This is a genomic window from Serratia sp. CY43202, assembly GCF_052168755.1.
Classification (GTDB): Bacteria; Pseudomonadota; Gammaproteobacteria; order Enterobacterales; family Enterobacteriaceae; genus Serratia; species Serratia bockelmannii.
Map to the genome: position 1 here is coordinate 682,633 of NZ_JBJNMB010000002.1, position 55,669 is coordinate 738,301.

Sequence of the window (55,669 nt, forward strand, 5' to 3'; positions counted from 1 at the left end):
CTTTTCAGGAGCGTTTGGTCTTCATTGGCGGGGCGTATCAGCCAGCGTTGTTGGCAAAAAGCGATCTCTATGTTTATTCGCGTCAATGCCACTATCGCCATCTGGTGGACGCCTGGCTGCAAAAGCAGCAAGTGATCCCCGCCGCGCTGCTGGAGGTGGAATGCTATGACGTGATATTCGCCTGCGTAAGCGCGGGGTTGGGGTATGCGTTTGTCCCTGAGAGCCTGGCGCGACAGCGGGAGGTTGCGTATACCGAGTGCGGGAATGAAATGCGCAGCGATATTTATGCTATCTGGCGTAAAGCGAGCGACAGCCGCATAGTACAGGCTTTTATTGAGGCCGTGATTTGAAATTAGCGGCAAAAAAATCCCCACGGGGGTGTGGGGAATGGCTTCTCTAGTACACAGTTAGCTAGCAGCTAAACTTTTATTAGAATGGTTGCAAGACTATTAATCATCAACGGTAACGACAATAACAAAAGTCTGAAAACCGTCCTATTTATGTGATGTATATGTAACGAAAATCTACAACTTCGCACACGTTTGCGCTAAAAAGGTGCAAATCGCCTTTGCGACCCCGCTCAGCTTCACCCTATGTCAAATTCGTGCCATCATTATTGTCAATTCAGGCATAGACTTAACCAATGCCTAACTCAGGAACGAAGCAATCATTTAATGACCAGGCGATTGAAAGTATTCATAGGGACCGTGGCGGGCTGTGCAATTCTGGTGCTGGCGTTATGGCAAACTTTGCCGCGCTGGCTGCCGGGGGTGTTATCGCATTGGTTGCCGGCGGGAAGCCGACTTGAGTTACAGGGCAAGTTGCATTGGCGCCAAGGCGGCCTGGCGTTGCCGGGGGCACGTTTCACCGCGCAAGATTGCCTGCTGGCCAACGTCGGTCCGACGCGGCTGGCTTACCGCCAAGGCCGCTGGCAGCTGTCGAGCGATAAGGTCAGCGTCGATAGCGCCTGTTTATCAAAACTGCCGGGCGGCGACGCCAACAGCGCGCCGCTGGCGCTCGATCAATTGCAGCGGCAACTGCCGGCGCTGGATCTCACCATTAATGATCTGACGCTTATTCCCTGGCAGCGCTATGCCGGCAAGCTGCAGCTTTCCTCCGGCCCCGACGGGCAACGTCTGCATTATCGGGGACCGAATCTCAGCGCCGAGGCGCGGCTGGATGAAAAACAGCAGCTGACGTTGCAGAGTCTGACCGTCGTCCCGCCCAACAGCGCGCAACCGCTGCACCTAGCCGGTAAGATAACTCTCCCGCTGGATCTGGCCAGCCTCCCGAAGCAGGGCGCGTTGCAGGGTGAAATGCAGACGGCCTATCTGGAAAAACCGGTTTTGCTGGATATGCGCTGGCAACAGCAGCAGGGCGTGTTGACGGTGAGCGAGAAAGGCGACGATCGGCCGCTGGCGGTGCTGCCGTGGGAAGTGACCCCGCAGCGGGTCAGCATCAAGCAGGGCGAGTGGCGTTGGCCCTACAGCGGACAGCCGTTGAACGGCGGCCTCAGCATCGCGCTGCACGACTGGAGCAAGGGATTGGATGAAACGGAGATCAGCGCGCGGCTGAACGTGATCACCGCCGGCCACAACGGCAAGGGTAATGCGGTGCTCACCCTCGGGCCGGGCAAGGTGGGGTTGACCGACAGCGATCTGCGCTTCCAACTGACCGGGCAGGCCAATCTGGCCGATTTCTCCACCACCGCGTCGATCCCGGGCGTGATCGGCGGCAGCATTCTTAACCCGACGCTGGTTCTGCAGCCAGGTTCGCTGCTGCGTCTGTGGGGCAAAGTGACGCCGGAAATGACGCTGGAAGAGGCGCGTCTACCGCTGGCCGGCGTGAAGGTGACCGCCGCCGGCATCACCGGCCGCCTGCAGGCGATTTTGAGCGCCAGCGACAGTTATTGGGGGCGTTTCAAGCTGCACCTGGACGGCCAGGCGCAGGATTTCTGGCCGGACAAGGGCGACTGGCAGTGGCGTTACTGGGGCAACGGCCGGTTGCCGCCGCTGCAGGCCGCCTGGGACGTCGCCGGCAGCGGTCGTTGGCAGGACAGCGAGCTGGTGCTCGACAAGCTCTCCACCGGTTTCGACAAATTGAAGTACGGTCTGGTGACGGTCGCCGCGCCGCGCTTGAGCCTCAACCAGCCGCTGCGCTGGCAGCGTGATGAACAAAGCCCGCAGTTCAACGGCGAATTCCAGCTGGCGGCGGATAAGGTCAGCTTCAGCGACGGTGGCTATCTGCCGGCGCCGGTGCTGGCGCTGCAGGTGAACGGCCGTTCGCCGGACAGTTTCCAGATGCAGGGCAAGCTGCAGGCGCAACAGATCGGGCCGATCGCGCTGCGCGGCCGTTGGGACGGCGAACGTCTGCGCGGCGAAGGCTGGTGGCCGAAACAGTCGCTGAAGGTCTTCCAACCGCTGTTGGCACCGGATCTCAATCTCACGCTGCGCGACGGCGAGTTTTACGCGCAGTCGGCGTTTTCCGCCGCCCGTGAACAAGGGTTCGAGGCCGGTGGCCACTGGGTGGTGAAAAACGGCGGCATGTGGCTGAAAGACGGCGAAATGAGCGGCCTGGATTTCATCCTGTCGTACCGTTTCAAGCAGCATCACTGGCAATTGGGAGCTAAACAGCCGGTATCGCTGCGCATCAAGTCTTTCACCAACCTGTTCGAGATGCAGAACATTTCCGCCGATCTGCAGGGCACCTATCCTTATAGCGAAGGGCAGCCGCTGACGTTGAGCAACGTCGGCGTGGACATGCTCAACGGGCATATCAGCCTGTCGGCGCTGCGGTTGCCGCAGCATGACGCCGCGGTACTGAAGCTGGATAAGGTCGATCTCAGCGCGCTGTTTACCGCCCTGAAACCGAAGCAGTTCGCCATGTCCGGCCGGGTCGACGGCGAGCTGCCGCTGTTCCTGAACCATCCGAAGTGGTTGGTGCAAAACGGCTGGATCGCCAACGCCGGCACCTTGACGCTGCGCCTGGACAAAGACATGGCCGACGCCATCGGCAGCAATAACCTGGCGACCGGCGCGGCGATCGACTGGCTGCGCTACATGGAAATCAACCGTTCGCATGCCCGGGTCGATCTCGACAACCTGGGCGAGTTGACGCTGAGCGCGCGCATCGACGGTATCAACCCGCAGAAAAGCGCCAAGCGCGAGGTGATCCTGAACTATCGCCATCAGGAAAACGTGTTTCAGCTGTGGCGCAGTTTGCGCTTCGGCGACAATTTACAGGAGTGGCTGGAGCAGGCCCTCTCACAACCTGGGGAGCAACAATGAAAATCATGAGTGTGTCGACGCTGGCAGCGGTGCTGTGCGTTTCGCTGCTGAGCGGCTGCGTGCCGCGCATCGAGGTGGCGACGCCGAAGGATCCGATCACCATCAATATGAACGTCAAGATCGAGCATGAAATTCATATCAAGGTGGATAAGGACGTCGAAAACCTGCTGAAAACCCAAAGCGGTCTGTTCTAGGAGCCGACATGAAAAAACGTTATTTGTGGCTGGCCGGCGCCGCCTGGTTGTTCAGTGGCATGGCGATGGCGTTGACGCTGGATGAGGCGAAGCAGCAAGGGCGGGTAGGTGAAACCCTGAGCGGCTACATCGCGCCGGTGAAGCAGGACGCGGAAACCCTGGCGCTGGTGAAACGCATCAACGTCGGCCGCGCCGAGAAGTATCAGGAAGTGGCGAACGGCAACCATATCGCCGTCGACGAAGTGGCGCGCATGGCCGGGCAGAAGCTGGTGACGCGGGCGCAGAGCGGCGAGTATGTGCGCGGCATCAACGGGCAGTGGCTGAAGAAATAAAAAAAGCGCGCCGTCTGGCGCGCCAAAAGATACGGATAGATGATTATTATGAGGGTAGTGCAGGTTTGACAGGACTTGCTTCTTGTCCGGCAGGGGCTCGGCGCCCCTGCGCAGGGTCTTAGGCAGCAACCACCTGAGACAGGGCCGCCTTGGCGTCTTCCTGTGCTTTGGTCGCCACTTCCGGGCCATAGGCGATGCCTTCCGCGAAGACGAACTCCACGTCGGTGATGCCGATGAAGCCCAGGAACAGACGCAGGTAAGGTTCTACCAGGTCGGTCGGGGTGCCTTTATGGATGCCGCCGCGGCTGGTCAGGATCACGGCGCGTTTGTTTTTTACCAGGCCTTCCGGACCGTTTTCGGTGTAACGGAAGGTCACGCCGGCGCGGGCAACCAGGTCGAAATAGTTTTTCAACTGGGTCGGAATGTTGAAGTTGTACATCGGTGCGGCAATCACGATGACGTCATTGGCCTGCAGCTCGGCGATCAGCTCGTCCGACAGGGCCAGCGCTTCTTGTTGACGTGGAGTCAACGGAGCATCGGAAGGACGCAGCGCGCCGACCAGTTCACCGTCCAGCACCGGGATTGGCTGTGCGGCCAGATCGCGCACGGTGATGGTGTCGCCGCTGTGGGCGTTGCTCCATTGCTCTACGAAGAAATCGGCCAGTTGGTTAGACTGAGAGTAGGTCGCCAGGATGCTTGATTTCAGAACCAATACGTTGCTCATCGATAATTCCTTACGTTGTGACAGTGACATCAGGACTCAGCGTCCCTTGCATGAAGTACATGCTATTCACATTCCCCCAACAGTGATAGCGCAATATTTCGAGATCTCCGTTCAATTTTATTGAATGACATGGCGACGCTTTACTCGCGGAAGTAGGGGGAGAAAGCCGTTTGTGATAGGCTGTGCGGCTAAAGCAAAAAAATCGCTAAAAAAACATTAAACCGTTGCCAAGCCTGGCCTTGGCGGCGAAGAAACAAGGAACACCGAACGTGAAATCTCCGCTCGAGGCACTGCCGGCCCAACTGGGCGAGCTGATGCTCCGCGATCAACAACGCCTGCGTCGTCGCCTGCAGGGCGCACGAAAAATCAAAAATCCCGATGCCCAGCTGGCGGTCGCCGCCGACGTGGAAAGCGACATCGCGACGGCGCGGCAAAAAGTGCAGGCGCGCGCCGCGTCTTGCCCGCGCATTACCTATCCGGAAAGCCTGCCGGTCAGCCAGAAAAAGCAGGACATCTTAAATGCTGTCCGCGACCACCAGGTGGTGATCGTCGCCGGGGAGACCGGCTCGGGAAAAACCACCCAGTTGCCGAAGATCTGTCTGGAGCTGGGGCGTGGGGTGAAAGGGCTGATCGGCCATACCCAGCCGCGCCGCCTGGCGGCGCGCACCGTCGCCAACCGCATCGCCGACGAGCTGGAAACCCCGCTCGGCGGCAGCGTCGGCTACAAGGTGCGCTTCAACGATCAGGTGGGGGAAAACACCCTGGTCAAGTTGATGACTGACGGTATCTTGCTGGCGGAGATACAGCAGGATCGCCTGCTGATGCAGTACGACACGTTGATCATCGATGAAGCGCACGAGCGCAGCCTGAATATCGACTTTATTCTCGGCTACCTGCGCGAACTGCTGCCGAAGCGCCCGGATCTCAAGGTGATCATCACCTCGGCGACCATCGATCCGCAGCGTTTCTCGCGCCACTTCAACAATGCGCCGATCATCGAGGTTTCCGGCCGCACCTACCCGGTGGAGGTGCGTTACCGCCCGGTGGTGGACGACGGCGATGATACCGACCGCGACCAGCTGCAGGCGATTTTCGATGCGGTGGACGAGCTTGGGCGCGAAGGGCCGGGCGACATTCTGATCTTCATGAGCGGCGAGCGCGAGATCCGCGATACCGCCGACGCTTTGAACCGCCTCAATTTGCCGCACACCGAGGTGCTGCCGCTGTATGCGCGCCTGTCGAACAGCGAGCAGAACCGGGTTTTCCAGTCGCACCACGGCCGCCGCATCGTGCTGGCCACCAACGTGGCGGAAACCTCGCTGACGGTGCCGGGCATCAAATACGTCATCGATCCGGGCACCGCGCGCATCAGCCGCTACAGCTTCCGCACCAAGGTGCAGCGCCTGCCGATCGAGCCGGTGTCGCAGGCCTCCGCCAACCAGCGTAAAGGGCGCTGTGGCCGCGTGTCGGAGGGCGTGTGCATCCGTCTGTACTCTGAACAGGATTTCCTCTCGCGGCCGGCGTTTACCGATCCGGAAATTTTGCGCACCAACCTGGCGTCGGTCATTCTGCAGATGACCTCGCTGGGGCTGGGCGACATCGCCGCGTTTCCGTTTGTCGAGGCGCCGGACAAGCGCAACATTCAGGATGGCGTGCGCCTGCTGGAAGAGCTGGGGGCGATCACCACCGCCGATAACGGCCACTATCAGCTGACGCCGCAGGGCCGGCAGCTGGCGCAGTTGCCGATCGACCCGCGTCTGGCGCGCATGGTGTTGGAAGCGCAGAAGAGCGGCAGCGTGCGCGAGGTGATGATCATTACCGCCGCGCTGTCGATTCAGGATCCGCGCGAGCGCCCAATGGATAAGCAGCAGGCCTCGGATGAAAAACACCGCCGTTTTGCCGACAAAGACTCGGACTTCCTGGCGTTCGTCAACCTGTGGGATTATCTGCAGGAGCAGCAAAAGGCGAACTCTTCCAGTCAGTTCCGCCGGCTGTGCCGCAACGATTTTCTCAACTACCTGCGGGTGCGCGAGTGGCAGGATATCTATACCCAACTGCGCCAGGTGGTGAAAGAACTGGGGCTGCCGATCAACAGCACGCCTTCCGATTATCGCAGCGTCCACACCGCGCTGCTGACCGGCCTGCTGTCGCACATCGGCCAGAAGGATACGGACAAGCAGGAATTTACCGGCGCGCGCAACGCCCGCTTCTCGATCTTCCCCGGCTCCGGCCTGTTCAAGAAGCCACCGAAGTGGACCATGGTGGCCGAACTGGTGGAAACCAGCCGCCTGTGGGGACGCATCGCCGCGCGCATCGAACCGGAATGGATCGAGCCGCTGGCTCAGCACTTGGTGAAACACAGCTACAGCGAACCGCACTGGTCGAAGTCGCAGGGGGCGGTGATGGCCAGCGAAAAGGTCACGCTGTTTGGTCTGCCGATCGTTGCGGCGCGCCAGGTCAACTACGGCGCCATCGATCCGCTGCTGTGCCGTGAGCTGTTTATCCGCCATGCGCTGGTAGAGGGAGACTGGCAGACGCGCCACGCCTTCTTCCGCGAAAACCAAAAGCTGCGCGCCGAGGTGGAAGAACTGGAGCATAAATCGCGCCGCCGCGACATTCTGGTGGATGACGAAATGCTGTTCGGCTTCTACGATCGCCGCATCCCCAACGACGTGGTGTCCGGCCGTCATTTCGACAGCTGGTGGAAGAGCGCGGCCAAGCAGCAGCCGGATCTGCTGAACTTCGAAAAAGAGATGCTGATCAAAGACGGCGCCAACAAGATCAGCGCGCTGGATTACCCGAACTTCTGGCATCAGGGCAACCTCAAGCTGCGGCTGAGCTACCAGTTTGAACCGGGCACCGACGCTGACGGCGTGACGGTGCACATCCCGCTGCCGATCCTCAACCAGGTGGAGGAGCAGGGCTTCGAATGGCAGATCCCCGGCATCCGCCGTGAGCTGGTGATTGCGCTGATCAAGTCGCTGCCGAAACCGGTGCGTCGCAACTTCGTGCCGGCACCGAACTACGCCGAGGCGTTCCTTGGCCGCGTAACGGCGCTGGAATTGCCGCTGCTGGACGCGCTGGAGCGCGAGCTGCGGCGCATGACTGGCGTGACCGTGTCACGTGATGACTGGCAGTGGGATCAGGTGCCCGATCATCTGAAGATGACCTTCCGCGTGGTGGGCGAGAAAAACCAGACGCTGCGCGAAGGCAAAGATCTGGCCGCCTTGCGCCTGCAGTTGAAAGAGAAGGTGCAGGAGACGCTGTCGGCGGTGGCCGATGACGGACTGGAGCAGAGTAACCTGCATGTCTGGAGCTTTGGCCAATTGCCGGCGTTTTACGAGCAGAAGCGCGGCGGCTATTCGATGAAGGCATACCCGGCGCTGGTGGATGAAAAGGACAGCGTGGCGATCCGCCTGTTCGACAGCGAAAGCGAGCAGCAACAGGCGATGTGGCAGGGCACGCGTCGCCTGCTGTTGTTGAATATTCCTTCACCGATCAAATACCTGCATGAGAAACTGCCGAACAAAGCCAAGCTGGGGCTCTATTTCAACCCGTACGGCAAGGTGCTGGAGCTGATCGACGACTGCATATCGTGCGGCATCGACAAGCTGATCGCCGAACACGGCGGCCCGGTCTGGCAAGAAGCAGACTTTGCACGGCTGCAGGAGCAGATCCGCGCCGAGCTGAACGACACGGTCGTCGAGGTGGCCAAGCAGGTTGAACAGATCCTGACGGCGGTCTTCAACATCAACAAACGGCTGAAAGGCCGGGTGGACATGTCGTTGGCGCTGGCGCTGTCGGACATCAAGACCCAGCTCGGCGGGCTGGTTTACCGCGGCTTCGTGACTGGCAACGGATGGAAGCGCCTGCCGGATACGCTGCGCTACCTGCAGGCGATCGAGCGGCGGTTGGAAAAACTGGCTATTGATCCGCACCGCGATCGCGCGCAGATGTTGCGGGTGGAGCAGGTGCAGCAGGCCTGGCAGCAGTGGCTGAACAAGCTGCCGCCGAAGCGACAGCAGGAGGAAGAAGTAAAAGCGGTGCGCTGGATGATAGAAGAGCTGCGCGTCAGCCTGTTCGCACAACAGTTGGGCACGCCTTACCCGATCTCCGATAAGCGCATTTTGCAAACTATCGAGCAGCTTTCGAGCTAAGCTCAGCCGCACCGGCCGGCAAGCGGCCGGCGCAGCGCAAGTTGAAATTCGCAGAGCAGAGCAACAGCAACGGCGCATAATGCGCCGTTGAGAGAGGATTATTTGCCTGCCGCCAGCGCGTCCAGCGCTTCGCGGATACCGGGCACCGCCAGGGCACGGTTATCGGCGCGATAGCGATCTTTCGCCGCCGGTGCCGAGCTTTGGATGGCGATCAGTTGCCAGCCGTCGGCGGTTTTCAACAGCAGCGGCGAACCGCTGTCGCCGGGCAGAGTATCGCACTGGTGCGACAGTACGCTTTGCTGGGCCCAGCCGGTGACCTTGCAGTTTTGGTGGCTGTAGAGGTCATCCAGATGATCCTCCGGGTAGCCCGCTTGAGTTATCAGCCGTTTGGCCTGTTTCAGGGCCTGAGTCAGCGCCTTGCTGTCGCCTTGCCACAGCGGCAAGGGTGCGATCGGCAGCGGTTTTTTGTCTTTCAGACGGATCAGCGCAAAGTCATAAGCGGCCGCGGCGGGCGGGACGATCCAGCCATCACCGTCCGGCTTCAGCTTTTTGCCCAGTTTGCTGTCGACCAGGGTCTCGATATTGTCGGTTTGATACTGCCACGACTTATCACCCGCCACGAAGCGCAGAGCGATGGCTTTATCCAATTGCCCCGGCGGTGCCAGCACGCAGTGGCCGGCGGTCAACGCCAGGTGTGGGGAGATCAGCGTGGCGGTACACAGATTGCCGCTGGCGGTTTCGACCTGGCCGATGGCCTGCCACGGCTTGGCGGCGGTATCCGTGACCTTGATTCGTTCATCTTTGCCGAAAAACAGACGCGTTTGCTCGGCCTTGGACGGGCCGTCTGCGCGTGCCGCCTGAGAAGCGATGAGCGGGAGTGAACACAGCAACAGTAAAACGGATATGCGCATAGATCTCTTGCCTGACAAATACGGATCATCCATAAACACACTGAATGCTAACTATAGACTGATTTAGCAGCCATGTGGATGGGCAATAATTGATTTTTCAATAATTTCCCGCCGGCGATGCGGCAGGCTACAGGTAAAAAAAGACGGCGATCAGTCCGCAAAGGATCAGGGCGGTCAGAACGATCTCGAACAGGTAGCGGCGCAGCATCAATGAGAACCCCCCGATGAAAAAACACCCGGTGAACCGGGTGTCGTACACGTCAAGCCTGAAACGGTGAGGGGACCCTCACGACATTACGCTTTTTTGTGGCTGGCTTTCTTGTGGTGCTTTTTAGCCGCCTGGGCTTTTTGCGCCGGGGCTTTCTTGCCGGCTTTTTTGTGATGCTTTTTGGCCGCCTGAGCTTTCTGAACCGGGGCTTTCTTGCCGTGGTGTTTCACCTGAGCTTTAGCCGGCGCAGCGGTGGCGGTGGTTGCGGTAGCCGCAGGTGCGGTGGTGGCAGCCTCGGCAGCGAAAGCCACGGAAGACAGACCCATTGCAGCGGCAACAACCAGAGCTAATACTTTTTTCATCGCAGAATCCTCAACATGACTTTTGGGTACCAACCCCACTGCGGGGCCGTTGAGATGATAGTAGGCAAACGGCGTCCGGCTTTCCGTGAGTGATTGGTTTCGGCATGTAACCTAATGTACAGGGCGGCGGTGGCGAGGGGGATTGCTGCTATAATGACCGCCAGACAAGGAAAAAGGGATTTAAAATGAACGAGATAACGATTCGTTGTGGCGTGACTGAACAGGGCGAGGTGCCGCTGGCCTATGAGGACTGGGGCGATGAGACGCACCCGCCGTTGTTGCTCATCATGGGCATCGGCGCGCAGCTCCTGTTGTGGCCTGACGACTTCTGCCGCGCCCTGGTGTCCATGGGGTTTCGGGTGATCCGTTATGACAACCGCGACGTCGGCCTTTCAGGAAAAACGCAGGCACAACGCTCACAGCCATTGTGGCTGCTGATGTTGCGCGCCCAGCTTGGCTGGCAAACGCCGGTGCCTTATACCCTGGCGGACATGGCAACGGACGCGGCGCATCTGCTCGATCATTTACGCATTCCGCAGGCTCACGTACTGGGCGCTTCGATGGGGGGGATGATCGCCCAGGTGCTGGCCGCCGAATACCCGCAGCGCGTCGCCTCGTTATGCATCTTGTTTTCCAGCACCAATCAGCCGCTGTTGCCGCCGCCGGCGCCTTCGCTGCTGTGGTTGCTGGTGCGCCGGCCTGCCGCCGATATGACGCTGCAGCAGCGCCAGGAAGGGATGAAGGCCTTTCTGCGCGCGCTTGGCACCGCGACTTATCCACCGGAGGAGGCGGAGCTGGATGCCCTGGTGACGCGGTTGCTGAAGCGGGGTGTGGATCCGGCAGGCATGCAGCGGCAACTTTCCGCGTTGCTCGGCAGCGGCGATCTGCGGCGTTACAGCCGGCGCATCGCCGCGCCGACGCTGGTGATTCACGGCGATCGCGATCGGCTGGTGCGCAAGGCCGGCGGGGTGGCGATCGCTCGGGCCGTCGCCAACGCCAGATTGCAGATTATGCCGGGCATGGGGCATGACCTGCCCGCCGCGTTGAGGCCGCAGCTGGCGGCGATGATCGCCCGCCATGCATTGGGATGAGAGGCCGGTTGGTTCGGTATTTTTGCTTTTTAGTTACAACATACTAATGGTGGGTAGCCACCCGCCACTCTGTAGCCAAGGCGTTACCCGCAGGAAAGTGCACTATGGAACAGTGTCAGGTCAACCAGAGGAAAAAAGGGCGCGGCAGGGCCGCGCCAGGAGAGATTACAGGTAGCGGTTTTCCAAATGCTGACGGAAGTAGCGTGGGTTGAGCGCTTCGCCGGTCGCGTTGGCGATCAACGTCTCGGTCGGGAAGCGGCTACCGTGGCGCCAGATGTTGTGCTGCAGCCAGTGGAACAGCGGCTGCAGATTGCCGGCGGCGATATCCTCGCTCAGCGAAGGTAGGGCCTGGCGCACGCTGTGGAACAGCTGCGCGGCGTACATCGCGCCGAGGGTGTAAGTCGGGAAGTAGCCGAACGCGCCGTCTGTCCAGTGGATATCCTGCATGCAGCCGTTGCGATAGTTGCCGATGGTGTCGAGGCCGAGGTAAGCGTGCATCTTTTCATTCCACAATGCCGGAATGTCTTCCACTTCGACCTCGCCTTCGATCAGCGCTTTTTCAATTTCGTAGCGCAGGATGACGTGGGCAGGATAGCTCACCTCGTCGGCGTCGACGCGGATCAGGCCCGGTTTAACGCGCTGGTTGAGGCGAATGAAGTTGGCTTCTTCCAGCGCCGGCTGTTCGCCAAATTGCGCGGTGACCAGCGGACGCAAGATTTTCAGGAATTCATTGCCGCGCGCCAGCTGCATTTCGAACAGCAGGCTCTGCGATTCGTGGATGGCGGTAGAGCGGGCCAGGGCGACCGGCTGGCCGAGCAGATCGCGCGGCAGGTTCTGTTCGTAACGGGCGTGGCCGGTTTCGTGCACGATACCGAGCAGCGCGGTCAAGAACTCTTTTTCGTTGTAGCGCGTGGTGATGCGTACATCTTCCGGCACGCCGCCGCAGAACGGGTGGGCGCTGACGTCGACACGGCCGTTGTCGAAGTTGAAACCGAGCAGTTTCATGACGCTCAGGCTCAGCTGGCGCTGGGTGTCCACATTGAACGGACCTTGTGGCGCCTGGCAGGGCTCATTAGCCTGTTTGGCCACCACGCGCTGCAGCAGATCCGGCAGCCAGGTTTTCAGATCGCCGAAGATGCGGTCGAGATCGCTGCTGCGCATGCCCGGTTCATACAGATTGAGCAGGGCGTCGTAACGGCTGGTGCCGGCCGCCTGCGCACGGATCTGCGCCTCTTCCCGGCTGAGTTTGACCACTTCGCGCAGGTTCTCGGCGAAGCCGTCCCAGTCGTTGGCCGGGCGCTGGGCGCGCCAGGCGTGTTCGCAGCGCGCGCCGGCGAGCGATTTGGCTTCGACCAGCGACGCCGGTAGCAGCACCGCGTCTTCATACTGGCGGCGCATTTCGCGCAGGTTGGCGCGGTCGATCTCGTCCAGCGTCTCTTGCTGCGCGCGATCCAACAGCGCGCCGGTGCTTTCCGCTGTTAAAAGCTGGTGCTGCAGCACGCTCAGCTCGGCCAGTGCTTCGGAGCGCGCCTTGCTGCCGCCCGGCGGCATCATGGTTTGCATGTCCCAACCGGCGATGGCGGACAGGTGGCCGAAACGCGACAGACGGCTAAAAAGCGCGCGCAGGTGATCGTAAGCAGACGTGTTGGAATGTGCAGATGTCATTATTATTCGACTCCAATGAGAAGGGTCCGGCGGTATTACGCCAGATCGGCTTTTAAACTGAATGTCGGCTTCACCGGCCAACAGAAACGGAAACTGGCGCCGCCGAGCGAACTGCTCTCGACGAACACCTGTCCCTGGTAGGCGACGGCGATGGAATGGACGATGGCCAGCCCCAGTCCGCAGCCGCCGGTGGCGCGATCGCGGCTGGGATCGAGGCGAACGAAAGGCTCGAATACCCGCTCGCGCTCTTCCGGCGGGATACCCGGCCCGTCATCTTCGACCTGCAAACAGGCGAGGTCGCCGTCGAACCACAGACCCACGCGCAGACGCTGCTCGGAATAGCGCAGCGCGTTATTGACCAGGTTATCGAGCACGCGTTCCATTAGGCGCAGATCGACGCCGCCGAAGTCGCCGACGTGCGGGATATCGAGCTGGATGTCGCGTTCCTGATGAATAAGACGGATATCGTCGACCTTGTCCTCCAGCCACTTTGGCAGATCGATGGGTTCAATGTTTAGCGCAACCTGCGGCCGGTCCAGGCGGGCATAGGTCAGCAGCTCGTCGATCAGCGACTCCAACTGGCCGATATCGCGGTTCAGCGCCTGCTGTTCGCCTTCGGACAGGTTATCGCTCATCTCGAGCCGATAGCGCAGGCGCACCAGCGGCGTGCGCAGCTCGTGCGCGATGCCGTCGATCAGCTGTTTCTTGCTGGCGATCAGGGTGTTGACGTTGTCGGCCATCTGGTTGAACGCCACGCCGAGCCGGCTCAGGCTGGAAGTGGGATCGAAGTGGGTGCGTTCATCCAGATGCCCGGCGCCGAGCCGCTGGGCGGCGTTTTCCAGTTTGAGCAGGTCTTGCCAGTGCGGCCGCATCCACAGAAACACCGGCAGCGCCAGCGACATGCCGATAAACACCAGCAACACCAGATCCAGCAGGCGCATCTGGTGCAGATAGAACAGATAAGGAATGGGGCCGACCACCAATACATAGTGGCTGCGCGGAATGCGCTGCATAAAGGTGTACTGATCGTCGAGGGCGATGATTTCACCCAGCCGCAGCCGCTTTTTCAGATCCTCGCTCAGTTCCTGTTTGCCGAGCGGTTCGATATGCAGCTTGAACGACAGATTGAGATCCAGCGTGGCGATAGTCTTGTTCCAGTCCTTCAGCGGGATTTCGCGCAGCTCGCTGCGCATCAGGTACAGCGAGCTTTTCATCAAATCGTCCATCGACTGGCGGCCTGCGCGCTCGGCGGTCACCTTGTACACCAGGCCGACCAGCATCGCCATCACCAGAAAACAGACGAACAGCAGCAGGAAGAACTGGACGAAAAGTTTTCTCATTGTTGCACCGAAGCCCAGGCGTTAGGGGCGAACAGATAGCCCTTGTTGCGCACCGTCTTGATACGGAAAGGCTCCAGCGCATTGTCGTACAGCTTACGACGCAGGCGGGAGATCGCCACGTCGATGCTGCGATCCATACCGTCGTAGCTCACGCCGCGCAGGTTTTGCAACAACGCCTCGCGATCCATGATCTGCCCGGCGTGGGTCGCCAGCTCCCACAGCAGATCGAAATCCGAGGTGGACAGGGTGATGGTTTCTTCGCCCAGCGTAACCTGACGGTTGACCGGATCGATGCACAGCAGCCCGAAATGCAGCGCGTTATGCTGGGTGAGCGGCTGAACCGACTCTTCTTTCGGCTGTTGGCTGTGTTGGCGCAGGTGCAAACGCAGGCGCGCCAGCAACACCGCCGGTGGCGTGGTTTTCAGGATATAGTCGTTGGCGCCCATCTCCAGCGACAGGATATGGTTCATGTCACTGTCGAGCGAAGTGAGCAGCACGATCGGGCCGGGGAAGGTAGGGCGCAGATCGCGGCACAGCGTCATGCCGTCTTTGCCGGGCAGCATGATGTCCAGCAGCACCAAATCGGGTTGCTCGCGCTCGATGCGCGCCTGCGCGCTGTCGCCACGCGGTTCGATCAGCACCTCGATGTCATGTTTGCCCAGATAGGCGGCGATCAGTTTGCCGACTTCAGGATCGTCTTCCACAAAAACAATTTTATGCATATGCCCGTGTTTTAATATAAAAAGCGGATTTGAGCATAGCGCGGCCCGCGACGTTGCGCCATGCGGATCTTGGCGTCAGCGCAGCGGCCGGCCGCCGTCGACGCCGTGGGTGCGGCCGGTGACGTAGCGGCTTTCCAGCAGGTAGTTCACCAGATTGACCACTTCACTTTCGCCGGGCGCGACCTTCATCAGCGATTTCGCCAGCGCCTGCTGGCGATAGGCTTCGTCGTCGCCCGGATTGAAGATGATCAGCGCCGGCGCGATGGCGTTGACCTTGACCTCCGGCGCCAGCTTGCGGGCAAACGAACGAGTCATATTGTCCAGCGCAGCCTTGCTGGCGGCGTAGGCGATATGCTTGTCGCTGCCTTTTTCCACCACGTAGTCGGTGAGATGGATAATGTCGGCGCCAGCCTGGCCCTGGCCGGTCAGACAGGATTCGAGCAGCTGGTTGAGCAAATAGGGCGTGTAAACGTGAATTTGCAGCATTGCTGCCATTACCTGTTCCGGCGGCACCTCCGGTGACTCGGCCTGCCAGGCGCTGGCGTTGTGGATCATCGCGCGCAGCTTGGGCGCCACTTGCCGCACCTGGTCGGCGAAACGGTAGATACCTTCATGTGTGGCAAAGTCGCCCTGAATGCAGCGGGCGCCCAAGGCCTGCAACTCGGCCATCGCCGGATATTCGCTGCGATAGGCGATAATGACCGGAACGCCGCGCTGGAGAAACGCTCTGGCGAGCGCCAGCCCTATGCGCCGCGCGCCGCCGGTAATCAGCACCGGGGCAGAGTTGGGGTGTTCCATTGATTAAAGCTCCTGGACAGACTGGCAAACAATAGGGGAATTATGCCATCATACGGCGGAAAGTCGTTAAAGCTTCGCATGATTATCCATTTCTGGATGTAAGATCCCCAATGCATTTCAGGTTGCCGTCCGGCGGCGGCTTGAAAGACCACGGGTTAACACTGGCCATGAGAGGAATGAGGGGATGAACAGCAATCACCTTGCATCCATCGCGCGCAGTGAGAAAATCTGTTTTGACTACATGGATTTTCTGTCCGCATCGTGCAGGAAGCACTGGCGCTTTGTTGATGCTATTTATGGTGTGATGCCGATCTTCGGCATGGTGTTGAAATCGCGCGTGACCACGTCACAAACGCGCAAAGAGCAGTTGAAAGAGCTGGCGCTGCAGGTGGTGTCAACGCAGGTTAGCGATGAAACCAATATCGTGCGCCTGATTGACCTGGCGCAGCAGCAGGGCCTGACGGTATTTGATATTCAGCTGCCCTATGCGCTGGAGGCGCAACAGCTGGCGGCCATTCAAAAAGAGTGCGCGGAAGGCATTGCGATCGCCCTGGTGGGTGAGCGAATGACCGTCACCATTCCCCCTAAAAGCTGACCGGGAATCAACCCGGCCGCCCGTTCATGGTTAGGCAATTGACCTGCTGCGATCGCCTAACCATGAACGTGAAATCTCACGCCGCGTGACGCGTGCTGTCTAAAGTCGGGTCCCGGCATTGGGACCGGAACGCAGGGTGTAAATACTGTCTATATGTATTAACACCGCGTATTTCGGCGGATTCATCCCGTTTTTTTCTGCAAATGCCAGCGCCTCGTCAAACGGTTTGCCCGTCAGAAACAGTTCGGGTGTACCAACGAAGCGGTAGCCGTCCAGTGCCTCACGGTCGATGACCACAACGGCCATTTTCGAGCCTTCCTTGATGTTTTGCAGCGTTTGGCCACCGGTATTTTCGTTGTAAATCAGTGTACGGTCATCATAGAGGCGCAGAGAACGCTTGGGGCCGATATCGGGCACGCCGCTCGGGCTGCTGGTTGCCTGCACTGGCAGCTGTTTAGCCAGCATCTTCTTCATCTCGTCATTCAATTCATTCATGGGCAGATTACCCCTCAGGTTGATGTGTCACTGTTAATGCACGGTGGCGGAATGGTGGGTAGCGGGCGCGCAGATGCTGGTTTCCGGCAGACGGTGCTCGCGCAGTAAGTGCAGGGTTTCAATCCTGAAGCGCAGCAGGTGCCGCTCAGCGATCTGCTGCATCTGTTCGCACAGCGACGAATCGGCCAAGAGTTGCTCGATAGCGACTCGGGCCCGATGAACATGCAGCTCGACGCCGCGCAGAGGCTTCTGCCGCAGGCGCAGATGGGTGATGTTGTTGAACGTGACGATCAGCGCGGCAAGGGCAGACTCGAAAATATTCAGCGCTTCAAATCTGGCGGTATAGTCCGCATTCAGCCAAGGCTTCTCGGCGATGATCGCCTGAGCCCCCTCCAGCGCCTGTTGATAGCTGGTCATCGCCTGGCGATCGTGCCGCTGATTAAACGCCGTGTTGCCCTCGGCGATCAGCGCCTCCCAGGCGGCAAACAAAGGTAATGCGTGCAGCAGTTTCTCAGCCATGAAATGCCTTCCATTTTAGCCTGTCTTCATCCGCCGCCTGACGCCTCTCGCCAGGGGCACTCGCGTCTACCATTAATTAATCAATAAATGATAATGATAATTAATTGCATTTGAGATCGCAAGCGTGGCGCATGGCTGACTGTGCAAAGGGGGGGAGCGTGGTAGCAGGGAAAAGAGGAAGCAAAATGCGGCTGACGGGCAGCCGCATTGACGGGGCACTTTAGTGCAGCATAAACCAGGCGGCGGGCAGCGTGGCCACCAACAGCAGTAAGATACTGCCTTTTTCCAGGCGATTCAGCAGATTGATATCCTGATGGCCGCGGCGGGCGTACATGAACACCAACAGGCCCGGCGCATACAGCAGCACCGACATCAGCAGGTGCATCAGGCCGGAAGCGTACAGCAGCCATAAACCATAGACGCAGGCGCCGGTGGCGGCGAAGATCAGGCGTTTGTCGCGGCGGCGGTAAGCCACCTTGAACAGAAATGCGCCGACCAGGAAGTAAGGCACCAGGATCATTTCCGACGCGATGGTCAACAGCGAGTTGTAGTTGCTACCGGTCAGCCAGATCAGCACCAGCGCCAGCTGCACCGCGATGTTGGTCAGCCACAGCGAAGACGCTGGGGCGTGATGGCGGTTCTGCTTGCCGAACACGCGCGGAAACGCGCCGTGCTGTGCGGCCAGCAGCGGCACTTCCGCCGCCATGATGGTCCAGCTGAGGTAGGCGCCGCACACGGAGATGATAAGACCGGCGGCGATGATCACGTCTCCCCACGGGCCAATCAGTTCCACCATCAGCACCGCCATCGACGGATTGCGCATGTCGGCCAGTTCGCTGCGTGGCACCACGCCCAGCGACAGCAAGGTGACCATCAGGTACACCGCCAGCGCCGACAGCACTGCCAGCATGGTGGCGCGGCCCACGTCTTTCTTATTGCGGGCGCGAGCAGAAACCACCACGGCGCCTTCCACGCCGATAAACACCCACAGGGTGATCAGCATGGTGTCCTTGACCTGTTCCCACACCGGCTTGCCGAGGGCGATACCTTTGAAATCCAGCGTGAACACGTCCATTTTGAAGGCGATCGCCGCCAAAACGGCGAACATCCCCAATGGCAGCAGCTTGGCGAGGGTGGCCGCCAGGTTAATGCTGGCGGCAGTTTGCACGCCGCGCAGTACCAACGCGTGCACGATCCACAGCAGGGCGGATTCGGCGATCAGCGCCTGCCAGGTATTGCCGTCACCGAGAATCACGTTGCCGCCGCGATCGGTGAAAATACTCAGCGCCGCAAACACGATCACCAGATACGAGACGTTGGCGATCACGGCGCACAGCCAGTAACCCCAGGCGGAGCAGAAGCCCATCAGCTCGCCGAATCCTTCTTTGGCGTAGGTGAAGATGCCGCCGTCCAGATCCGGGCGCAGACGCGTAAGCAACAGCATGGCGAACGCCAAAAACAGAATGCCGACGCCGGTGATCCCCCAACCCAGCAGCAACGCGGCGGGGCTGGCGACCTGCGCCATGTTTTGCGGCAGACTGAACACGCCGGCGCCCAGCATCGAGCTGAGCACCAAAGCGGTTAGCGCGGTAAGACCGAGTTTTTTTTCCAATGACGGATCCTGAACGCAGAATAAACAACTGGAAGGGAACTGCTTGGCGGCAACAATGTGTTAACAACCACTGCGCGAATAGACAATAGCCCTAAAAATTGGCGCAAATTCTACGGAGGGATGATTAGAGATGCAATGATTGAATATGCGGAATTTACAAAAAACTATTCAACGAGTGGCGAAAAGAACGGCAATAAAAACGGGCAGCTCAAGGGCTGCCCGATGGTAAACCGAAAAGCGGGTTTTATTTGAACAGATCGGCGCTGACGGTCAGGTTGCCGCCGCTCTTGTTCTGCCACTGACGGGTAACGTGGTAGTACTTGGCGCCTTTCTCGGCCGCGCGTTTCGCCACTTCGGTGGACACGTCGGTCATGCTGTTGAAGTGGCCGGTGAAGGTGACGGAATCGAACGGCACCATCTGCGCGGCGGTCACGTTGTTCACTTCCTGGATCTTGGTGCCGTTAGGCAGCGTGACGGTATAGCGTTGGCCGGTAGAGGACTGGGTTTCGAAGAAACGGCCCACTTCGCGGCTTGGCGAACCGGAAGACGCGACGCCAGGGATTTCGACTTTCGCGGCAGCGGCGCCACCGGCGGCCAGCGCGGCGCGGCCGGCGTCAGAATCGGCCGGAATGGCATCCGGGCTCTGCACGCGGCGTTTTGGCGCATCGGCCTTATAGATGTAGGCGGTGACGAACTGGTTACCGCCGGAGTTGGCGTCAACCTGGCGCACGATGAAGAAGGATGCAGCGCCTTTTTTCTTCGCTTCTTTGGAGATGGCGTCGTTGATGTCCGGCTGGCTGCGGTAGAAACCGCTGACGCTCACGGTATCGTAAGGCTCCAGCAGATAGGCTTCCTCTTTAGGCAGTTCGTTCACGCCGTTAAATACGCGGTATTTTGGTGTTTTGCTCACTTCTGGCGCATCTTTATGATAAAGGTCTGCGGTGACGCGCCAGTTGCCGCCGTTGTTGCTGTTGTTGCTGTCCTGGATATAGAAGGAATCGGCACCCAGTTTGTCTGCACGGCGGGATACGGCGTCGACGGCTTCATTGATGGCATTGAAGCGGCCGGTAATCGTGATGCGATCAAACGGCTTCAGCGCCGCTGCTTTCTCAGGAGTTAACTCTTGCGCCGCATGAGCAGACAGCGCGGTGAGTGATAACAAGGCTGACGCGATGATCGTGGTCTTCAGCTTCATAAAAAATCCTTTCGCCTAGCGCATTAACGTTTATAACGTACTGAACTGTTTAAGTGTAATTCAGCCGTCGATTATTACATGTAATTCTGAAAACTGTCTCAGCATTTTATGTTATCCCGTGCGACAAATCGGTGACGGTGACGCGGGCCGCACGGAGGGCGCCATCATCATAAGTTTCCATAATAAAGGCTTTGGTGTCATTAATGTTAATTATTCACAAAATGATAACTTTTATGCTTTTTCGCCGCGCGTGGCCATCAATCGTTACGCCGGGCGTAAACCTCTTGTCACGCAGAATGTGCTGTTCTGTATGGATTTTTTCACAGTAAATTGCGATTTGTCATATCACGCGCGGCATTTTTATGTAAAAACAGAGCTGAATGCGTAAGCAATTATGGATCATCGACCTTATTTTCAGTAGGTTATAGTTGGCGTCTGAAATCAGTGCGGGCAAGTTAACGCCTTGCTCGCCGGTGGCGTCGTGCTATGGGCAGGAAAATAATAAACATCATCCAAGACAGGTGAGAAGGGAACATTATGCGTATTGGTGTACCAAGAGAGCGGTTGGCCAATGAAGCCCGGGTCGCAGCCACGCCGAAAACGGTGGAACAACTGCTGAAGCTGGGTTTTACCGTCGCGATTGAACGCGGGGCGGGCAAACTGGCCAGTTTTGACGACGTCGCCTACGAAGCCGCCGGTGCGGCGCTGGTCGACGAAAACGAAGTGTGGCAGTCGGATCTGATCCTGAAAGTCAACGCGCCGCAAGACGACGAGATCGCCTTGATGCGCGAAGGCAGCACGCTGGTCAGCTTTATCTGGCCGGCGCAAAACCCCGAGCTGATGGCCAAGCTGGCGGCGCGCAACGTCACCGCGCTGGCGATGGATTCGGTGCCGCGCATCTCGCGCGCCCAGTCGATGGATGCGCTGAGCTCGATGGCCAACATCGCCGGCTACCGCGCGATCGTCGAAGCGGCGCATGAGTTCGGCCGCTTCTTCACCGGCCAGATCACCGCCGCCGGCAAAGTGCCGCCGGCTAAGGTGATGATCATCGGCGCCGGCGTGGCCGGCCTGGCGGCGATCGGCGCTGCGGGCAGCCTCGGCGCCATCGTGCGCGCCTTCGACACCCGCCCGGAAGTGAAAGAGCAGGTGCAGAGCATGGGCGCGGAATTCCTCGAGCTGGATTTTGAAGAGGAAGCGGGCAGCGGCGACGGTTACGCCAAAGTGATGTCCGAAGCCTTTATCAAGGCCGAGATGGCGCTGTTTGCCGCACAGGCGGCGGAGGTTGATATCATCGTCACCACCGCGCTGATCCCAGGCAAACCGGCACCGAAGCTCATCACCAAAGAGATGGTGGCGTCGATGAAGCCGGGTAGCGTGATCGTCGATCTGGCGGCGCAAACCGGCGGCAACTGCGAACTGACCGTGGCCGACACCATTACCGTGACCGGCAACGGCGTGAAAATCATCGGCTATACCGACCTGCCGAGCCGCTTGCCGACCCAATCTTCGCAGCTGTACGGCACCAACCTGGTCAACCTGTTGAAGCTGCTATCGAAAGAGAAAAACGGCGAGATCGACATCGATTTCGACGATACGGTGATCCGCGGCGTTACCGTGGTGCGCAGCGGTGAAGTCACCTGGCCAGCGCCGCCAATCCAGGTCTCCGCCCAGCCGAAAGCGGCACCTGCCGCTGCACCGGTCGCCAAACCCGAAGCCAAACCGACCTCGCCGTGGCTGAAGTACGGCCTGATGGCCCTGGCGATCCTGCTGTTCGGCTGGCTGGCGGACGCGGCGCCGAAAGAGTTCTTGTCGCACTTTACCGTGTTCGCGCTGGCCTGCGTGGTCGGTTACTACGTGGTCTGGAACGTCAGCCATGCGCTGCATACTCCGTTGATGTCGGTCACCAACGCGATATCAGGGATTATCGTGGTCGGTGCGCTGCTGCAAATTGGCCACGGCGGCTGGGTGAGTTTCCTCTCCTTTATCGCCGTGCTGATCGCCAGCATCAACATTTTTGGTGGATTCACCGTCACTCAGCGCATGCTGAAGATGTTCCGCAAGAACTAAGGGGTAACAAATGTCTGGAGGATTGGTTACAGCTGCATACATTGTTGCCGCTATTTTGTTTATTTTCAGCCTGGCGGGCCTGTCGCGTCATGAAACGTCGAAGCAGGGCAACCTGTTCGGCGTCGCCGGTATGGCGATCGCGCTGCTCGCCACCATTCTGGGGCCGGATTCCGGCAACGTCGGCTGGATCATCATCGCCATGATCATCGGCGGTTCGATCGGCGTCTATCTGGCGAAGAAGGTCGAGATGACCGAAATGCCGGAACTGGTGGCGGTGCTGCACAGCTTCGTTGGCCTGGCCGCGGTGCTGGTCGGTTTCAATAGCTACCTGGATCACGGCGCGCCGATGGAACCGGTGATGGCGAATATCCATCTGACCGAAGTGTTCCTCGGCATCTTTATCGGTGCGGTGACCTTCACCGGGTCGATCGTCGCCTTCGGTAAGCTGCGCGGCATCATCTCTTCCAAGCCGCTGATGCTGCCGAATCGCCACAAGCTGAACCTGGCGGCGCTGGTGATCTCGTTCTTGCTGCTGGTGGCGTTCGTGCGCGCCGACAGCGTGGGCTGGCAGGTGGTGACGCTGCTGCTGATGACGGCGATCGCGCTGGCGTTCGGCTGGCATCTGGTTGCCTCGATCGGCGGCGCCGACATGCCGGTGGTGGTGTCGATGCTCAACTCTTACTCAGGGTGGGCCGCGGCCGCGGCGGGCTTCATGCTGAGCAACGATCTGCTGATCGTCACCGGCGCGCTGGTGGGCTCTTCGGGGGCTATCCTGTCTTACATCATGTGTAAGGCGATGAACCGTTCGTTTATCAGCGTGATCGCCGGCGGTTTCGGCAGTGACGGTTCATCCACCGGCGATGCCGAAGAGATGGGCGAATACCGTGAAACCACGGCGGAAGAGGTGGCCGAGCAGTTGAAGAACTCCACCTCGGTGATCATCACCCCGGGTTACGGCATGGCGGTGGCACAGGCGCAATATCCGGTGGCGGAAATCACCGAGAAACTGCGGGCGCGCGGCGTGAAGGTCCGTTTCGGTATTCACCCGGTCGCCGGGCGCTTGCCGGGCCACATGAACGTGCTGCTGGCGGAGGCGAAGGTGCCGTACGATGTGGTGCTGGAGATGGATGAAATCAACGAAGATTTCCCGGATACCGACACCGTGCTGGTGATCGGCGCCAACGACACGGTGAACCCGGCGGCGCTGGAAGATCCGCGCAGCCCGATCGCTGGCATGCCGGTACTGGAAGTGTGGAAAGCGCAGAACGTGATCGCGTTCAAACGGTCGATGAACACCGGCTACGCCGGCGTGCAAAACCCGCTGTTCTTCAAGGAGAACACTCAGATGCTGTTTGGCGACGCCAAAGACAGCGTGGAAGCGATTCTGCGGGCGTTGCAGAAGTAAAATTGGGCAACCAAAGAAAAACGGGCCGCTTAGCGGCCCGTTTTTTATGCGCGAAGCTTAATCTTCGTCGTCGTGTTCGTCGTCTTCATCCGCCTCGATCGGGCAGTTGAAGTTTTCCGGTTTAATCACCAGCAGGTCGCATTTCAGATGATCGATCACATGTTCCGCGGTGTTGCCGATAAAGGCGGCTGAAATGCCTGTGCGGCCCAAGGTGCCCAGCACCACCACGCCGGCCTGCAGGTGTTCGGCCAGATCGGGGATCACCTCTTCCGGCAGGCCTTTTTCTACGTGGGTGAACTCTTCCTTAATGCAGAATTTCTGCCGCAGCGCTTTCATGGCGATCAGGTGCTGGCCGCGAATGGCGTCGTTGTAGACGCTCGGGTCGAAGTCGGGCAGTTCGATGGCGATGTTGATCGGCGTGACGGGATAGGCGCCGACCAGGTGAACCTCGGTCTGGTTGACGTTTTGCGCCAGTTCGACGGTTTCTTGCACCAGTTTGATATTGAGCGGGTCGTGATAGGGTTCTTCGCTGGCCAGGTTGACCGCCACCAGCGCTTTGCCGCCTTCCGGCCAGGGCTGGTCTTTCACCATCCACACCGGGCAAGGGCATTTGCGCAGCAGGTGCCAGTCGGTGGGGGTAAAGATCACCGACTCCAACCGGTCGTGCTGGTGCGCCATTTTCAGCAGCAGGTCATGTTGGCCAGAAAGCACTTCCTGAATGATGGCTTCGAAGGGGCGGTTATGCCAGACCACTTTGATTTCGATCGGCACGCCGTCGTTGAGATAGAAACGACACTGCTCGTTGATCCAGGCGGCGCGTTGGCTGATCACACCTTGCCGCATCGCCGTTCTTTCGTCCGGGGAGAGCAGGGTCGTCATTTCGTAAGAGAAGTCGTAAATGGGTAGGAAGGCTTTGATGCGCCCGCCGTTCCGTTTTACCAGGTACACGGCGCGGCGCAATGCCGGCTGATCGTCCTGATTGGGGTCAATAGCCACCAGAAGATTCTGATACTTCGCCATAGGGCCTCCTTACAGCTGAAATCAACAGTCTGTTAATTTACAGAGTAACCCAACATTGAAAAACAGAACAACAACAGAAGCGTGCCGGATCAACAATTTCGGTGAAATGTTGATCCGGCAGGGGAATTAGGCGTTGACGGTCACGTTGATACGTGGCGTTCCGGCCAGCACCGACAGGGCGTCGGCATTTTCGATGGTGATGTATTTGCCTTTCACGCTGAGGATTTCGCTTTTCTGGAAGCGGCCCAGCAGGCGGCTGATGGTTTCCACCGTCAGGCCGAGGTAGTTGCCGATGTCGCCGCGGGTCATGGTCAACCGGAACTCGCGTGGTGAGAAACCGCGCTCCGCGAAGCGGCGCGACAGGTTGTAAACGAACGCCGCCAGGCGCTCTTCGGCGTTTTTCTTCGACAGTAGCAGGATCATGTCCTGATCGCCTTTGATCTCGCCGCTCATCAGCCGCATGATCTGCTGACGCAGGTTGGGCATTTTGCCGGACAGATCGTCGAGGGTCTCGAACGGGATCTCGCACACCATCGAGGTTTCCAGCGCCTGGGCGAAGCTCGGGTGCTTCAGGCCGCCGATGGCATCGAAGCCCACCAGGTCACCCGCCAGGTGGAAACCGGTGATTTGCTCGTCGCCTTGCTCGGTGATGGTGTAGCTTTTGATGGTCCCGGAACGGATCGCGTACAGCGATTTCAGCTCGTCGCCGGCCTTGAACAGGGTCTGGCCTTTCTGGATGGGCTTTTTCCTCTCGATAATGTTGTCGAGCTGGTCCAGCTCGTGAGCATTAAGGGTGAAAGGAATGCACAGCTGGCTGATGCTGCAGTCCTGGCAATGGATCGCACAACCACCAGACTGGATACGACGAATCACGCGTTTTTCCGGGATCATAGATTACGCTCATTCAATAATTGATATGAGTCAATTTTAACATCTTTTGCTGCAGCTGATAAGGGTGGCATTAGCATGAATAGGGGTATTGTGTGCGAATTTTGCGCACACATGCCGCCGATTATTCTGTATGGGACTGAAGTTATGAGTATTATTTGTGACTTATGCGTTTTATTCACACAAGCTATTAATAGTACCCAAGTGGTCACGCGCGCGGCGTAGAGCAATGTGTTTTATTAAGCAGCGCCAAACAATGGCGCTGGATAGGTGGCTACAGCAAATTTTTCGGCAGGTAGCCTTCGTGCTGCAGCAGCCACTGCTTGCGTTGTACGCCGCCGGCATAGCCGGTCAGCGCGCCCTGCGAACCGATCACTCGGTGGCAGGGCACCACGATGCTGATCGGATTTGAACCGTTGGCCATGCCGACCGCGCGCGAGGCGGTCGGACGGCCGATGCGTTGCGCCAGTTGGCCGTAGGTCAGGATCTCGCCGCAGGGGATTTGGCGCAGCTGTTGCCACACGGTGCGTTGGAACTCGGTGCCGGCAGTCATCACCGGCAACCGATCGATAATGCTCAGTTCACCGGCGAAATAGCGCTGCATGGCGTCGGTCAGCCCGCTGGGATCGCGCTGTTCGCGCAGGGTGAAGCGATCGGCGCGGTAGTGGGTATTCAGCAGCTTCATGAGGCGCGCTTCGTGATCGGTCCAGTCAATCGCCCGCAGGCGCCCCTGTTCATCGGCAATCAGCACCAGTTCACCCACCGGCGTAGCGGTACGATCAATCAAAAAAGTCTGCATCTGGATCACTCCTCGGTTTAGTGTGGGGATTATCGCATGAAACGGAGGGAGACGATGGCGGATTTCGGACATGTTGATGGGCAACCGCAGGGTTACCCAAATAGGCGGCTCAGGGGAAGCCAGGGAGTCATTGTTCGACGAATTTATAAAATAAATTTATAAGTTATCAAGACAAGTTGTTTCTTGTTTATTATTTCATCAAGCATTGACACATTGGGGTTACTTATAGCTGATGGTCACACGCTTTAAATAGGGATTGTTATTCACCATTTCACTGGTGACGGCAGAGACTAATTCTTTTGGCATCTCTTTTAACGAAGAAGAAATATACCCGTTCTGATATTCCGTCACTTTGCCGAAACAGTTGGAGATAAGCTGTTCATCCTGATGTGTGATGGCGCAGGTTGGCGTAGTAATGGCGCCGGTGAAGCGCACGACGCCGGAGGCGACCTGGCTTCCGGAAAGCGGTTTTGCTTGCAGAGCGAAGGGCAGAATGACCAATGCGCTTAATACGGCTAAGTAATGGTTCATACGCTGTTCCTCTTAGAGTAAAGAATGCTGCCAATTAAAAACAAGCATGCTTGTTTTTATTAAATAAGCTATTTCGTGTGGCGAAATAAAAACGAATGGGCAAAATTCCTACTGCCTTCATCCAATGGATTTGATAATAGGGAGGTAGGGTGAGCAAAACCATGATTTGGATCATAGTGAAGACCGGTTAATGGTTTCCGGTGCGGGCAGGGTAAAAGGCTGTGATCGTTCTCTCAGGAAAGCGGGGAATGGCGGGATGTTTTCGCCCCCGTGGTGTAACGGCAGGAACCGGGGGCGAGAGCGGGCTTACAGCATGCCACTGCTGCCGCAGATGCGGATCTTTTCCGCCACCACTTCTTTCATCGCCAGCTTGCCGGGGACGATGTATTTGCGCGGATCGTTAGCATCCGGGTGCTGCGAAAAGTAGCTTTTTACCGCATCGGCGAAGGCGATTTTCAGTTCGGTAGCGACGTTGACTTTGCAGACGCCGAGCGAAATCGCGCGCTTGACCATCGCTTCCGGAATGCCGGAGGCGCCGTGCAGCACCAGGGGCACGTCCACCTGTTCGCGGATCAGCGCCAGGCGCTCGAAGTCCAGCTTCGGCTCACCGTGATACAGGCCGTGGGCGGAACCGATCGCCACCGCCAGCGAATCGATGCCGGTGGCGGCGACAAACTCGCGTGCCGCCATCGGGTCGGTATAGAAGCTGTCCGCGGTATCGACGATCAGATCGTCTTCCTGCCCGCCCAGGCGGCCCAGCTCCGCCTCCACGCTGGCGCCATAGCGGTGGCACAGGGCCACTGCGGCGGCCACCTTGGCGATGTTCTGCTCGAACGGCAGATGGGAACCGTCGATCATCACCGAGCGGATACCACTTTTCACCTTGTGCTCGATGTCGTCCAGCTCTTCGTGATGATCCAGATGCAGCGCCAGCGGCAAATCGTAGCGGTGCGCGGCCGATTGGCAAATGCCGATCAGGTAGTCGGTGCCGGCGTAGCTGAAGGTGCCGGGCGTGCCGGCCATGATCACCGGTGAGCGCAGCTCGGCGGCGGTCTCCGCCACCACCTGCACGGTTTCCAGATTGTGGACGTTAAACGCCGGAACGGCGTAACCCTGGCGCTGTGCCTTGAGCAGCATTTCTCGATTGGCTATCAGATACATGGGATCTCCTTACAACTCAGGGGAGGGAAAACGGTAAATCGTCACGCCTTTCACCACCCGGTTGACCTCGCCGGTCGGGCAAGGGTTGTCCGGGGTCAGCCCCAGCGCCAGCGAACTCTCGAAGGCCAGCATCTGGGTGAACAGCAGATACGGGAACAGCAGCCAGATATCGTCAGCCGCGTCGTGCATATTCAGCAGAGCGTCGGACAGGGGTTGGCGTTCGCCGGTCAATCCGACCAACTGCATCGCCAGCCCGTCGCGCTGCAGCTCGTTCCACAGATCGCGGTCATACTGGCGGGCGTAGTCGTCGTGGGAGAACATCAGCACCACCAACGTCTGGCCGTCGACCATGAATTTCGGGCCGTGGCGCAGGCCGAGCGGCGAGTCGTAGCGTGTAACGATGCGGCCGGCGGTCAGCTCCAGCATCTTAAGTGAGGCCTCTTCGGCGAGGCCGGTAAAGCAGCTGCCGCCGAGGGTGATGTAGCGGCGGAAGCCGCTGGCGGCCAGCGCTTTCACCTGCGCCTGCAGCGTTTCACGCAGTTCTCGGCAGCGCTGCACCATGGCACTCAGCGGTGCTTGGGCGGCCTCGAGCGACGTTGGGCCGAGCAGCAGCGCGGCGCTCAGCATCATGCAGCTGAAGCTGGAGGTCATGGCGAAGCTCTGATCGTTGGAACCTTGCGGCATCACCAACGAACAGACGTTGTCACGCCGATGCGCGTACTGAGCCAGCCGGCTGTCCGGGTTGCACACTAGCATCAGGTGATAGCTTTCCGGCAGCAGCTGGTCGGCCAGCTCCACCGTCGCCACGCTTTCGGGGCTGTTGCCCGAGCGGGCGAAAGAGACCAGCAGCGTCGGCCGATCAGGGTCGAGATACTGCAGCGGGTTGGCGACGATATCGGTGGTGCCGTAGGCTACCACGTCGCGGCCGGTGCGTTCGCGCAGCCAGGGCGCCAGGGCACGGCCGGCAAATGCCGAACTGCCGGCGCCGCACAGGACGATCTGCAGGCGCGGATTGGCCAGCAGCGGCGCCAGGAACGGCTGCCACTGCGCCTGTTGATCCTGCAGCTGCCGGTGCAGCGCTGCCCACAGATCCGGCTGTTGCCAAATTTCTGCGGCGGTGTGCCAGGCGTTGCGCTGCTTCAGCCAATCCGCCTCGTAAGAGAAATACGCGTTCATGATGACAGCTCCTTAAAAAGCCTCGGTTAACGGTCGGCGATAATCACGTCGATCCCTAAATGGTGCAGCGCCTGCAGGTAGTGCGCCGGAATGCGGCTGTCGGTGACCAGACGGTGGATCTGACCGATTTCGCGGATCATGCAAAAACTGGTGCGGCCGAATTTGCTGGCGTCGGCGATGGCGATCACTTCACGCGCCACCTCGCACATCACGCGGTTCAGCTGCGCTTCGCCCGGATCCGGCGTGGTGATGCCGCTCGTGAGATCGAAACCGTCGACGCCGAGAAACAGCTTGTCGAACCGGTATTGGCGCAGCTGCTGTTCGGCGGCAGGGCCGTAAAGCGACCAGGCTTTGCGGCGCACGCTGCCCCCGACCACCATCAGATCGATCTGCTCGTTGCTGGCTAATTCGAAGGCGATGTTGAGCGCGTTGGTCATCACCACCAGATCCTTTTTCCCCGCCAACTGCGGCGCCATCTGGCTGGTGGTGGAGCCGGAGTCGAGGATGACGGCATCGCCGTCTTCAATCAGCGCCGCGGCCGCACAGGCGATGACGTGTTTTACGTCGCGATTGAGGCGGCCCTTGTCCTGCAATGGGCGGTCGAAGGCGAACTGTTTGTTCAACATAGCGCCGCCGTAGGCGCGCACCGCGCAGCCGTGTTTTTCCAGCTGGCGCAGATCGCTGCGGATGGTGACGCTGGACACCGAAAACTGCTGGCTGAGCTGCTCCACGCGCACCGTGCCCTCGCGGCACAGCTGGTCGATAATTAATTCCCGGCGTTTTGCGGTATTGATCATTAACGCAGACTCCTGATTTACCTGTAGCCGTGCCCGACCGCGGCTTAATAAGCCGCAGCGATACCGACCGGAGCGCTTTCAGTTGTTCGTGGCGAATTACAGCAAACGAAACACTGAAATGCAATCGATTAATTTTAAAATATCTATATCTATCAGGTGGTTATATTTAATTTTGCTTTCAGTTTAATGCCAACCGAAAGCGGTGTTAACGCAAAGTGAAAACGGCAAATTCGTTATTTTTCAGTCGCCAATTCCCGGCATTTAATTATTCAGCCCGTCGAGGCCGAAAGCCGCAACGATCGCTCGACAACCGCCAGGCTTTCACTGTTTTTTTATGCCGGCGCGCGTAAAAGCGCCGCGCCGCGTACGCCGCTGCTGTCACCGTGCACCGGCGGGAACACCGCCGCCGGTTCCACGCCCGGCAGCAGCCAGCGCCGCATCACCGGCGGCAACAGCCGGTAAAGCTCGCCGACGTTGGACAATCCACCGCCCAGCACGAAGGCATCAACATCCAGCAGCAGCTGTAAGCCGGCCAGCGCGCTGGCCAGAATGTCGACGTAAATCGTCATCAGCCGATGCGCGAGCGCATCACCGGCACGATAGCTGGCGACCAGCGCTGGCACGTCGGCGGCCGGATGGGCGAAATGGCGGCTCAGCGCCAGCAGTCCGCTGCCGGAGACGTAGCGCTCAAAGCAGCCGGTCAGCCCACAGTTGCAGCCGAACAGCGGCAGATCGTAACGCTGCGCCAACTGGGCCGAGATCGGCATATGGCCCCATTCACCCGCCACGCCGCTGCGTCCCTTATGCAGTTGCCGGTTCACCACCAGGCCACCGCCGGCGCCGGTGCCGATGATGGCGCCGAACACCAGCGGCAGGTGTGCGGTTTGCGGCGTACTGGCTTCCGACAGCGCGAAACAGCGGCAATCGTTCTCGATGGCGATCGGCCGCGCCAGCGCCCGCGTTAAATCATCCGCCAGGCAATGCCCGGTCAGGCAGGGCACGTTGACCGCCAGCTGGCGGCGGCTGACGGGATCGGTGATCCCCGGTAAACCGATGCCGATGCTGCCGCGCGTATGCAGTTCGCGATCCGCCTGCTCGACCAGCCCGGCGATGCAGGCCACGAATTCGCCGTAATCTCTGGTAGGGGTGCGCACCCGCTGGATCAACACCTGATTGAGCCGGCGATCGTAAGCGGCCATTTCAATCTTGGTGCCGCCGATGTCGAAGCCGTAACGCATCTCTGTCGTGGCCATGCTTCAGGCTCCGTTCAGGGCGATCACCGCCGCTTCACGGCGTGCGCGTTCGGCGGCGAACACCATCAGGTGGCTCTCCAGCGCTTCGGCCGGGCCGGCCAGCACCTGGCTCGGATCGTTGGCGCGAATGGCCGCGATAAAGTGCTGCATCAGGTAGTAGTCGCCGCCGCCGTGGCCACCCATCGCGTGCAGATCCTGGCCGGCGTCGGTGTCGTAATGCGTTTCGCCGTCGTCGAGGAACGAGGTGATGCGGATATGGCGGCCGTCGCCTTCCAGGCAGCCGCGGCTGCCGAAGATGCGGGTGTGGCGATCTTCGTGGCGAGTGAAGGCCGTCATGGTGAACGACGCAGTGCGGCCGCCGGCGAACTGCATGTTGACCACCTGATGGTCGACCACGTTATTGTCGCAGCGGTAGACGCAGCGGCCGTAGGGCCCGTCGCGCAGCGCCGCCCGCAGCGTCGTCTGGTCGGGTTCCGGCGTCAGCACCCGCAGAAAACCGGGCGTGGCCTTGTGGTCGTCGCCCAGATAGATGCGTTTGGCGGAATAGGGACAGGCTGCCTCCACCGCACAATCCAGGCAGTTGTCCGCCGCGCCGGCCGGTTGGTTTTCCTGGTGGAAGTGGTGCAGGTTGCCGAAGGAGCTGACCTGTTCGCAGGGCTGTTCCATCACGTAGCGGATCCAGTCGATGTCGTGGCAGGATTTCTGCAACAGCATAAACGCGGCCTGTTGATCGTTGCGCCAGTTGCCGCGCACGAAGGAGTGCGCCTGATGCCAGTAGCCAACCGGTTCTAAGTGTTGCAGGCTGACGATGTCGCCGATCGCGCCATCGCGCAGCAGCTGTTTGAGCTTTTGGGTATAGCGGGTATAGCGCAGTACGTGGCCGACTGAGAAGATCAGCTTTTGGCGCACGACCTCTGCGACGATGGCCCGGCACTCGTCGGCGTCCGGCGACAGCGGTTTTTCCAGCAGCATGGCGTAGCCCTGACGGGCGAAGGCCAGCGCCGGCTCTAGGTGCATCTGATCCTGAGTGCAGATCAGCACCGCGTCGGCCAGCTTGCCGGCGTCGGCGGCCTGGCGCCAGTCGGTGAAGACGTTTTCCGGCGCGATGGCGTGCTGCACCACGAACGGCTCGCGGTAGGCATCGCGCGGTTCCGCCACCGCCACCACCTGCATCAAATCGGGGTGCGCCAGCGCATAGCGCGAGTAGATTTCACCGCGCGCACCGGCGCCGACGACCAGCACCCGCACCGGGCGCTGGGCAACGTTGTTGGGTTGTGTTGACGACATTGCTGATACTCCGCTGTTGTTATTTGAGGTTTTGGCCGCTGAGCTCGTCGAACAAATGCGCGCGCGTCAGATCGAATGCCAGATGAATGCTTTCGCCGAGGCGCGGCTCCCAGTCCGGCAGCGACGCCATGCGCAGCACGAAGCGCAGGTCAGCCAGTTCGCAGTGCAGCAACTCTTCGTTGCCCATGCGCTCGATGGTGACGATCTGCGCCGGGAAACAGTTGGCGCTGCCGGGCGCACACAGCCGCAGGGACTCCGGCCGGATGCCGAGACACACCCGCGCATGCGGGTAGTCGGCCAACTGCCGTTGCAGCGCCGGCGGCAGATCGAGCTGGTGCTGCAGGCCGATACGCAGCCGCACCGTTTGGCCGTCGCGCACGATCGCCAGATCGTGCAAATTCATCGACGGGCTGCCGATAAACTCGGCGACGAAACGGTTGGCGGGGTGGTGGTACAGATTGATCGGTTTATCCACCTGCATGATGGCGCCGCGATTCATCACGCAAATGCGATCGCCCATGGTCATCGCTTCGACCTGATCGTGGGTGACGTACACCATGGTGGCGGCGGCGCCTTCCTGCTTCAGCTGGTTGTGCAGTTCGATCAGCTGTACACGCATCGACACTCGCAGCTTGGCGTCGAGGTTGGACAGCGGCTCATCGAACAGGAACACCTTGGGCTTGCGCACGATGGCTCGGCCGACCGCCACCCGCTGGCACTGGCCGCCGGAAAGCTGGCCCGGCTTGCGCTGCAGCAGGTTGGTGATCTCCAGTTTTTCCGCCGCGTCGCGCACCCGGCGGTCGATCTCGGCCTTGCTCTCTTTGCCGATCAGGCCGAACGCCATGTTCTTGTACACCGTCATGTGCGGGTACAGCGCATAGTTCTGGAACACCATGGCGATGCCGCGATCCTTCGGCATGCTGTCGTTGACGCAGCGATCGTGGATCAGGATCTGCCCCTCGCTGACGCTCTCCAGCCCGGCGATCATCCGCAGCAGGGTAGACTTAGCGCAGCCGGACGGGCCGACGAACACCATAAATTCCCCGTCTTCAATTTCCAGATCGACGCCGTGCAGCGCGTGGAAACCGTTGGGGTAGACTTTTTTAACGCTGTTTAACTGAATTCCGGCCATGTCGTTTACCTTGTCTGCGCGTTAGCCTTTCACCCCGGCGCTGGCGATGCCCTGGATGAAATAGCGTTGGAAAATAATGAACAGCATCAACATCGGGATCACCGCCATCAGCGCCCCGGCCATCAGCAACGGGTATTCCACCCCGGCGCGGCTGGAGAGAGAGGCGAGGCCAACCGGCAGCGTCAGCTTCTCGGTGGTGGTATTGACGATCAGCGGCCACATCAGGTTGTTCCAGCTCCACAGGCCATTGATGATGACGCAGGCGATAATGCCTGGCCGGATCAGCGGCAGCATGATGCGCCAGAAGATGGCGAAGTAGCTGTAGCCGTCGATCAAAGCCGCTTCTTCCATTTCCTTCGGTACCGCCAGGAAGAACTGGCGCAGCAGGAAGGTGGCGTAAACGCTGAAAATGCCCGGCAGCACCAACCCGGTGATGCTGTTGACCAGCCCCAGCTTCTGTACCACCAGGAATTGCGGGATCAGAAATGCCTGACCGGGCACCATCAGGATCGACACGCATACCAGAAACACCGCGTCACGGCCGCGAAAATGCAGGCGCGAGAAGCCATAGGCGGCAAGGGTAGCGATCGCCATCTGCAGGGTGACGGTGAAGAAAGTCGCCAGCAGCGAGTTGAGGTAAAAGCCGGCGAACGGGATTTCGTGCATCACCCGACCGTAGGCCTGCAGGCTAGGGTGCGCCGGCAGCAGCGTCAGCGGGATCTGAATGCTCTCGGCCTGGGTTTTCAGCGAGGTCACCAGCATCCAGATAAAGGGCACCACCGAGGCCAGCGCCGCCAGCCCCATAAACAGGTACACCAGCGTTTTCTTGCTTGCGTTCATGTGCAGCTCCTCAGCTGACTTTCAGGCGCTTGCCGATCGCCATTTGAATCAGGGTGATCACCAGCGTGACGGCGAACAGCACCACGGTGATGGCGGAAGCGTAGCCTTTTTCCTGCAGGTAAAACGCGTACTTGTAGAACAGGTTGGTGACGGTCATCACGTCGTTTTCCACCAGCGCGCGGTCGAACATCAGGAACACCACGTCGAAGATTTGCAGGATCTCGATAAAGCTCATCACCGACACGAAAAACAGCGTCGGTACCATCATCGGCAACGTGATGCAGAAGAAGCGGCGCAGGGTGCCGATGCCGTCGATATCCGCCGCCTCGTACAGCTGGCGCGGAATGCTCTGCAGCCCGGCCAGCAAAATGATGATCTTCAGCGCCAGCGACGACCAGATGATGATGATGGACACGCTGATGCGCACCACGTCCGGATCGGACAGCCAGGCGACCGGCGCAATGTGCAGCAGGCCCAGCGCCTGGTTGATCAGGCCGAAATCCTTGTTGAACAGCCATTGCCACACCATGGCCACCGCCGCAGGCATGGTGACCGCCGGCAGGAACAGCAGGGTGCGCAGCAGGCCTTTGCCGCGGATGTTCTGATTGAGGCCGATCGCCAGCAGCAGCGACAGGCTCAGGCTGATCGGCACGCACACCACCACGTAGAACAAGGTGTTGGCGGCGGCGGTGTAGAAGTCGTCGTCTTCGAACAGGTTGAGATAGTTATCGACGCTGATGCTGCTCCAGCGCATGAACTGGTTCAGATCGGTAAAGCTGTAAAAAATGTTTTGCAAAAAGGGGATCAGGTAAAACACCGTCACCCCCAACAACAGCGGCAGGATCATCACCCAGCCCCAGAAGCGTTCGGCGCGTTCGAGCCGATTGAGCGCGGGGCGGGCGGTGCGCCGGGATGGTTTCAGGGTGACCGTAGCCGTTTCTGCCAGCGACATGTTGCCATTCCTCACCTATGACGTTCATCGTGGGTCCACCGCGGCGCGCGCTCGGGGCTGCGCGCCGCGGCGGGGCGATTACTGCTCCATGACGCGCGCGATCTTCTTGACCGATTTGTCCATTTCCTGCTTAGCGTCCGCGCCCATAAAGATCTTCTTCAGGCTGGCTATCCACATGTTCTGCCACTTCGGCGTATTGGTGCCGGCGGTGGGGTAAGCCTGGGTCACTTCAAGGGTCTGGATATAAGGCGAAACGTCGACTTTCTGAATCTGCTGCGCCCAGACCTTGGCCGCCGTCTTGTTGGCCGGGATCACCACCTTGGCCAGCTCCGCCTGCGAGGCTTCGCTGCTCATGAAGGCGATATATTTCCAGGCGGCCTGCTTATGGGCGCTTTTGGCCGACATGGCGAAGGCCAGGCTGTGCGCCACGCCGGACTGGCGTTCAATTTTCGGCATCATCACCACGCCGATGTGGTCGTTGATCAGCGGGTTATTGGCGAACGGTGCCGCCAGCCAGGAGCCGGCATAGACCATCGCGGCGCGGTTGGACTGGAAGATGTTCTCGGTTTTGACTTCGCTCATCTGCTGGGCGCTTGGCATCAGGCCGTCTTTCATCATGCCCTGCAGCTGCTGGTAGACCCAGAGGGATTTGTCATTGGCGATGTCGGTGGGCTGGCCGTCTTTCGGCACGATGTGATTGCCGTTTTGGAACAGCAGGTTCATGTAGCTGTCCTGGCCGTCGATGCTGAGATCCATCACCAGCGGGAAGGCCGTGCCTTTCAGCCCGTTTTTCAGCGCGGTAGCCTTGCTTTTCAGATCGTCCCAGCTCCAGTCGCTGGTGGGGTAGCTGACGCCGGCCTGATCGAACAGTTTTTTGTTGTACCACACGGCGATGGAATCGACGTCGCGCGGGATGGCCATCTGTTGGCCGCCATACTGGTAGGCTTTCACCGAGCTGGCGACCACGTCGTCCAGCTTAAGGCCGCTGTCCTTAATATAGGGCGCCAGCGGCTCCATAATGCCGTTTTTGGCGTACTGCACAAAATAAGGCATATTAATCCAGAATATATCCGGCGCCACGCCGCCGGCGGCAGCGGAATCTAATTTAACGAAATATTGCGCCGAGGGGGTTAATTCTATTTCTATTTTTATATCCGGGTTGGCCTGCTCAAATCGCTTAGCAATCTCCTGTTCGGCGGGTAATTGGTTTCTGTCCCAAACGGCATAGCGTAATGTTATTTTATCTGCGGCGTGGAGCAGCGTGGGTAATAATATTGCACTGGCAAGAATAGAGTGCGCCAGCAGGCGGCCGGTATTTTTTATTGGTGACATTGCTTTCCCCTCGGTGAGCGACGAATAGCGTTTTTCGCAACGTAAATTCTTTCTATCCCTTAACTTTCAATGTGTCAATACACCCCCGGATGCCCAAAAAAGGGGTGTGAATGTTTCATTGTTGTTAAAATCAAAAGGCTTTGACGGCCAAGTGAAAGGTGTGTTTATTCACAATTTGTTAACCTTTTGACGGGTTTTTTCCCCGGTGGCGCGGCATTTAGCGGCCTTCGCAGACATAGGAATAACTGATAACCCTTGCACCATAATGGGGATTAAAAACATTTTTATTGTGCAAGCTTCTGCTTCTTTCATTTTTGTGATGCAAATAAACAAAAAAATCTTGCTGTGGCTGTCAGAGGAGGGTGCAGGAACGTTTTTTATTGCCGGCTATTGTCTGTGGCGATAAAAGACGTTAGCCTGGATTTCACAATATTGATTTATCCAAAATAAAGAGGGCCGATTATCATGCGCCTGTCTCTGGTATTTACGCATTGCCTGGAGAAAGTATTTCATCGCCAAAATATGCCGCCCGTTGCCGTGGAAAATCGGCTGAGCGGGTTAAATAACGAGGTGCTTTCCTGGCAGGCGGTGTACTGTTTGCAAACCCCGGGCAACGAGACTCGCCATGAGCTCAGTTATCAACTTGACGGACCGCTGGCGGCGTATATCAGCGTGCGCCAGGTGCAATCGGTACCGAGCGGTTTTCCCTGTTATCGCGAGATCGATGAGAATTACCTGACGACCGAGCCGGGCTTATTTCCCGATCCGCTGATGCCGCTGCCGCAACGGCGTTTTTTTGCCGCCTGCCGCTATTATGGCAGCCTGTGGCTGACCTTGACGCCGCCGGCCGACGCGCAACTGGCTGGTGACTTTCCGTTGACCCTGCGGCTGCTGGATGCGCAAACCGGAGAAGCGCTGGCCGAGGCCACGCTGACGCTGCATCTGGTGCCGGCGGCGTTGCCGCCGCAAACGCTGTTGCATACCGAGTGGCTGCATACCGACTGCCTGGCGGATTACTATCGCCTGGCGGTGTTCAGCCCGGATTACTGGCGCGCGGTGCGCAACTTTGTGCGCTGCGCGGTGCAGGCCGGCGTCAATATGCTGCTGACGCCGCTGTTTACGCCACCGCTGGATACCGCCGTCGGCGGCGAACGCACCACGGTGCAGCTGGTGAGGGTGATGCGTTCGGCGCAGGGGTATGGCTTCGATTTCAGCCGCCTGGCGCAGTGGGTGGCGTTGGCGCAGGAAGAGGGCATCGAGCACTTCGAAATCGCGCCGCTGTTTACCCAATGGGGCGCGGCGCATGCGCCGAAGATCGTGGTGGAGGAGCAGGGCGAGGCGCGACCGCTTTTCGGCTGGCACACCGATGCGCAGGGCGAAGCGTACCAGCGTTTTCTGCAGGCGCTGCTGCCGGCGTTGACCGCCTGGTTCCGCGAACGGGGGCTGGAACGGCAGGTGTGGTTCCATGTTTCCGATGAGCCGACGCTGGACAACCTGGCGGCCTACCAGCGCGCCAGCGCCGCGCTACGCCCATTGCTGGATGGCTTTCGCACCTTCGATGCGCTGTCGGATTTCGCTTTCTATCAGCGAGGCCTGGTGGAAATCCCGGTCGCTGCCACCGATCATATCGAACCCTTTATCGAACACCGGGTGCCTGGCCTGTGGGCCTATTATTGCTGCGTACAGAAGACCGAGGTCGCCAACCGGTTCTTCGCCCAGCCTTCGGCGCGCAACCGCATATTGGGCGTGCAGCTCTATCTGTACCGCATCGCCGGCTTCCTGCATTGGGGATTCAACTTCTATAACAGCGCTCATTCGCGCGAGCGCATCAACCCTTACGCCGTGACCGACAGCGGCCATGCGTTTCCCTCCGGCGATCCGTTCGTGGTCTATCCGGGCGAGGATCTGCAGCCGGTGGAGTCGCTGCGCCTGCGGGTGCTGCATCAGGGGCTGCAGGACATGCGCGCGCTGCAGCTGCTGGAGAGTCTGACCGACCGAGCGACGGTTGAGGCGCTGATCGAACGCGAGCTGGGCATGCGCATTACCTTCAAGCGTTATCCGCACCAGGCCGGGCCGCTGCTGCGCTTGCGCGAAGCGGTGAACCGCCGCATCGAAGCGCTGCTGGCGCCGATGTGAGGGCAAGTGGGGGCGAAAATGCGTCTTTCGCTCCCAAATCGCCATTACTTTGCTATACCTGATAGTCGATGGATTCATTTTATTGTCATGTAACTGACACGTCAGAGTCACGGCTCTGGCTTAAGTTTGCAGCGACTACGTCAGGAGATAACGCGATGTTCAGCCTGGATTCTCTGTTGCAAGATGCATTTCCACACCGCAATACCCCTGCCTGGCAGCGCAGCCTGCTAAGAACCCTTCTCTTCGAAAAAGAATTCAAACAGTTCGCTGCCGACTATCCCCACCTGAAAGGGCTCGATCTGATCGAGCAGGTGGTGGACTACTTCAACCTCAGCTGCGAGCTGGTGGACGGCGATCTGGAAAACATCCCGAGCCAGGGGCCGGTGGTGCTCGTCGCCAATCACCCGATCGGCTCACTCGACGGCCTGGTGCTGCTGCGCGCCGTCGCGGCGGTGCGCCCGGATGTGAAAGTGGTGGCCAGCCAGCTGCTGACCTATATCGAACCGCTGCGCAACCTGTTCGTGCCGGTGGATAACGTCGCTTATAAAACCAGCCGCAAACAGATTGAAGGGATGCAGCAGCAACTGGACAATCAGGGCGCGCTGATCCTGTTCCCGGCTGGCGAAGTGTCGCGCATGAGCCCGAAAGGCATCCGCGATGGCCACTGGCATACCGGCTTTCTGCGCCTGGCCGCCAAGGCGCGCGCGCCGATCGTGCCGATCCACATCAGCGCGCGCAACAGCAACCTGTTCTACTTTACCTCGCTGGTTTATCGGCCGCTGTCGACGCTGCTGCTGGTGCGTGAAATGTTCCAGCAGCGGGGCGGGCGCATCAAGATCCGCGTCGGCGGCCGTGTGCCGTTCGCCAGCTGGCACGACGGCCACACCAGCGCCAAGGATCTGGCGGAGCGCTTTCGCCGCCACGTCTATCGCCTGGGCCAGGGCAAACCGGGGCTGTTCGCCAGCGAGTCGCCGATCGCGCTGCCGGAAGAGCGTCTGGAGCTGAAAAAGGCGTTGGCGAACTGCGAACGGTTGGGGGTCACGCCGGACGGTAAAACCATCTACCTCTATCGCCGCCGTGACGAAGCGCGTACGCCAATCCTGCGCGAGCTGGGACGCCTGCGCGAGATCGCCTTCCGCGCGGTGGGGGAAGGATCCGGCCGCCGCCGCGATCTGGATAGCTACGACGACGATTACTACCACCTGGTGCTGTGGGATGAGGAAGAGCTGGAGATCGTCGGCGCCTATCGTTTTATTCCCACCGCCGAACAAATCGAACGCAAAGGGCTGGAAAGCATCTATAGCAACAGCCTGTTCCATTACGACCGCGATATGGAACCGATCCTGGCGCAGGGCATCGAACTGGGGCGCAGCTTCATTCAGCCGGCCTATTGGGGCAAGCGCGGGCTGGACTATTTGTGGCTGGGCATCGGCGCCTATCTGTCGAAATACCCGCAATATCGCTATCTGTTCGGCCCGGTGTCGATCTCCGGCGGCATGCCGCTGGCGGCGCGCGATTTGCTGATCGCCTTCTACCGGCTCTATTTCTCGCCGGATCACGCCTTCGCGCAGTCGCGCCGGCCTTATCCGGCGTCGCTGCCGCAGGTGTTGGCGCAGTTTGCCGGAGACAACTACCAGGAAGATCTGGTACGGCTGAAGAGCCTGCTCAGCAACATCGGCTGCTCGATCCCGACGCTGTACAAGCAATACACCGAGCTGTGCGAACCGGGTGGGGTGCAGTTCATCGACTTCGGCACCGATCCGGCGTTCAACAACTGTATCGACGGACTGGTGCTGGTGGATACCACGCGGCTCAAGCCGTCGCGCTATCAGCGTTATATCGCGGTGCACCAGCCACAGCCAGCCGAGACGGCATGACTACAGTCTGACTCATGCCTTTTTGATCTAAGCACGACCTTGGGGCCGGCGACGGGATAGCGCTACGATAAACGTTTTGCTTTCCACCGCCGGAGCCCGTCATGCCCCATTCGTTTATCCCGCCGTTATTGTCCGCCGATGAACCGCCCGCAGCTGCCGTTGAAATCCCGCGCGGCAAAGCGCCTTTTTTGCTGCTGTGCGATCACGCCGGCAAGGCGATACCGCAGTCCCTTGGCGACCTCGGTTTGCCGCCGGGGGAGATTGAACGCCACATCGGCTGGGATATCGGCGCGCTGAGCGTGTCGCGCCATCTGAGCCGCCAACTGGACGCCACGCTGATCCATCAGCGTTACTCACGGCTGGTGATCGACTGCAACCGGGCGCCCGGCATCGCCAGCTCGATCCCGCCTTTGTCCGAACTGACGCCCATCCCCGGCAATATCGGCATCGACGGCGAACACGCGCTGGCGCGCGAGCGTGAGGTATTTTTGCCGTATCACCACGCCATCGACGATCATCTGGGGCAACGCCAACTGCGCGAACTGCCGACGGCGGTGATCGCCATGCACAGCTTCACGCCGGTGTTCAAGGGCGAATCGCGCCCCTGGCAGGTGGGCCTGCTGTTTAACCGCTACCCGGAATTTGCGCTGCTGCTGGCCGAACTGCTGCGCGAAGAGGGGGATTTGCAGGTGGGGATCAACGAACCCTATGCGATGACCGACGCCACCGACTACACGTTGCCGGTGCATGCGGAACGTCGCGGTTTGCCTTATGTCGGCATCGAAATCCGCCAGGATCTGATCGCCGATGAACGCGGGCAGCAGGCGTGGGCGAAACGTTTCGCACGCCTGCTGCCGCAGGCCTGGCAGCGTTGGCAAATTTGACTTTAGGAATATTCCCAGAGATGATAACCGTAAGGAATACGTAATACGTCATTAGAAAAAAAGTCAGGAGAGACGTGTGGAGCACAGCGATAACGGACTGTTTATCAAACGGGAGCGTTTTGAAGTTCTGGCGATTCTGCGTGAAATTTGCAAACAACGCACGCCGCTGCGCGTAGAAAATCAGCAGCACCGGTTTCAAAGTCTGTTATTGAGCGTCGGGCCGGACAATATCGTGTTTAGCGGTGAGGAAGCGGAAAATGCCATCGACGGCGCCTGCACCATCGTGATTGAAAGCAACGACGCCAAAATCGAGTTTTCCGTCGGCCAGGCGGAACTGACCGAACATCAAGGCGTCCAGGCCTGCTCGACCCGGCTGCCGCAGGAGTTGGTCTACATCCAGCGCCGCCGTCAGTTCCGCATCACCACGCCACACTGGCGCCAATTCTTCTGTACCGGCGAATACCCGGACGGCACGCCTTATGAGCTGCGGATCCACGATCTGTCTGCCGGCGGCGTCGGTTTGCGCTACGACGGGCCGCTACCGGATTTCTTCCAGCCGGGCCTGCAGTTCAAGAAAGCGGAGTTGGATCTGGGCAGCTACGGCAGCTTCAAGGTCAACATGGAGCTGGTGGTGGTCAACGACGATCAGGAAACCGACGATAACGATCAGGTGGTGCACTTCTCGCGCCTGTCATGCCGTTTCCTCAAGCTGGGGTTGGCGATGGAGCGCAAAATTCAGAGCGCCGTGTTCGCCTTCGAGCTGGATTTCAACAAAAAGAAAAAACGCTGATAGTGATCAGGGGCGGCACGCTGCCCCTGACTCTCCACCGGCCTTACGGCTTTAACGCCCGCAGGCTGCCGATTTCTTCCCAACCGAAATGTGCCGCTTCGGCCAGCACGTCGCACACTTCCCCCCCGGCGGCGACCACGGCCGCGTCGAGCGCAGCGCCGTGCAGCAGATGGCTGACCAGCAATGCGGCGAACAGATCGCCGGTGCCTTTGACCGCCGATTTAACCTTCGGATGGGTAAAGCACTGTGTTTCCTGCCGGGTGACCAGCATCAATCCCACCTCGTCTTCGTGCTGTGCGACGCCCGGCGCGCTGGTGACCAGCACCCATTCGGTGGTGTCGTTCAACAGCGCCTGCGCGGCGTGCTGCGTCTGCTCCCGGCTGCTCAGTTGTCGGCCGCACAGCTGTTCCAGTTCGAAGCCGTTCGGCGTCAGGCCGTTGGCCAGCCGCAGGAACGGCGATCGATAGCAGTTGACGATGCGCTCATCCACGTAGATCCCTTCACCGTAATCGCCCATCACCGGATCGATATAGATTTTTATCTGAGGATTGAGCGAGCGCACCCGCTGCAGCCAGTTGGCCAGAATATGGCACTGCATCACATCGCCCAGGTAGCCGACAATCACCGCCCGGGTGCGCTTCATCACGCCGCGGGCAATCAGATCGTCGAGAAAGCCGCCGAACCACTCGCCGGAAATGACGCCGCCGTGCGGCTTGCCGTAATAGGGCGGGCAGCCGAACAGCACGCTCGGCACCTGCAGCGCTTCCAGCCCCTTTTTCAGCAGTGCGCGGTAGGCGATGCCGTTGCCGACGCTGCCGTAGACCACCTGAGATTGAATGCTGATCACGTCGATGGACGGTGACCGCAAGGGTGAAGACTGTTGCATGAGTTACATCCTTGGTTCGTTATTATCCAGCCAGCGTGCGAACACCTGCCGCGCGCGTTGTTCCAGCTGTGCGCCGTGGCACGCCGCCTGTTCGCGCAGGCTCTGTGGCGCAACGCCGGCCAGTTCCAGCTCGCAGGCATGGCCAATCAGCCAGCGTTCGATATCGCGATGATCCGCCTCCAGATGGAACTGCAGGCCGAGCGCGAACCCCTGATAGTCGAAAGCCTGATGTGGGCAAATCGCCGTGCCGGCCAGGCAGCGGGCACCGTCCGGGATCATGAACATATCGCCGTGCCAATGCAGCACCGGCGTATCGGCCAGCGGGGCCAGCACCGAGTCGTCTTCCGCCGCGAGCGTGCTCAGCGGGGCGAAGCCGATCTCTTTGACGCCGAGCGAGATCACGTCGGCGCCCAGTGCCTGGGCGATCACCTGCGCGCCGAGACAAACCCCGAGGGTCGGTCGCCGCTGCGCCAGGCGCTGTTTGACCAGCGCTAATTCATGGTCGAGAAAATCATAGCGCTGCTCACCGGAAAAGTGTTGGGCGGCGCTGATCGGCCCGCCGAGCACTACCAACAGATCGGTCTCTTCATTATTGATAGCACGAATATCATCGCGGCCGGCATCGTAATAGTCGATCTGATAGCCGCGCAGCGAGAGCAGAGAACCAAGGATACCCAGGTTTTCAAAATTGACGTGTCGAATGGCGACGGCTTTTTTCATTGTTCAACCTCGCTAGCGTGAGTGAAAGGGGTCAGCGCCAGCGACTCGCCCAGCACAGTGATGCCTTGCGCACCGCTCTGGTAGACGATGCGACGTTCGCTGACCTGGCTGAGCTGCACCTGATAACCCTGAGCGGCCGGGAACAGCGCGCACGCCTGTTCCAGCTGATCGGCTGCCCAGGGAGTGAACATCTGCAGGCGGGCAAAGGCTTTTCCTGCATACTGAATGTCGAGCACGTAATGTTTATCCATGGAACCCCTTACTTTTGGCCGCGGAAACGGGTAATCTATTTTGAACTAGTACAAAAGGATTTATGTATGAATTCATTGTATGCAAAAGGCGGCGGCGCTGTCCAGATTGCCGAGCAGATTGCCGCACGCATCAAAGACGGCGCGCTGCGGCCAGGTGAGCTGTTGCCGCCGGTACGCCAACTGGCGGCGGAGCTGGAGGTCAATCCGAATACCGTCGCCAGCGCTTACGCCCGATTGCGCGACGCCGGTCTGGTGGCGACGCGCGGGCGGGCCGGAACGGTGGTGCTGGAGCCGCCGCTGGCGGCGGTGAGTGCGGCCTATGTGCCGCGTCAGGTGCCTGCAGGGATGTGCGATCTGGCCAGCGGTAACCTGGATGCCGCATTGTTGCCGGTGCTGGCGCTTGGCACGGCGGAGGTGTTCCCGCAGCAAAACGGCTATGACATCAGCGGCGATCTGCCGATATTGACCGGTCTGGGTCGCGAGTGGCTCGGCCGCCAGGGCGTCGCGCTGGGGGAGCCGGCGGTGTTCTCCGGCGCGCTGGATGCGATGGAAAAGGCGCTGCGCTGCCATGTGCAGCCGGGCGCGGCGGTGTGGGTGGAAGATCCCTGCTGGCCGCCGCTATTGACGCTGTTGCGCCACCTGCGCCTGCGGCCGCTGCCGCTGGCGGTAGATGAACAGGGCTGTCGGTTGCCGGAAAGCGGGGCGGCCGCTGCGGTGATCCTGACGCCGCGCGCCCACAATCCGACCGGCGCCTCGCTCTCTGCGCAACGCGCGCAGCAGTGGCGGCGTTTTCTGCACGACAACCCGCAGTGTCTGGCGATCGTCGACGATTTCTGGGGGCCGCTGTCGCAGCAGCCGCTGCATCTGCCGTTCGACGGCGATCGCGGCCTGTACGTGCTGTCGCTGAGCAAGTTTCTCAGCCCGGATCTGCGTATCGCGCTGGCCTGCGGCGACCCGACGTTGCTGCAGGCGATGCGCGCCGATCAGTACATCAGCGAACGCTGGGTCAGCCATATCTTGCAGCAGATCGCCGCCAGACTGTGGGGACAGGCGTTGCAGGAAGGGCAACTGCAGCGGGCTCAACAGGCGTATCAGGCCAGAAGGGATGAACTGGTACAGCGGCTCAATACGTTGAATCACACGGCGCTGGCGGCGGGTGAAGGGCTGCATCTGTGGTTGCCGGTGAGATCAGAAACTGCCGCCGCGCAGCTGATGGCGCAGCGGGGGTGGTTGGTGCAGGGCGGTGAACCTTTCCGCCTGAAGGGCGGCCCGGCGCTCCGCGTCAGCCTGGCTAACGTCACGCCGGCGCAGTTGGCGCCGCTGGCGCAGGATCTGACCGACGCCATGCGGGCCAGCGCGGCGATCAACTAGGCCGGCGTCAGGCTCTCCTCCGCCAGCAGCTGTAGCGAAGTGAGCCGGGCGCTCGGTTCGCCGATCGGCGTGTCGATGATGAACTCGTCCACGTCGTACCGCTGCTGCAGCTGCGCCAGTTGCTGATGTACCTGCGGCGCGGTACCAAGCAGGATATGGCTTTCCCGCGGCTCGATGCGGTAGTCGGTGGCGCCGGCCTGCTGCACGAAACTCTCTGCCTGCGCCAGGCTACCGACGGTCACGCTCTGCTCACCGGCGACGTGCACGCGGTATTGCTGAATATCCGCCGCCAGCGTCGCGGCCTGCTCCGGGCTCTGCGCCACGATCGCCGCCACCGCCAGCAGCGCCTTGCGGCCGCCGCTCAGTGCGGTGTAGTGCGCCAGCGCCTCGCGGATATCTTGCGGATTGCCGTTCAGATGCGCGGCAAACACGAAGGCCCAGCCGGATTCGGCCGCCAGCGTCGCGCTCTCTTTACTGGCGCCGAGCAGAAAGCGCTGGGCGGCGTGCGGCGGCAGCGGTGTGGCGCTCAGGCCCGGTTCGGCGTCGTCGTTCAGGTAGGCGGTCAGCTGCGACAGCTGCTGCGGGAATGCCGGTTTGTTTTGTCGGTCATGGACGGCCTGCAGCGCCTGGGTGGCGAGCGGCAGCCCGCCGGGCGCTTTGCCTACCCCGAGATCGACGCGCCCCGGCGCCAGCGCCGCCAGCAGGTTAAAGTTTTCGGCTACCTTGTAGGCGCTGTAGTGTTGCAGCATCACGCCGCCAGAGCCGATGCGAATGCGCGACGTCTGGCCGAGCAGGTAGCCGATCAGTATTTCCGGCGACGGGCAGGCGAGCTGCGGCGTGTTGTGGTGTTCCGCCAGCCAGAAACGCCGATAGCCCCAGCGTTCCGCCTGTTGCGCCAGATGCAGCGTGCGCGCCAACGCCTGCGCGGCGCTTTCCCCGTCGGCGATCGGACTTTTTTCCAATATGCTCAAGGCATAAGCCATTTTCCCGCTCCTTTGATCATCAGATATGCCTGACAAATACCATGCGGGCGGCGTGAGGCTTAATACTGATTGGCGATAGGATATTCCATTGATCCAAAACGGATTTGGATATGCGTGGGACGGTAAAGCGCCACGGTGTTACCCCTCGAGCCAGGCCTTCAGGCGAATGGCGTCACGGTAGTGGCCGTAGCGCGGCTGCGCGCCGAGCAGGATCATCACCACCGGTTGGCCTTTGATGGTGGTGCGCATCACCAGGCAGTGACCGGCCTCGTCGGTAAAGCCGGTTTTCTGCAGCTGGATCTCCCAGGCCGGGTTATTGATTAAGCCATTGGAGCTGCGGTAGACCAGTTGGCCGCGGCCGGGGCGTACGATCTGCTGCTTGTCGGTGCTGAAGCGGCGGATCGACTGATAGCGATAGGCGTGATTGACCATCTTCAGCAGATCGTTGGCGCTCGCCACGTTGCGCGGCGTCAGCCCGGTCGGATCGTAGAAGTGGGCGCGTTTCATGCCGATGGCGCGCGCTTTCTGATTCATTTTCGCCACGAAGGCCTTGCGCCCGCCGGGATAGCTGCGGCTCAGCGCCGCGGCAGCGCGGTTCTCCGAAGACATCAGGGCGATGTGCAGCATGTCGCGGCGGCTGAGCACCGAGCCGATGGTCAGCCGCGAATGGGTTTTCTTCAGCAGATCGCGATCGGCGGCGGTGACTTTGAGCTTGCTGCCCATCGGACGTTTGCTGTCCAGGGCGACCATGGCGGTCATCAGCTTGGTGAGCGAGGCGATCGGCAGTACGCGGTTCGGCTGCTTCTGATAGAGGGTCTTTCCGGTGCGTTGATTGACGACCAGCACCGATTTGGCATTCAGCACCAGCGGTGGCGCAGCGGCATACACGGGCGCCAAAACGAACAGCAGGCTGAACAGAAGGGCGGCGCCGAAGCGCCGGACAGGCAGACGGAGAAAAGCGTGAGATAAAAGCATAACGGCGGAAATAGTGACCCTAAGTGATTAAAAAATATCAAAAGAGTCTGCCCGGCAAATGTGAAGGAAATAGGGCGATAATCGCTCAAACTGTTACAACAATCCCTTTTGCTGCAGCGTGAAGCGGGTAGCCTCGTTCAAATCGTAGTCCCCCAGGCGCTCGCGCGGCACCCAGGCGTAGTCGTCGAACTCGTCGTTGATCGTTACGTCGCGGTTGGCGGCATGGCAGTCGAAAATCAGGTAAATCATGTAGATTTGCTCCTGGCGGCCGTCGGCGTAGGTTTTCATGCGCACGTCGTCGCGGAAGGTCCAGGGCGTGATGTTGTCGAGGATCAGCGCGGCGCCCAGCTCTTCGCGTACTTCGCGCCGCAGCGCTTGCTCTATCTGTTCACCCGGCTCGACGCCGCCGCCGGACAGCGCCCACTGGCCGGGAAACACGCCTTTGTGCGCCGCCATTTTGCACAGCAGGAAGGCGTTATCGTTTTCAATCAGCGGGCAAACAATGATGCGTTGGCGCATGGAAGACTCCTGTCAAAATGGAAAACAACCACTTTAACATGGGGTTTGGCACAGTAGCGTGAGAGAAATCAAAGCGTTGTCCTCGTACAGAGAAGCGGCAACCGCTTCTCTGCGCTAAGGTCAGTAGATTTCCGGCACCACCATGTTGTCCGGCACCGGGCTACGGTGGTATTCCGGGCTGCGTTTGCGCTGCGGCAGCGTGATGACGTTGCCTTCGGCCTCCTCATAAGGCACCTGCTGCAGCAGGTGAGTGATGCAGTTCAAGCGGGCCTTTTTCTTGTCGACGCCCTGAACTACCCACCAGGGTGCCTCGGCAATGTTAGTGCGCGCTAACATGATCTCTTTGGCTTCGGTGTAGTCTTCCCAGCGGCGGCGGCTTTCCAGATCCATTGGGCTGAGCTTCCACTGTTTGAGCGGATCGTGAATGCGGCTGAGGAACCGCAGCTCCTGCTCGTCATCGGTGATCGAAAACCAATATTTGACGATTTGGATGCCGCTGCGCGTCAGCATTTTTTCGAATTCTGGCACGCTGCGGAAAAACTCCTCATACTCTTCGTCGTTGCAAAAGCCCATCACGCGTTCCACGCCGGCGCGGTTATACCAGCTGCGGTCGAACAGCACCATTTCGCCGGCGGCGGGCAGATGCGCGATGTAACGCTGAAAATACCACTGGGTGCGTTCGCGATCGTTTGGCGCCGGCAGCGCCGCCACGCGGCAAGTGCGCGGGTTGAGGCGCTGGGTGATGCGTTTGATCACGCCACCCTTGCCGGCGGCGTCGCGGCCTTCGAAGATGATCACCAGCCGGTGGCCGGTGCGCATCACCCAATCCTGCAGCTTCACCAGTTCGCCCTGCAGGCGCAGCAGTTCGCGGAAGTATTGTTTGCGCCAGGCTTTTTTCGCGTCGCTGTCGACTTCTGCCGCGTCGAAGCGCAGGTCGTCCAGCTCCATTTCCAGCTCTTCATCGTAGCTGTCGTAAAATTCTTGTAGCAGGCGCTGGTTGAAACCGTCATCGCGGTTGAATTCATGCATGGTCATCAGATTTTCTCCGTATCAGCCCGGTGTTAGAAATGGTTGAAGATCCAGTACAGCACCGCCGACAGCAGCACCGAGGCCGGCAGCGTCAGCACCCAGGCCATCAGTAGATTACGCAGGGTGGCCATCTGCAGGCCGGAGCGGTTGGCGGCCATGGTGCCGGCGATGCCGGACGAGAGTACGTGAGTGGTCGAAACCGGCAAACCGAAGGCGTCGGCCGCGCCGATGGTGGTCATCGCCACCAGTTCGGCGCTGGCGCCCTGGGCGTAGGTCAGGTGCGATTTACCGATCTTTTCGCCCACCGTCACCACGATACGGCGCCAGCCGACCATGGTGCCGAGCCCCAGTGCAATCGCCACCACCACTTTCACCCAGAAGGGAATGAAACGGGTGGCGTTATCGAGTTCACCCTTCAGCGCGTCGAGGTTGCGCTGCGCATCGGGATTGATCTGCAGCTGACGCTCTGCTTTGAGGTGCTTGATGGTCTCGGACGCCAGGTACATGTCGTTGCGGGTGTTCGACACCGCCTGCGCCGGGATCTTGTCGACCGAGCCGTACTGACGGATTTGATCGCCGATCGCGCCGGCCAGCTGCGCCAGCGCCGGTACGACTTCCGGCGTCAGTTCGCTGGTGCGCACATAGCCGGTCAACACCTCACGCGGCGGGGTTTGGCCGCCGGCCGGGAACTGGCGCAGCAGCTCGTTTTTGGTCACCTCCGCCAGCGCCGCCACCTGGGGGATCTGCTCCGGCGGCATCGAACGGTTCAGGGCGTAGGCGATCGGCATGGTGCCCACCAGGATCAGCATGATAAGGCCCATGCCTTTCTGCCCGTCGTTGGAGCCGTGGGCAAAGGAAACGCCGGTGCAGGTGAGGATCAGCAGCCCGCGGATCCACAGCGGCGGCGGGGTATTGCCTTTAGGCGCGCTGTACAACTGGCGGTTCTTGACGAACAGCTTTAGCGCCAGCAGCAGCAGGCCGGCGAACACGAAGCCGATCACCGGCGACAGCAGCAGCGCATAGCCCACCTTGATCGCCTGGCCCCAGTCCACGCCGCTGGTGCCGGTGCGGCCGTGGATCAGGGCATTGGCCACGCCGACGCCGATAATCGAGCCGATGAGCGTATGCGACGACGAGGCGGGCAGCCCGAGCCACCAGGTGCCGAGGTTCCAGATGATGGCGGAGAACAGCAGGGCGTACACCATGGCGAAACCGTTGCCGGTGCCGGCTTGCAGGATCAGCTCGACCGGCAGCAGTGAAATGATGCCGAAGGCCACCACGCCGCTGGAGAGCAACACGCCGAGAAAGTTGAAGAAACCGGACCACACCACGGCGACCATCGGCGACAGCGAGTGGGTGTAAATCACCGTCGCGACCGCATTGGCGGTATCGTGGAAGCCGTTGACGAATTCAAAGCCCAGCGCGATCAGCAGCGCCAGCCCCAATAATAAAAACGGAATGTAACTGGTATAGACGGCGCCGGCATCGCTGACGTCGTTAAATAAGTTCACCCCGGCAAACGCGATCCCCAGAATTAATAAGAAAACAAAAAAAAGAACAGTGAGTCGACTGTTCTTTTGATGCAGTTTGGGCAGGCTGGATGCGGCCGGCACACCCGTTTGAACGGCGCTGTTATCGCTCATAATGACCTTCCTGAAAGGATTGAATGCGGTAGCTGTCGCCTGAAAAGTATTCTGAATGAATGTGGCCTTTTTATGACGAAAATATTAATCATCGGGAACGGCGAAAATCATTAACGCCGATAAATAAAGATTGTTATAACAGCGGGGAAGGTCTTGGGTTAACGGCAACAGGCAGGATATGGCGTTATGGTGCAACGGTTAGCGGAAAAGATGCACAAGCTGGATTTTGATGATGAGGTGACCGGGCTGATCTACGGCCATGTGTTCCGCTCCGGTGAGGTGCCGGCGCGCCTGAACTCGCAGCAGGTTTGTCAGGCCTACCAAGCGTTGCCGCCCGGCGACGGTTTTGTCTGGCTGCACCTCAATCTCAACCACGCGGCGGCGGAGAAGTGGTTGAAAAACCATTTCGCCATTTCCGATTTTTTCTTTCACGAGATCCGCCACGGCTCCCACACCACGCGCATCGAGCGCCAGGGCGACGATCTGTTCGCCGTACTCAACGACGTGATTTTCCACCCCGAGGACAGTAACCCGGAAACGGCGACGCTGTGGCTCTATTGCTGCCGTGGGCTGGTGGTCACCGTGCGTCACAAACCGGTGCGACTGATTGAACGGCTGCTCGGCCGCCTGACGGCGCTGCAGCTGGCGTCGTCTACCGAGCTGCTGGCGCACCTGCTGGAAGAGCAGGAAGACGTACTGGAACAGGTGGTGCGGCAGGCCAACCAGTATGTCGATACCATCGAGGATCGTCTGCTGACTCGACGCGTCAAACGCAATCGCGCCGAGCTGGGGCGCATGCGCCGCATGTTATTGCGCTTTCAACGTCTGCTGGCGCCGGAACCGGCCGCGCTGTTTCGCCTGTTGAACCGCCCGCCGACCTGGCTGAGCCGTGAGGTGGTGCAGGATCTGCGGCAGTTTACCGAAGAGTTCACCGTGGTGTTGAACGATCTGGCCAGTTTGACCGAACGCATCCGGCTGCTGCAGGAGGAGCTGGGCGCCAAGCTGATGGAGCAGAACAACCGCACGCTCTATACGCTGACGGTGATCACCGTGCTGGCGCTGCCGATCAATATCGTCGCCGGTTTCTTTGGCATGAACGTGGGGGGGATCCCGCTGGCCAGCAATCACCACGGTTTTATCCTGCTGGTGTTGCTGGTCGGCAGTTTTACGCTGATCGCCGGTTATCTGGCGTTCAGGCGCAGGGACGAGACGTAATTACAGGCGGGCGCGGTACTCTTCTTCCAGCCGGGCATGGGTGCTCCAGAACGGCTGCGGCGCCCGGTCGTGCAGGCGATCCAGCAGGATATCCAGATGAGTGTGCCAGCCGCCGGCGACGCTGAGCATCTCGTCGCGGTTGGCCAAGCGCCGGTGGGTCACCGTCAGCAGTACCGCGTTTCCCTGTTCCGTCAGTTCGAAAGTCACCTCGGAAGGGCGGCCCTGATCCTGTTCGGCCCAGGTAAAGCTCAGCAGACGCGGCGGGAACAGGCAGGTGATGTGGCCGCGGTTGCTGACACAGCCGCCGTGCTGTTTGTACTTGGCCGGCGGTTGCTCGTGCTCGCCTGCCAGATCGGAGTTGCGAAACTCCAGCTCCAGCGGCGCGCCGTTTTCCAACTTCATGGCGCCGGCCGCCAGCCAGGTAGCGCGCTTGTCGGATTCGGTCAGGTAAGCCCACACCCGCTCGATGGGGCCAGGCAGCAAGCGCTGGATGCGCAGCGTGCCGGGTTCGATAATCATGCCGTAATCATTCATGGTTCACTCCTTGGGAGGAAGCTGTTCGGGCTGTAGCAGCGCCTGTTCGAGCGCATCCAGCCGTTCAGTCCAGAAATGTTCATAGGTTTGCAGCCAGTGCATGGCCTGCGCCATAGGCTCGGGTTCGAGCCGGCAGATATGGTTTCTTCCTTGCACGGTGCGTTGCACCAGGCCCGCATGTTCCAGTGCTTTCACGTGCTTGGAGGCGCCGGCGAACGACATCTGCAACGGCGCGGCCAGTTCGCCGATGCTGCGCTCACCGCCGGCCAGCGCGCGTAACATCGAACGGCGGGTCGGGTCGGCCAGCGCATGAAAAATGGCGTCCAGCTGTGAGGAAGATAATTCAACCATATGGTTGAATATAGAACAGGGGGGCTAATATTCAACCGTTTTGTTGAATATTTTTTTGCCCCGGCGAGAAACCGGGGCGAGGATCAGGCGCAGGTGTGCGCCAGCAGGGCGTTGAGCAACACGTCGGCGCCTGCGGCGGCCCAGGCGGGGGTGATATCTTCCCGCTCGTTGTGGCTGATGCCGTCCACGCAGGGAATGAAAATCATGGCGGTCGGGGCGACGCGGTTAAGGTAACAGGCATCGTGGCCGGCGCCGGAAATCATGTCGCGATGGCGATAGCCCAATGCTTGCGCGGCGTGGCGTACGCTGTCGATGCAGCCCCGATCAAAAGCGATCGGGGGATACTGGAAGATGCGGTCGGCGCGGGCGGTCAGACCGTCGCCGTTGACGTGGTTTACCGCCGTCAGCAGACGCTGCTCCATCTGCTCCAGGGTAGACTCTTGCGGATGGCGGAATTCGACGCTGAAAAAGACGCGTCCCGGCACCACGTTGCGTGAATTGGGGGTAATTTGCGCCATGCCCACCGTGGCGCGCGCATCGGGCGCAAAATCCCAACCGATGCGGTTGACCGCCGTGACCAGCGCCGTAAAGCCCAGCAGGGCATCGCGGCGCCGATCCATTGGCGTGGTGCCGGCATGGGCGCTGAAGCCGACGACCTCCAGCTCATACCAGCGCTGCCCTTGTGCGGCGGTCACCACGCCGATGTCGAGATGTTCCGCTTCCAGAATCGGCCCCTGTTCGATGTGCAGTTCGAAGGCGGCGTGGATCGGCGTGCCGCCCACCGGGTGCTCGCCGGCGTAACCAATGCGTTCCAGTGCGTCGCCAAGGCTGACGCCGTGCTCGTCGCGGCGCGTCAGGCCGTATTCCAGGTCGAATACCCCGGCGAACACGCCCGAGGCGATCATCGCCGGCGCGAAGCGCGCGCCTTCTTCGTTGGTCCAGTTGATCACTTCAATCGGGCGTTCGGTGACGATCTGCCGATCGTTAAGGGTACGAATAACCTCTAATCCGGCCAGCACGCCGTAGATGCCGTCGAAACGGCCGCCGCGGGGCTGCGAATCACCGTGAGAGCCGGTGACGACCGGCGCCAGCTCGGGGCGAGCGCCTTCACGCCGCAGGAACATGTTGCCCATTTTGTCGACGCGTACGCTGCAACCCGCCTCCAGCGCCCAGGCGCGCAGCTGATCGCGCGCTTGCCGATCTTCTTCACTCAGCGCCAGCCGGGTGACGCCGTTATTGGCGATGGCGCCGAACTGCGCCATCGTCTGCAGGCTTTGCCACAGGCGCTCGCCGTTGACTCGATACGTCATTGTTCTTCTCCCGACGTTTTGGCGGTGTAGCGAAAATCGCAGCAGGGGGCGCCGGACATGATGGTTTGGCTGCGCTGCAGGTCAACCTCTGGGGCATAGCCGACGATGAACTGGCTGTCGCGGGCGCAGGAGAGCAGGTGGCCGATCTCCCCCAGCCCCATCTCGTGATACATCTCGGCGTAGCGGCAGCGGGTGACGTTATAGTCGAAGTGCTGCGCATCCTGGTTGATCACCTCGACGCGCAGCGCATCGTCTTTTTCCCACAGGTACTGCAAGGCGGCGAAGCTGCGCAGATCCGCGCCGTTCGGTTCCTGGGCGGCGAACTGTTTGCCCGCCTCGATGGCGGCATTCTCGATGGCTTCGCCGATCACTGCCTGAGCGCGCGTCTTGCCGATTTCACGCACCAGGATCTGGTAGATCGGTTTGATGATTTCCGCCTCAATCTTTCTGCGGGCCAAAATGCCCAATTCGTTATTTGCACAGCTCATCGCCTTGCTCCTCTTGATTTATTGTGTTTTGTCGCCGCCCAACACGGTTTGCGGCTGCCATTTGCCGTCGACCACCCGGTACAGGGTGAAGCTCGGCTGTTGCAGGTTGCCCTGCGCATCGAAGGCAATGGCGCCGGTCACGCCCTGGTAATGTATGGCGCGCAGTTTCGGCAGGTAATCGGCCGGATTGGCCGAGCCGGCTTGTTCGATGGCGGCGATCAGCACCCGGGTGGCATCGTAGGCGAAGGGCGCATGCAGTTCGATGTGGGTGTGATAACGATCGCGGTAGGCTTGCTCAAACGCCTTGCCGCCCGGCATCTGCTCCAGCGGCAGCCCCGGCTCCAGCGCGACGACGCCTTCGCCTTCCCGCTGCGCCAACGTCAGGAAGGTTTGGCTGACAAAGCCGCCGGCGCCCATCAGCTGCGCGTTCATGCCCAGCTGTTTCAGCTTGCGCGCCAACGGCGCCGCTTGAGAATCCACGCCGCCGAAGAAAATCAGATCGGCGTTTTTACTGCGCACAGTGGTCAGCACGGCGCTGAAATCGACGGTCTTGTCATCCACATACTCGCGGGTGACCGGCTGCACGCCCTGGGCCTGCAGCGATTTGATAAACTCGTCCGCCAGCCCCTGGCCGAAAGCGGTGCGATCGTCGATTACCGCGATACGCTTGGCTTTCAGCGTTTTCACCGCATATTGCCCGGCGTAGTTGCCGCCGTCGTCGTCGTGGCCCATCACGCGGAAGCTGGTGTCAAAGCCTTGCTGCGTGTAGCCGTGACCGGTCGCCACCGGCGCCACCTGAGCGATGCCGGCGTCGTGGTAGATGCGCGCCGCCGGGATGCTGGTGCCGGTGTTCCAGTGGC

At 60.1% G+C, this 55,669-nt stretch carries 53 protein-coding genes (2 of these 53 running past the window's edge); 16 read left to right on the top strand and 37 right to left on the bottom strand.

Features of this window, described 5'->3' with window-relative positions:
* From ACJ8J5_RS05065 to ACJ8J5_RS05085, 5 genes are all read left to right on the top strand, one after another.
* Positions 1-350, top strand: partial view of a LysR family transcriptional regulator gene (locus ACJ8J5_RS05065; protein WP_080287156.1) — the 3' end only. Its footprint begins 475 nt before the window's first position; the window shows 350 of its 825 coding nt (coding positions 476-825); the start codon falls outside the window, past its left edge; it ends in the stop codon at positions 348-350.
* Positions 351-674: 324 nt separating this feature from the next.
* Entirely contained in the window at positions 675-3,287 is a 2,613-nt protein-coding gene (locus ACJ8J5_RS05070; protein ID WP_197758787.1) for a YdbH family protein, read from the top strand.
* Entirely contained in the window at positions 3,284-3,481 is a 198-nt protein-coding gene (locus tag ACJ8J5_RS05075; protein ID WP_025302979.1) for a YnbE family lipoprotein, read from the top strand. Before ACJ8J5_RS05070 ends, ACJ8J5_RS05075 begins: the two co-directional genes overlap by 4 nt.
* 8 nt (positions 3,482-3,489) lie before the next feature.
* Positions 3,490-3,813, top strand: coding sequence for a YdbL family protein (locus ACJ8J5_RS05080; protein ID WP_308369724.1), 324 nt, complete (start codon positions 3,490-3,492; stop codon positions 3,811-3,813).
* Positions 3,798-3,935 carry a hypothetical protein gene (locus tag ACJ8J5_RS05085; protein ID WP_127145959.1) on the top strand — a complete coding sequence of 46 codons (138 nt, stop codon included), beginning with the start codon at positions 3,798-3,800 and terminating at the stop codon, positions 3,933-3,935. The genes ACJ8J5_RS05080 and ACJ8J5_RS05085 overlap by 16 nt, the downstream gene beginning before the upstream one ends.
* Here ACJ8J5_RS05085 and azoR read toward each other — a convergent pair.
* On the bottom strand, positions 3,932-4,537 hold the full coding sequence (azoR, locus tag ACJ8J5_RS05090; RefSeq protein ID WP_015377994.1) for an FMN-dependent NADH-azoreductase: 606 nt from the start codon (positions 4,535-4,537) through the stop codon (positions 3,932-3,934). The genes ACJ8J5_RS05085 and azoR overlap by 4 nt on opposite strands.
* A 269-nt stretch (positions 4,538-4,806) precedes the next feature.
* On the opposite strand from azoR, the gene hrpA reads away from it, so the two are divergent.
* Complete coding sequence (gene hrpA / locus ACJ8J5_RS05095; protein WP_072070378.1) at positions 4,807-8,694, top strand: ATP-dependent RNA helicase HrpA; 3,888 nt, start codon at positions 4,807-4,809, stop codon at positions 8,692-8,694.
* 98 nt (positions 8,695-8,792) lie between these two features.
* Here the strand turns inward: hrpA and ACJ8J5_RS05100 are convergent, their stop codons facing one another.
* Positions 8,793-9,605 carry a trypsin-like serine peptidase gene (locus tag ACJ8J5_RS05100; protein WP_043143623.1) on the bottom strand — a complete coding sequence of 271 codons (813 nt, stop codon included), beginning with the start codon at positions 9,603-9,605 and terminating at the stop codon, positions 8,793-8,795.
* A 294-nt stretch (positions 9,606-9,899) separates the two neighbouring features.
* A complete protein-coding gene (asr, locus tag ACJ8J5_RS05105; protein ID WP_025302975.1) occupies positions 9,900-10,175 on the bottom strand; it encodes an acid resistance repetitive basic protein Asr in 276 nt (91 codons plus the stop codon).
* A 185-nt stretch (positions 10,176-10,360) separates the two neighbouring features.
* On the opposite strand from asr, the gene ACJ8J5_RS05110 reads away from it, so the two are divergent.
* Entirely contained in the window at positions 10,361-11,266 is a 906-nt protein-coding gene (locus ACJ8J5_RS05110) for an alpha/beta fold hydrolase (RefSeq protein WP_049207473.1), read from the top strand.
* 165 nt (positions 11,267-11,431) lie between these two features.
* Here the strand turns inward: ACJ8J5_RS05110 and ACJ8J5_RS05115 are convergent, their stop codons facing one another.
* The 4 genes from ACJ8J5_RS05115 to folM all read right to left on the bottom strand — a co-directional run bounded on the left by ACJ8J5_RS05115 (position 11,432) and on the right by folM (position 15,791).
* A complete protein-coding gene (locus tag ACJ8J5_RS05115; RefSeq protein ID WP_025302973.1) occupies positions 11,432-12,931 on the bottom strand; it encodes a carboxypeptidase M32 in 1,500 nt (499 codons plus the stop codon).
* 35 nt (positions 12,932-12,966) lie between these two features.
* Complete coding sequence (gene rstB / locus ACJ8J5_RS05120; protein ID WP_043143616.1) at positions 12,967-14,271, bottom strand: two-component system sensor histidine kinase RstB; 1,305 nt, start codon at positions 14,269-14,271, stop codon at positions 12,967-12,969.
* Positions 14,268-14,993, bottom strand: coding sequence for a two-component system response regulator RstA (gene rstA / locus ACJ8J5_RS05125; protein WP_004938307.1), 726 nt, complete (start codon positions 14,991-14,993; stop codon positions 14,268-14,270). Before rstA ends, rstB begins: the two co-directional genes overlap by 4 nt.
* A 75-nt stretch (positions 14,994-15,068) precedes the next feature.
* Entirely contained in the window at positions 15,069-15,791 is a 723-nt protein-coding gene (folM, locus tag ACJ8J5_RS05130) for a dihydromonapterin reductase (RefSeq protein WP_025302971.1), read from the bottom strand.
* 184 nt (positions 15,792-15,975) lie between these two features.
* On the opposite strand from folM, the gene ACJ8J5_RS05135 reads away from it, so the two are divergent.
* The gene (locus ACJ8J5_RS05135; RefSeq protein WP_025302970.1) at positions 15,976-16,386 is read left to right on the top strand and encodes a hypothetical protein; all 411 of its coding nucleotides are present in this window, start codon (positions 15,976-15,978) and stop codon (positions 16,384-16,386) included.
* A gap of 99 nt (positions 16,387-16,485) precedes the next feature.
* Here the strand turns inward: ACJ8J5_RS05135 and ACJ8J5_RS05140 are convergent, their stop codons facing one another.
* The 4 genes from ACJ8J5_RS05140 to ydgH all read right to left on the bottom strand — a co-directional run bounded on the left by ACJ8J5_RS05140 (position 16,486) and on the right by ydgH (position 20,207).
* Positions 16,486-16,881, bottom strand: a complete 396-nt coding sequence (locus tag ACJ8J5_RS05140) for a pyridoxamine 5'-phosphate oxidase family protein (protein WP_025302969.1) — start codon at positions 16,879-16,881, stop codon at positions 16,486-16,488.
* Between the two features lie 33 nt (positions 16,882-16,914).
* Positions 16,915-17,400: a hypothetical protein gene (locus ACJ8J5_RS05145; protein WP_060433148.1), complete on the bottom strand. Its 486-nt coding sequence runs from the start codon at positions 17,398-17,400 to the stop codon at positions 16,915-16,917.
* Positions 17,401-17,620: 220 nt separating this feature from the next.
* A complete protein-coding gene (locus ACJ8J5_RS05150; protein WP_414104461.1) occupies positions 17,621-19,012 on the bottom strand; it encodes an amino acid permease in 1,392 nt (463 codons plus the stop codon).
* Between the two features lie 244 nt (positions 19,013-19,256).
* Complete coding sequence (gene ydgH / locus ACJ8J5_RS05155; RefSeq protein ID WP_004938291.1) at positions 19,257-20,207, bottom strand: DUF1471 family protein YdgH; 951 nt, start codon at positions 20,205-20,207, stop codon at positions 19,257-19,259.
* Between the two features lie 537 nt (positions 20,208-20,744).
* On the opposite strand from ydgH, the gene pntA reads away from it, so the two are divergent.
* Both pntA and pntB read left to right on the top strand, forming a co-directional pair.
* On the top strand, positions 20,745-22,274 hold the full coding sequence (pntA, locus tag ACJ8J5_RS05160) for a Re/Si-specific NAD(P)(+) transhydrogenase subunit alpha (RefSeq protein ID WP_089195928.1): 1,530 nt from the start codon (positions 20,745-20,747) through the stop codon (positions 22,272-22,274).
* Positions 22,275-22,284: 10 nt separating this feature from the next.
* A complete protein-coding gene (gene pntB / locus ACJ8J5_RS05165; protein WP_089180957.1) occupies positions 22,285-23,679 on the top strand; it encodes a Re/Si-specific NAD(P)(+) transhydrogenase subunit beta in 1,395 nt (464 codons plus the stop codon).
* Between the two features lie 57 nt (positions 23,680-23,736).
* On the opposite strand, the gene uspE is transcribed toward pntB, so the two are convergent.
* The 13 genes from uspE to ACJ8J5_RS05230 form a co-directional block, all read right to left on the bottom strand.
* On the bottom strand, positions 23,737-24,699 hold the full coding sequence (uspE, locus tag ACJ8J5_RS05170) for a universal stress protein UspE (RefSeq protein WP_004938281.1): 963 nt from the start codon (positions 24,697-24,699) through the stop codon (positions 23,737-23,739).
* 126 nt (positions 24,700-24,825) lie between these two features.
* Positions 24,826-25,590 (bottom strand): FNR family transcription factor, encoded by a 765-nt coding sequence (locus tag ACJ8J5_RS05175; protein WP_004938278.1) that lies wholly within the window; start codon positions 25,588-25,590, stop codon positions 24,826-24,828.
* Positions 25,591-25,861: 271 nt separating this feature from the next.
* Positions 25,862-26,386, bottom strand: coding sequence for a methylated-DNA--[protein]-cysteine S-methyltransferase (ogt, locus tag ACJ8J5_RS05180; RefSeq protein WP_025302963.1), 525 nt, complete (start codon positions 26,384-26,386; stop codon positions 25,862-25,864).
* A gap of 219 nt (positions 26,387-26,605) precedes the next feature.
* Complete coding sequence (locus ACJ8J5_RS05185; protein WP_173890650.1) at positions 26,606-26,917, bottom strand: hypothetical protein; 312 nt, start codon at positions 26,915-26,917, stop codon at positions 26,606-26,608.
* A 306-nt stretch (positions 26,918-27,223) separates the two neighbouring features.
* Positions 27,224-28,078, bottom strand: coding sequence for a tagatose bisphosphate family class II aldolase (locus tag ACJ8J5_RS05190; RefSeq protein WP_025302961.1), 855 nt, complete (start codon positions 28,076-28,078; stop codon positions 27,224-27,226).
* A 9-nt stretch (positions 28,079-28,087) separates the two neighbouring features.
* Positions 28,088-29,254: an SIS domain-containing protein gene (locus tag ACJ8J5_RS05195; RefSeq protein WP_043144075.1), complete on the bottom strand. Its 1,167-nt coding sequence runs from the start codon at positions 29,252-29,254 to the stop codon at positions 28,088-28,090.
* 26 nt (positions 29,255-29,280) lie between these two features.
* The gene (agaR, locus tag ACJ8J5_RS05200; protein ID WP_025302959.1) at positions 29,281-30,051 is read right to left on the bottom strand and encodes a transcriptional repressor AgaR; all 771 of its coding nucleotides are present in this window, start codon (positions 30,049-30,051) and stop codon (positions 29,281-29,283) included.
* 332 nt (positions 30,052-30,383) lie between these two features.
* Positions 30,384-31,289, bottom strand: a complete 906-nt coding sequence (locus ACJ8J5_RS05205; RefSeq protein ID WP_049275861.1) for an ROK family protein — start codon at positions 31,287-31,289, stop codon at positions 30,384-30,386.
* 18 nt (positions 31,290-31,307) lie between these two features.
* On the bottom strand, positions 31,308-32,591 hold the full coding sequence (locus tag ACJ8J5_RS05210) for a Gfo/Idh/MocA family protein (RefSeq protein WP_025302957.1): 1,284 nt from the start codon (positions 32,589-32,591) through the stop codon (positions 31,308-31,310).
* Positions 32,592-32,610: 19 nt separating this feature from the next.
* Positions 32,611-33,723, bottom strand: a complete 1,113-nt coding sequence (locus tag ACJ8J5_RS05215) for an ABC transporter ATP-binding protein (protein WP_025302956.1) — start codon at positions 33,721-33,723, stop codon at positions 32,611-32,613.
* Between the two features lie 21 nt (positions 33,724-33,744).
* Entirely contained in the window at positions 33,745-34,563 is an 819-nt protein-coding gene (locus tag ACJ8J5_RS05220) for a carbohydrate ABC transporter permease (RefSeq protein ID WP_004938251.1), read from the bottom strand.
* Between the two features lie 10 nt (positions 34,564-34,573).
* Positions 34,574-35,515: a carbohydrate ABC transporter permease gene (locus tag ACJ8J5_RS05225; protein WP_025302955.1), complete on the bottom strand. Its 942-nt coding sequence runs from the start codon at positions 35,513-35,515 to the stop codon at positions 34,574-34,576.
* A gap of 78 nt (positions 35,516-35,593) precedes the next feature.
* A complete protein-coding gene (locus tag ACJ8J5_RS05230) occupies positions 35,594-36,847 on the bottom strand; it encodes an ABC transporter substrate-binding protein (protein ID WP_414104463.1) in 1,254 nt (417 codons plus the stop codon).
* Between the two features lie 465 nt (positions 36,848-37,312).
* On the opposite strand from ACJ8J5_RS05230, the gene ACJ8J5_RS05235 reads away from it, so the two are divergent.
* The 4 genes from ACJ8J5_RS05235 to ACJ8J5_RS05250 all read left to right on the top strand — a co-directional run bounded on the left by ACJ8J5_RS05235 (position 37,313) and on the right by ACJ8J5_RS05250 (position 42,534).
* Positions 37,313-38,983 carry a DUF4091 domain-containing protein gene (locus tag ACJ8J5_RS05235; protein ID WP_414104464.1) on the top strand — a complete coding sequence of 557 codons (1,671 nt, stop codon included), beginning with the start codon at positions 37,313-37,315 and terminating at the stop codon, positions 38,981-38,983.
* A gap of 155 nt (positions 38,984-39,138) precedes the next feature.
* On the top strand, positions 39,139-40,860 hold the full coding sequence (gene olsF / locus ACJ8J5_RS05240; RefSeq protein WP_025302952.1) for an ornithine lipid synthase OlsF: 1,722 nt from the start codon (positions 39,139-39,141) through the stop codon (positions 40,858-40,860).
* A gap of 101 nt (positions 40,861-40,961) precedes the next feature.
* Positions 40,962-41,744 (top strand): N-formylglutamate amidohydrolase, encoded by a 783-nt coding sequence (locus tag ACJ8J5_RS05245; RefSeq protein ID WP_025302951.1) that lies wholly within the window; start codon positions 40,962-40,964, stop codon positions 41,742-41,744.
* Between the two features lie 76 nt (positions 41,745-41,820).
* On the top strand, positions 41,821-42,534 hold the full coding sequence (locus ACJ8J5_RS05250) for a flagellar brake protein (RefSeq protein ID WP_197810833.1): 714 nt from the start codon (positions 41,821-41,823) through the stop codon (positions 42,532-42,534).
* Between the two features lie 43 nt (positions 42,535-42,577).
* Here the strand turns inward: ACJ8J5_RS05250 and pdxY are convergent, their stop codons facing one another.
* From pdxY to ACJ8J5_RS05265, 3 genes are read right to left on the bottom strand one after another with little or no spacing between them, the layout of a single operon-like run.
* Positions 42,578-43,420: a pyridoxal kinase gene (gene pdxY, locus ACJ8J5_RS05255; RefSeq protein WP_025302949.1), complete on the bottom strand. Its 843-nt coding sequence runs from the start codon at positions 43,418-43,420 to the stop codon at positions 42,578-42,580.
* A gap of 3 nt (positions 43,421-43,423) precedes the next feature.
* Positions 43,424-44,140, bottom strand: coding sequence for a glutamine amidotransferase (locus ACJ8J5_RS05260; protein ID WP_043143441.1), 717 nt, complete (start codon positions 44,138-44,140; stop codon positions 43,424-43,426).
* Entirely contained in the window at positions 44,137-44,391 is a 255-nt protein-coding gene (locus ACJ8J5_RS05265; protein WP_025302947.1) for a hypothetical protein, read from the bottom strand. The genes ACJ8J5_RS05260 and ACJ8J5_RS05265 overlap by 4 nt, the downstream gene beginning before the upstream one ends.
* 66 nt (positions 44,392-44,457) lie before the next feature.
* Between ACJ8J5_RS05265 and ACJ8J5_RS05270 the strand changes: the two genes are divergently transcribed.
* Positions 44,458-45,762 carry an aminotransferase class I/II-fold pyridoxal phosphate-dependent enzyme gene (locus ACJ8J5_RS05270; RefSeq protein WP_049205632.1) on the top strand — a complete coding sequence of 435 codons (1,305 nt, stop codon included), beginning with the start codon at positions 44,458-44,460 and terminating at the stop codon, positions 45,760-45,762.
* On the opposite strand, the gene ACJ8J5_RS05275 is transcribed toward ACJ8J5_RS05270, so the two are convergent.
* From ACJ8J5_RS05275 to ACJ8J5_RS05295, 5 genes are all read right to left on the bottom strand, one after another.
* Positions 45,759-46,745, bottom strand: a complete 987-nt coding sequence (locus tag ACJ8J5_RS05275; protein ID WP_197769553.1) for an MsnO8 family LLM class oxidoreductase — start codon at positions 46,743-46,745, stop codon at positions 45,759-45,761. The two genes, ACJ8J5_RS05270 and ACJ8J5_RS05275, sit on opposite strands and share 4 nt — an antisense overlap.
* Positions 46,746-46,883: 138 nt before the next feature.
* Positions 46,884-47,720, bottom strand: coding sequence for a D-alanyl-D-alanine endopeptidase (pbpG, locus tag ACJ8J5_RS05280; RefSeq protein ID WP_414104465.1), 837 nt, complete (start codon positions 47,718-47,720; stop codon positions 46,884-46,886).
* 93 nt (positions 47,721-47,813) lie between these two features.
* The gene (gene nudI / locus ACJ8J5_RS05285; RefSeq protein WP_060433134.1) at positions 47,814-48,239 is read right to left on the bottom strand and encodes a nucleoside triphosphatase NudI; all 426 of its coding nucleotides are present in this window, start codon (positions 48,237-48,239) and stop codon (positions 47,814-47,816) included.
* Positions 48,240-48,359: 120 nt separating this feature from the next.
* On the bottom strand, positions 48,360-49,274 hold the full coding sequence (ppk2, locus tag ACJ8J5_RS05290; RefSeq protein WP_025302942.1) for a polyphosphate kinase 2: 915 nt from the start codon (positions 49,272-49,274) through the stop codon (positions 48,360-48,362).
* A 26-nt stretch (positions 49,275-49,300) separates the two neighbouring features.
* Positions 49,301-50,911 (bottom strand): inorganic phosphate transporter, encoded by a 1,611-nt coding sequence (locus ACJ8J5_RS05295; protein ID WP_197834961.1) that lies wholly within the window; start codon positions 50,909-50,911, stop codon positions 49,301-49,303.
* 186 nt (positions 50,912-51,097) lie between these two features.
* Here ACJ8J5_RS05295 and ACJ8J5_RS05300 point away from each other — a divergent pair, with 186 nt between their 5' ends.
* Positions 51,098-52,126, top strand: coding sequence for a transporter (locus tag ACJ8J5_RS05300; RefSeq protein WP_414104466.1), 1,029 nt, complete (start codon positions 51,098-51,100; stop codon positions 52,124-52,126).
* On the opposite strand, the gene ACJ8J5_RS05305 is transcribed toward ACJ8J5_RS05300, so the two are convergent.
* The 5 genes from ACJ8J5_RS05305 to ACJ8J5_RS05325 all read right to left on the bottom strand — a co-directional run.
* Complete coding sequence (locus ACJ8J5_RS05305) at positions 52,127-52,660, bottom strand: SRPBCC family protein (RefSeq protein WP_016927616.1); 534 nt, start codon at positions 52,658-52,660, stop codon at positions 52,127-52,129.
* Positions 52,661-52,663: 3 nt separating this feature from the next.
* Positions 52,664-53,011: an ArsR/SmtB family transcription factor gene (locus tag ACJ8J5_RS05310; protein WP_004938187.1), complete on the bottom strand. Its 348-nt coding sequence runs from the start codon at positions 53,009-53,011 to the stop codon at positions 52,664-52,666.
* 83 nt (positions 53,012-53,094) lie between these two features.
* A complete protein-coding gene (locus ACJ8J5_RS05315) occupies positions 53,095-54,321 on the bottom strand; it encodes a Zn-dependent hydrolase (protein WP_060447726.1) in 1,227 nt (408 codons plus the stop codon).
* The gene (locus tag ACJ8J5_RS05320; protein WP_049205643.1) at positions 54,318-54,809 is read right to left on the bottom strand and encodes an L-2-amino-thiazoline-4-carboxylic acid hydrolase; all 492 of its coding nucleotides are present in this window, start codon (positions 54,807-54,809) and stop codon (positions 54,318-54,320) included. The genes ACJ8J5_RS05315 and ACJ8J5_RS05320 overlap by 4 nt, the downstream gene beginning before the upstream one ends.
* Before the next feature lie 18 nt (positions 54,810-54,827).
* A protein-coding gene (locus tag ACJ8J5_RS05325; protein ID WP_376783384.1) for a branched-chain amino acid ABC transporter substrate-binding protein crosses the window boundary here: on the bottom strand, positions 54,828-55,669 show its 3' portion. The gene runs 268 nt beyond the window's last position; the window shows 842 of its 1,110 coding nt (coding positions 269-1,110); the start codon falls outside the window, past its right edge — the gene reads right to left on this strand; the stop codon is at positions 54,828-54,830.

What these genes read in the sequence shown, in the direction of transcription:
- ACJ8J5_RS05070 (WP_197758787.1), top strand. Translation starts at nt 675, where the DNA reads ATGACCAGGCGATTGAAAGTATTCATAGGGACCGTGGCGGGCTGTGCA.
- ACJ8J5_RS05075 (WP_025302979.1), top strand. Translation starts at nt 3,284, where the DNA reads ATGAAAATCATGAGTGTGTCGACGCTGGCAGCGGTGCTGTGCGTTTCG.
- ACJ8J5_RS05080 (WP_308369724.1), top strand. Translation starts at nt 3,490, where the DNA reads ATGAAAAAACGTTATTTGTGGCTGGCCGGCGCCGCCTGGTTGTTCAGT.
- azoR (WP_015377994.1), bottom strand. Translation starts at nt 4,537, where the DNA reads ATGAGCAACGTATTGGTTCTGAAATCAAGCATCCTGGCGACCTACTCT.
- ACJ8J5_RS05100 (WP_043143623.1), bottom strand. Translation starts at nt 9,605, where the DNA reads ATGCGCATATCCGTTTTACTGTTGCTGTGTTCACTCCCGCTCATCGCT.
- asr (WP_025302975.1), bottom strand. Translation starts at nt 10,175, where the DNA reads ATGAAAAAAGTATTAGCTCTGGTTGTTGCCGCTGCAATGGGTCTGTCT.
- ACJ8J5_RS05110 (WP_049207473.1), top strand. Translation starts at nt 10,361, where the DNA reads ATGAACGAGATAACGATTCGTTGTGGCGTGACTGAACAGGGCGAGGTG.
- ACJ8J5_RS05115 (WP_025302973.1), bottom strand. Translation starts at nt 12,931, where the DNA reads ATGACATCTGCACATTCCAACACGTCTGCTTACGATCACCTGCGCGCG.
- rstB (WP_043143616.1), bottom strand. Translation starts at nt 14,271, where the DNA reads ATGAGAAAACTTTTCGTCCAGTTCTTCCTGCTGCTGTTCGTCTGTTTT.
- rstA (WP_004938307.1), bottom strand. Translation starts at nt 14,993, where the DNA reads ATGCATAAAATTGTTTTTGTGGAAGACGATCCTGAAGTCGGCAAACTG.
- folM (WP_025302971.1), bottom strand. Translation starts at nt 15,791, where the DNA reads ATGGAACACCCCAACTCTGCCCCGGTGCTGATTACCGGCGGCGCGCGG.
- ACJ8J5_RS05135 (WP_025302970.1), top strand. Translation starts at nt 15,976, where the DNA reads ATGAACAGCAATCACCTTGCATCCATCGCGCGCAGTGAGAAAATCTGT.
- ACJ8J5_RS05140 (WP_025302969.1), bottom strand. Translation starts at nt 16,881, where the DNA reads ATGAATGAATTGAATGACGAGATGAAGAAGATGCTGGCTAAACAGCTG.
- ACJ8J5_RS05145 (WP_060433148.1), bottom strand. Translation starts at nt 17,400, where the DNA reads ATGGCTGAGAAACTGCTGCACGCATTACCTTTGTTTGCCGCCTGGGAG.
- ydgH (WP_004938291.1), bottom strand. Translation starts at nt 20,207, where the DNA reads ATGAAGCTGAAGACCACGATCATCGCGTCAGCCTTGTTATCACTCACC.
- pntA (WP_089195928.1), top strand. Translation starts at nt 20,745, where the DNA reads ATGCGTATTGGTGTACCAAGAGAGCGGTTGGCCAATGAAGCCCGGGTC.
- pntB (WP_089180957.1), top strand. Translation starts at nt 22,285, where the DNA reads ATGTCTGGAGGATTGGTTACAGCTGCATACATTGTTGCCGCTATTTTG.
- uspE (WP_004938281.1), bottom strand. Translation starts at nt 24,699, where the DNA reads ATGGCGAAGTATCAGAATCTTCTGGTGGCTATTGACCCCAATCAGGAC.
- ACJ8J5_RS05175 (WP_004938278.1), bottom strand. Translation starts at nt 25,590, where the DNA reads ATGATCCCGGAAAAACGCGTGATTCGTCGTATCCAGTCTGGTGGTTGT.
- ogt (WP_025302963.1), bottom strand. Translation starts at nt 26,386, where the DNA reads ATGCAGACTTTTTTGATTGATCGTACCGCTACGCCGGTGGGTGAACTG.
- ACJ8J5_RS05185 (WP_173890650.1), bottom strand. Translation starts at nt 26,917, where the DNA reads ATGAACCATTACTTAGCCGTATTAAGCGCATTGGTCATTCTGCCCTTC.
- ACJ8J5_RS05190 (WP_025302961.1), bottom strand. Translation starts at nt 28,078, where the DNA reads ATGTATCTGATAGCCAATCGAGAAATGCTGCTCAAGGCACAGCGCCAG.
- ACJ8J5_RS05195 (WP_043144075.1), bottom strand. Translation starts at nt 29,254, where the DNA reads ATGAACGCGTATTTCTCTTACGAGGCGGATTGGCTGAAGCAGCGCAAC.
- agaR (WP_025302959.1), bottom strand. Translation starts at nt 30,051, where the DNA reads ATGATCAATACCGCAAAACGCCGGGAATTAATTATCGACCAGCTGTGC.
- ACJ8J5_RS05205 (WP_049275861.1), bottom strand. Translation starts at nt 31,289, where the DNA reads ATGCGTTACGGCTTCGACATCGGCGGCACCAAGATTGAAATGGCCGCT.
- ACJ8J5_RS05210 (WP_025302957.1), bottom strand. Translation starts at nt 32,591, where the DNA reads ATGTCGTCAACACAACCCAACAACGTTGCCCAGCGCCCGGTGCGGGTG.
- ACJ8J5_RS05215 (WP_025302956.1), bottom strand. Translation starts at nt 33,723, where the DNA reads ATGGCCGGAATTCAGTTAAACAGCGTTAAAAAAGTCTACCCCAACGGT.
- ACJ8J5_RS05220 (WP_004938251.1), bottom strand. Translation starts at nt 34,563, where the DNA reads ATGAACGCAAGCAAGAAAACGCTGGTGTACCTGTTTATGGGGCTGGCG.
- ACJ8J5_RS05225 (WP_025302955.1), bottom strand. Translation starts at nt 35,515, where the DNA reads ATGTCGCTGGCAGAAACGGCTACGGTCACCCTGAAACCATCCCGGCGC.
- ACJ8J5_RS05230 (WP_414104463.1), bottom strand. Translation starts at nt 36,847, where the DNA reads ATGTCACCAATAAAAAATACCGGCCGCCTGCTGGCGCACTCTATTCTT.
- ACJ8J5_RS05235 (WP_414104464.1), top strand. Translation starts at nt 37,313, where the DNA reads ATGCGCCTGTCTCTGGTATTTACGCATTGCCTGGAGAAAGTATTTCAT.
- olsF (WP_025302952.1), top strand. Translation starts at nt 39,139, where the DNA reads ATGTTCAGCCTGGATTCTCTGTTGCAAGATGCATTTCCACACCGCAAT.
- ACJ8J5_RS05245 (WP_025302951.1), top strand. Translation starts at nt 40,962, where the DNA reads ATGCCCCATTCGTTTATCCCGCCGTTATTGTCCGCCGATGAACCGCCC.
- pdxY (WP_025302949.1), bottom strand. Translation starts at nt 43,420, where the DNA reads ATGCAACAGTCTTCACCCTTGCGGTCACCGTCCATCGACGTGATCAGC.
- ACJ8J5_RS05260 (WP_043143441.1), bottom strand. Translation starts at nt 44,140, where the DNA reads ATGAAAAAAGCCGTCGCCATTCGACACGTCAATTTTGAAAACCTGGGT.
- ACJ8J5_RS05265 (WP_025302947.1), bottom strand. Translation starts at nt 44,391, where the DNA reads ATGGATAAACATTACGTGCTCGACATTCAGTATGCAGGAAAAGCCTTT.
- ACJ8J5_RS05270 (WP_049205632.1), top strand. Translation starts at nt 44,458, where the DNA reads ATGAATTCATTGTATGCAAAAGGCGGCGGCGCTGTCCAGATTGCCGAG.
- ACJ8J5_RS05275 (WP_197769553.1), bottom strand. Translation starts at nt 46,745, where the DNA reads ATGGCTTATGCCTTGAGCATATTGGAAAAAAGTCCGATCGCCGACGGG.
- pbpG (WP_414104465.1), bottom strand. Translation starts at nt 47,720, where the DNA reads ATGCTTTTATCTCACGCTTTTCTCCGTCTGCCTGTCCGGCGCTTCGGC.
- nudI (WP_060433134.1), bottom strand. Translation starts at nt 48,239, where the DNA reads ATGCGCCAACGCATCATTGTTTGCCCGCTGATTGAAAACGATAACGCC.
- ppk2 (WP_025302942.1), bottom strand. Translation starts at nt 49,274, where the DNA reads ATGACCATGCATGAATTCAACCGCGATGACGGTTTCAACCAGCGCCTG.
- ACJ8J5_RS05295 (WP_197834961.1), bottom strand. Translation starts at nt 50,911, where the DNA reads ATGAGCGATAACAGCGCCGTTCAAACGGGTGTGCCGGCCGCATCCAGC.
- ACJ8J5_RS05300 (WP_414104466.1), top strand. Translation starts at nt 51,098, where the DNA reads ATGGTGCAACGGTTAGCGGAAAAGATGCACAAGCTGGATTTTGATGAT.
- ACJ8J5_RS05305 (WP_016927616.1), bottom strand. Translation starts at nt 52,660, where the DNA reads ATGAATGATTACGGCATGATTATCGAACCCGGCACGCTGCGCATCCAG.
- ACJ8J5_RS05310 (WP_004938187.1), bottom strand. Translation starts at nt 53,011, where the DNA reads ATGGTTGAATTATCTTCCTCACAGCTGGACGCCATTTTTCATGCGCTG.
- ACJ8J5_RS05315 (WP_060447726.1), bottom strand. Translation starts at nt 54,321, where the DNA reads ATGACGTATCGAGTCAACGGCGAGCGCCTGTGGCAAAGCCTGCAGACG.
- ACJ8J5_RS05320 (WP_049205643.1), bottom strand. Translation starts at nt 54,809, where the DNA reads ATGAGCTGTGCAAATAACGAATTGGGCATTTTGGCCCGCAGAAAGATT.